This is a genomic window from Devosia sp. Leaf64 (genome assembly GCF_001421945.1).
Lineage (GTDB): Bacteria > Pseudomonadota > Alphaproteobacteria > Rhizobiales > Devosiaceae > Devosia.
In genome coordinates, this window is the sequence record NZ_LMLO01000006.1 from 1 (window position 1) to 55,331 (window position 55,331).

Genomic DNA, 55,331 nt, shown 5'->3' on the forward strand with positions numbered 1-55,331 from the left:
AAAAACACATCCCTCTCTACGATAATCATAACAAAAGCCCCGGTTCGAAAGAACCGGGGCTTTTGTTCGTGTTGTGCATGGGGAATGGGAAAGATCTAATCTTCACGTCGAAGCGTGCCGTCGCCGCGAAGACGAGCCAGTGCAATTCGAACCTTCTCTCGCTCCTGCCGGGAGCGCTGAAAAATTACGTCCCGATGAAATTCGAAATTCTCGCCTAGCGGCCAGTACCGCAGATCTTTGGGTAGTGTGATCTGCTCACATTTGCCGAACAACTGTCTCGTACTTTCGGTGAGACCACTGGCCAGAAGCACTTTACCCTTGTTGTGGCTTGAGATTAGACCCTCGTCCCACCCCCAATTCGCGACAGATGACATCGGCAGCACATTCTGCAGATTATCTTTGCCGTAGAAGCCAAGGGGTCGCACATGACCGACTTGGATCGCATGCCGCTGACCGTCCAGCGAGTGCATGTCATTAAGGATGAAAGGACATGTCGCCCATACTGACTGATCATTTTAAAGCGGATTAGCTCGTTCCTTGCGATCCTTGATGACTTGATACGCCTAGGGAGCGTCCCAGAGTCAATGCGAGATTGTTGGTCCTCACCAAAGCCCTGCGCCTGATGTGTATAGGTAGGAGCGCATTCAAAAACACGTTTCAACTCAAAGTCGGGAACGACGCGAAAAGCGTGGGCATAGCGATAGAAGGGTTGGTTATGATGGTCCCATAAATTTGAGCCAGCGTGACGGGAATATCGAAACTGACAACTGGCCCTAGCTCAACGAAAATGAATTTGGGCTCTTCGTTATCTGGATGGACCCCAAGGATTTGCACGAGGCCGAAGTAACCAGGCTCTTCCTCTCGGCTTGACGCATAAAGCATCACCCACTGCTGATAATTCTTAAGGGCGCCCAGAAGATTACCGGCGGGGAGACGCACAGCACTTTGATCCTTGGTCCATTGTTCGCGACGAACGTTTAAAGCGTAGAGCAGCATGGCTTAGATGAAGCTACGTATTTTCGCATAGATGAAGCCTGCAGGACTCGATTGCATCTACTATTTTGCGCCCGACAGAGGACCGACACTATTTCACAGCGCAGGGCTTGCTCGGAGATGTGAGGTATTCCGGCAATATCCTATCGACCCGTAATGCTAGGCCCTTGACGTCATCTCCCCAGCCGCCATGTTGAAGCCCATTTTCATCGTCATTTGCGTTGGCTATGCAGTTCATCATTCGTCTTTGCGTCTTCGCACTTCTCCTCGTTTCGCCAGCCCTTGCGCAGGTGCCTGGGATTTCACCGGCGCCGGCAGAGACTGAAACTACCGATGCGGGGTCGACGCAGGCGGTCGATGATCTCGTCAGAATTCTAGAGAACGATACAGCGCGTGCAGCTTTGATCGAGCAATTGAAGCAGGCGGCTCCCGCGGAAGACGCGGCGCCGGCAGAGGAGGCTTTGCCCGACCTCAGCATTGCCCGGCAGCTTGCCGAGTATACGCGGAGCGTTGCACAGGGGGCTTCGGCGACGGTGCGGGCCGTCGGTGGGATTTTTCTGAATTTCCGGCATGCTATCAATGGCACACTCAGCGCAGACTATGATGTGATCCGGACGCTAGCAATCAATCTAGGCATAGTCCTGGTTGGGCTTTTCGGAAGTTTCTGGATCTTCAAATTGATTGCGCAGCCATTGCTTGCGCGGATCTCCCGCGGTGCTGGGAAACGCAATGTCTGGAAAAAACTCGGCATTGTCATTGTCGGCACGGCTATAGACACGCTAACTGTCGTTGCCGCTTGGGCGTTTGGTTACATCTTGGCGCTCAATTTCGGGACGACGCCGTCGGGCGAGATGGGCATCAATCAGAGCCTCTTGCTCAATGCCTTTCTTCTCGTCGAGCTGTGCAAGCTCGTGATCCGCGTTCTCCTCGCGCCGCGGCATATCGATCTGCGATTTCTCCCCGTCACCGATGACAACGCGGCCTATTGGTCGTTCTGGCTAGCGCGCGTCATTTCGCTCCTGGGATATACTTTTATGTTCGTCGCGCCGATGGCGCGGACGACGATATCGCCGGCTGCCTCGGCGGCGGTTCAGGTGCTGGTCATGGTCACGGCGGTGATCGTTGGCGTCATTATCGTCTTGCAAAACAAGGACGATGTGCGGCTTTGGCTAGCAGAGCTATCGGCCAAGCATGGACATTCCGGGCTTTGGCGGGTGCTCGCCGCCGTGGGGCAGCATTGGCATGTGTTGGCGATCACTTATCTCCTTGCGCTGCTTGTCGTGTGGTTTGCCAATCCTGACCAAGCCCTGCCGTTCATGTTGGGCGCGACCCTGCAATCGTTGATTGCCGTGGTCGTTGGTTCCCTGATCGTTGGGTTCATCAGCCGCTTCGTCAGCGTTGGCCTCAAACTTCCCGGCGATGTCAGCCAACGCCTTCCGCTGCTTGAGAGCCGGTTAAAGGCTTTTGTGCCGGCCGTAATGGCGGTCGTGCGCTGGGTAGTGATTGCCGGGGTGATCATCGCCATCGGCCAGGCTTGGGCGCTCTTCGACTTTGCGGGCTGGATTGGCAGCGACGAAGGGTTGGCGGTTGCCGGGTCCATCGTCTCTGCGGCGCTGATCATCCTCATTGCTATTATCCTGCATGTCGTCGTCGCCTCATGGGTTGAATACCGTCTGAGTGCCAATACAGGGCGCATGCCGACGCCACGCGAAAAGACGCTACTCAACTTGTTCAAGAACGCCTTCACCGTTGCCTTGGTGATTTTTGGACTCATGCTGGCTCTGGCGCAGATTGGGGTGAATATCGCGCCGCTCCTTGCTGGTGCGGGTGTTGTTGGTCTTGCTATCGGTTTTGGTGCGCAGAAGCTGGTGCAGGACATCATCACGGGCATCTTCATTCAGTTCGAGAATGTCATGAATGAAGGCGACGTGGTCGAGGCGGCTGGCAAGTCCGGCGTGGTCGAGAAGCTGACCATCCGCTCCGTCACCATTCGCGATATGAGCGGTACGGTACACCTGATCCCGTTTTCCTCGGTCGATCAGGTCTCGAACATGATGCGCGGTTTCTCGTTCTATGTGTCCGAGGTCGAGATTGCCTATGACAGCGATATCGAGGGCGCCAAGCAGGCGATGCGCGACGCGTTTGCCAAGGTCATGGAAATCCAGGAATATCGCGATGTCATTCTCGACGATCTCGATCTGCAGGGGTTAATCGCGATCACGCCGCAATCGGTGTCGCTGCGTTCGCGCATCAAGACGCTGGCGGGCAAGCAGTGGGGCGCCGGGCGTTTTTATAGCGAAACCCTAATGCGGCTTTTTACCGAGCGCGGGATCGAAACGCCGACGCCGAAGATGCGGTATTTGCAAGGAAAGAACGAGCGGCATGGGCATGGGGACATGCCGATGGGCGAGTTGCCGGCCTAAGACTGGCGTCATCGATCAGCAAAGCTTGCTTGAACTCATCGTGATCGCACCAAGGCTTTGCCTTAAGGCGATCTTAATCCGATGCGTTAATTATTTGATACGCGCGCCATATGCGGCACTGCCGGCGCGCTCGTGACTTTTTGTTCGCGCGTATCACGAGGCTCGACATGATCCGATTTGCAGCAAGTCTTGCTGGACGTAGTTTTACCCGACGGGCAGCTCTTTCGCTCGCCTTAGTGCTTGGGCTTGCTGGCCCGGCTTTGGCTAACAGCGACGACTTCGTGCGCGGGCTCTGGCCCGATGCGGCGGCCAATGGCGTTTCGCGTGCGGCGTTCGATGCGTCGTTTGCCGGTTATGCGCCTGATAACAAGATCATGGAGCTGACGCGAAAACAGCCCGAGTTCAGCCAGACCGTTCAGCAATATATCGACAAGCGCGTCACCGCTGCCCAGGCCAATAAGGGCCAGGGCATGGCGCAGGAGTGGCGCCAGACCCTGCAGCGCGCCAAGGAGCGCTTCGGGGTCCAGCCTGAGATCGTGCTCGCCATTTGGGGCATGGAGACGAATTTCGGTGGCTTCATGGGTGGGACCAATACGATCCATGCGCTCGCAACGCTGACCGAGAACAATTATCGCGCCGACTTCTTCCGCAAGGAGTTGATCACCGCGCTGCGCATCGTGTCGGATGGACATGTGACGCCGCCAAACATGGTCGGGTCCTGGGCTGGCGCGATGGGGCATACCCAGTTCATGCCGTCGAGCTTTCAGCGCTATGCGATCGACTTCAATGGCGATGGGCGCAAGGATATCTGGAACACTATCCCCGATGCCTTGGGGTCGACGGCTAACTATCTCAACGCCTTTGGCTGGCGGCCGGGCGAGACCTGGGGCTATGAGGTTAAACTGCCGCGTGGCTTCAATTTTGCAGCAGCGCGGCAGATGGAAAAAGCGCCATTGAGCCAGTGGCAACAGATGGGCGTGACGCGTGTGTCGGGCCGGGCTTTTCCCCGTGGCGGCGACATGGCGCGGCTCTATGCGCCAGCAGGCGCTTCCGGGCCGACATTCCTCGTGCTGCCCAATTTTGATGTGATCAAACGCTACAATAACTCGGATAGTTATGCGCTGGCCGTCGGGCATTTGGCGGACCGGATTCTTGGCGGCGGCAGCTTCGCAACGCCTTGGCCGAGCGGGGATTTTGCCCTGAGCAAGGCGCAGCGGAGCGAGCTGCAGGGACTACTTAATCGCGCTGGATATAATGTCGGCACGCCCGATGGCGTGGTTGGACCGAAGACGCGGGCGGCGGTTTTGTCGTTCCAGGCCAGCGCGGGGTTGCCGGCAGATGGCTATATCTCAGGCCTACTGCTCGATCGCCTGAAGCGTTAGGGTTCTACACTTTGATGTTAACATTCCGTTAACCCTAGGCGCGCAGACTGGATGGGCTTAAGTAGGGGGCAGGCCCGCGCCGCGATCGGTGCGCCTGCCCTCGCCCATTTCGGGCGTCACACAATAATCTCCATCGCGCATCATGGTGCGCTCACCCCACCAGCCCTGAGCCATTTTGCAATGACCAGAACACGTTTTCTTGCCGCCCTGGCGATTTTGATTTCGCTCTTGCCGATCCAGGCCCATGCTGTTTCGGTGATGGATCCGTTCAACCTGCCCGCGGCGATGGACGGGGGCACGGCAAAGGTTGGCGATGGCATTCCCTATGCCAATGGCCCGAGGCACAAGCTCGACGTCTATGCACCCGAGCAGATGAACGGTTCGGCGCCAGTGGTCTTCTTCATATATGGCGGCGGTTGGAGCCGGGGCGAACGCAGCGATTATCAGTTCGTTGGTCGGGCGCTGGCGGCGCGCGGGTTCGTTACGGTGATCGCCGATTATCGCCTCGTGCCGGAAGTGCGGTTTCCCGATTTCCTCTATGACAGTGCCGCTGCGCTGCGCTGGGTTCAGGACAATATCTCGGCCTTTGGTGGCGACCCGAACCGGCTGTTTTTGGCGGGGCATTCGGCCGGCGCCTATAATGCGGTGATGCTGGCGCTCGATCCGTCTTATCGCCGGCAGTTTGGGGTGACCATGCCGATCCTCGCGGTCGGTGCCCTCTCTGGGCCTTACGACTTCTATCCGTTCGAATATAGCGAAGTGAAGGAAGCCTTCGGCTATGCGCCGAGCCCGGAAGGGACGCAGCCGATCAATCTGATCACGGCCGATGCGCCGCCGATGTATCTCGCGTCAGGGACGACCGATCCGATCGTGCGGGTGCAGAACACCAATCACTTTGCCGAGCGGTTGCGGGCGCAGGGCGTTTGGGTGACGACGCAGTTCTATGAGGGCTTTGGGCACATGGAGCCGGTGATCGCCATGGGCGCTGCCTGGCGCTGGCGTGCGCCGGTGCTCGACGACATGGTCGGGTTCTTCCAGCGGTTTGGTGCGTTTCCGAGCGGCGTGCCCTATGTGGCAGTGGCGCCGGAAGCACCGGAGCAATTGCCGGAGGCGATTGCCCCGATGGACCAGATCGTGTCGCAGCTCAACTCGATGTTCCAGCCGATCGAGGAGTAGGGGCCTCAACGTCATATTCGCGAAAGCGGAAGTGGCTCGAAGAACTGGCGCCAGATTTTTGCATCTCAAGATGGGCCCCGGCCTTCGCCGGGGTGACAATCGAGGGAGGTGAGGCGTCAGTTGTTCTCTACCGTTTGGGCTCGATGACGACCGACTCGACGGAACGCGTGTTCGGGCCGTGGAAGACGGCTTCGATATTGTTGCCGTCGGGGTCGATGACGAAGGCAGCGTAGTAGCCGGGATGGTAGTGGCGTTCGCCTGGCCCGCCATTGTCGGTGCCGCCGGCGGCGATGGCCGCATCGTAAAAGGCTTTTACCATCGCTTCGTCGCGCGCCTGGAAGGCGAGGTGGACGTGGCTGGGCAAAATGTCGCCCGGTGTTTCGTCGATGAAGAGTTCGTCAGCCTGCATCCAGTCCTTGCCCGAGGCGGTCACGGGAACGCCGAGAACGTCGAGGATCGCCTGATAGAAGCGCCTGGTTTTCTCGAAATCATGCGCGCGCAGATGCACGTGATCGATGAGACGTCCGGTGTGATAGGCCATGGTGCTGCACCCCAAAAAGCAAAAGACGGACAGCAAAACGCCCGGGCGAGCCGGGCGTTTCAAAACTTGATCTTTTACTCGGCTTCGTCGGCCGAGGCCGAATTGAGCTGGCCGTACTTTTCGGGACCGATCTTGTCGAGGAGCTCGAGCTGGGTTTCGAGGAAGTCGATGTGACCTTCTTCGTCCGTCAGCAGCGCTTCGAAGAGGTTCTTCGAAACATAGTCGCCAAGGCTTTCGCAGAGTTCGCGGCTCGCCTTATAGGCAGCGCGGGCATCGTATTCGCCAGCAAGGTCGGCTTCGAGCACTTCCTTGATGGTCTGGCCGATGCGGAGCGGAGCGACGCGCTGCAGATTGGGATGGCCTTCGAGGAAGATGATGCGCTCGATCAGGCGATCGGCGTGGTGCATCTCTTCGATGGATTCGGCGCGTTCCTTGGCGGCGAGCTTCTTGTAGCCCCAATCATCCAGCAGGCGATAATGCACCCAATACTGATTGACGGCGCCGAGTTCGAGAAAGAGGGCTTCGTTAAGCCGCTCGATGACCTGTGCTTCGCCTTTCACGACGTACTCCACTGCTTTGCTTTTTGAGCTTTTCAAGCCCAGTCTGGAACGTCACGACGTCACCAGGCGGGTGGGCATTTTGAGCGTGATAGTTCTCTGTGACCTGAACGATAATGTCCACCACATTCGGCACGCAGCCCGCGCATTTTGCACGTCTGTTGAGTTCGCTATAGACTTTTGCAGGGACCACCAACTGCCAAGGGTCCGCCTTCAACAGGTCGAGAACGATGTCCTCGATCTCCGAAGATGTGATCATATTGCACTGGCAAACGAGCATAGCAGGGGCCGGAATAGTCGTCTCAACGCGCGGCAATAAACGCTTCCGATAGTTGAATGTCAACATCATAAAATGCCGCGTTCAGGGATTGTCACGAGTAGAAAACTAAGTGTATTAGGATAAAAACTAATACGGTTAGAAAAATGCCAAGAGCAGGATTGTCACGAGAGCGGCTGATCGAAGCTGCGATAGCGCTGACCGAGGCCGACGGATTTGTGGCGCTCACCCTCGCAGCCCTGGCCCGGGGTTTTGGCGTCAAACTCGCCAGCCTTTACGCTCATGTTCGCAATGTCGATGACCTCAAAGCCGAGGTGGCGCTCAATGCGTTGAGGCGGCTTGCAGACATGGTGGACGAGGCGATTGCAGGCCGTGCGGGCCGCGACGCGCTCTATGCCTATGCCGAGGCACAGCGGGATTTTGCGCTGGTGCATCCAGGCCTATTTGAGGCTGCGCGGCATCCTTTGAGTGAAGAGATCGCGATGCAGAGTGCCGGCGTCAGGATCGCGCGGGCAAGCCGCGCGGTGTTTCGATCTTATGCGCTCGATGACGCCGATCAGGTGCACGCAACGCGCTTGCTGGGCAGCTTTCTGCTTGGCTTCGTGCTGCTCGACCGATCGGGCAGCTTTGCCCACAGCGAGCCGGAGGCGGCGGAATCATGGGCGCGGGGCCTAGCAAGTTTGCACATGACCATTTCGGGCTGGGCGGAAAAGGATAGCGAGCAATGACAGAGCTGGCGTTTGAAGCCCCGTTGACCGCTGCGATCGTCAAGGGTGTCGTCGAACTCGAGCGGACAGCGGAAGGCCTTATCCTGCATCGGCTGCCGGCCAAGGCGCGGGCGCAGAATGACGACCCGCAACTGGCCATGGCCGAGGCACAACCTTCGGGTGTGCGGCTGGCGTTCAGGACTGCGGCACGTAAGGTCTCACTGACAGTCTTGACGACGCGGCGAGACTTTGTGGGCATGCCGGCGCGACCGCTCGGTGTTTACGAACTCTATGTCGATGGAGTTTTGGCGCAGCAGTTGAGTGCGGAAGGTGGGCGAACGCTGCGGATCGATATGCGTGCCGGCTCGACCGAAGTCGTGGATGGCCCGGCAGCCGTTCTGAGCTTTGATCTGCCGGCAGGCGACAAGCAGGTGGAAATCTGGCTGCCGCATAATGAGAGCATGGTGTTGCAGGCGCTGCACGCAGATGCTCCAATCAGTCCCGAACCTGTCGCAGGGCGGCCCGTCTGGCTGCATCATGGCAGTTCGATCAGTCAGGGGTCGAACGCGATTTTGCCAACCGGCATCTGGACGGTCTTCGCGGCGCGGCGGGCCGGGGTCGAATTGATCAATCTGGGCTTTGGCGGCGGCGCCTTGCTTGATCCGTTTACGGCTCGGGCGATGCGCGACACAGCGGCGGACCTGATCAGCGTCAAGCTCGGGATCAATGTGGTCAATGCGGACCTGATGCGGCTGCGAGCCTTTGGGCCGGCGGTGCATGGGTTCCTCGACACGATCCGCGACGGTCACGAGGCGACGCCACTGCTGGTGATCGGGCCGATCCACTGCCCCATTCATGAGGAGACGCCAGGCCCGCTGCAGTTCGATACTGCGGCGCTCGCCGAGGGGCGGGTCGGTTTTGTAGCAACGGGGCAAAGCGCTGAGGTTGCGGCGGGGAAGCTGAGCTTGCGGGTGATCCGGGAGCGGCTCAAAGCGATTGTGGAACAGCGGCAAAAGTCGGACGCGAATATCCATTATCTCGATGGCGAGGCGCTCTATGGGCCAGACGACCATGCGCTTATGCCGCTGCCAGACCGGGTGCATCCCGATGCTGCGACGCAGCAAATGATGGGCGAGCGGTTTGCGACTCTGGTTTTCGAAGGCGGGGTCTTCGCTCCTCTCGCCGCGCACTAGCCTTTGGTGGCGGATCGGCTCTAGTCTCATCGCAAAGCAAAAGGGATGAGGCGAGATGAACAAGATCGATCTTGAGGGGCAGGTGGCGGTGGTCACTGGCGGGGCGCAAGGCATCGGTCTTGCGGTGGCGCGGCGATTGATCGCGTCAGGCGCGGTGGTCAGCCTTTGGGATCGGGAAGCGGACCTTCTAGCCGAGACGAAAGAAGAGATCGGCGCGGCATCCACGCGCCTTGTCGATATCGTCGACTATGCGGCAGTTGAGGCAGCGACGGCTGCGACCGAGCTCGCCCACGGGCGCATCGATATTCTGGTGCACTCGGCGGGGATCGCGGGGAAGAATGCGCCGCTCGACGAATATGAGCTCGATGAATGGCGGCGGGTGATCGATGTCGATCTCAATGGCGCCTTTCACGTCAACCGCGCCATCCTGCCGGGAATGAAGGCGCGGAACTATGGGCGCATCGTCAATATCGCCTCGATCGCGGCCAAGGAGGGCAACCCCAATGCCGCAGCTTATGCCGCGGCCAAGGCCGGCGTTATCGGCATGACCAAGGCGGTGGGCAAGGAAGTCGCGAAATATGACATCGCGATCAATGCCATTACACCTGCGACGGCCAAGACCCGCATTCTCGACGAGCTAAAGCCCGATTTCATCGACTATATGCTAAGCCGGATTCCGCGCGGGCGGTTCCTCGAAGTCGAGGAAGTGGCCAATATGGTCTCCTGGCTCGTCAGCCGGGAAAACAGCTTTACGACCGCCTCGGTGTTCGACCTTTCGGGGGGACGGGCGACCTATTAGGCCGCGGCGGCGCCGATGAGCGCGCGGGCCGCGCAGGCGGCTCGACAAAGCGCCATTCGCCGGGCGCGAGGCCATCGAGTGTCCAATCGCCGATTCTCCAGCGCACGAGGCGCAGGGTTGGGTGTCCGACGGCGGCCGTCATGCGGCGCACCTGGCGATTGCGGCCCTCGGTAATGGTGAGCGAGAGCCATTGATCGGGGACGCTCTTGCGGAAGCGGACAGGCGGATTGCGCGGCCAGAGATCGGGCGGGTCGATACGCTCGACCTTTGACGGGCGCGTGGGCCCGTCGTTGAGCGTGACGCCGGCACGGAGATTTGCGAGGGCCTCGTCACTGGGCAGGCCCTCGACCTGGACGAGATAGGTCTTTGGCATCTTGAAGCGCGGCGAGGCGATATGGGCCTGGAGCGCGCCGTCATCGGTGAGCAACAAAAGCCCTTCACTATCCTTGTCGAGCCGGCCGGCCGCGTAGACGTCAGGGACCTTGATATAGCCGGATAAAGTTTCCTCGGGCGTGCCGCCGGTGAATTGGGTCAACACGTTAAAAGGCTTGTTGAAGAGAATGAGCCGAGGCATGGCGCCTGATACTGCGCCGCAGGCGCATTCGCAAGGCAGCTTACCAGCATCAAATCCAGCATTGCCCTTTTGTTGCCTACAAAGACTGGACTAAATTGGCTCAAGCTTTGAGCCATCTTTGGGAGAGAATGATGAAGCCTATCGGACCAGTGGCGCGACGGACGACGCTCTTGGCTTTTCTGGCCGCGGGCATCTTCGTTCCGGCGGCGCCGACAATGGCGAGCGCGACATTCGACGCCTGTGCTGCCGAAGCGGCAAGCCAATATGAAGTCGGATATGAAAGCACCGGCCGGGAAACCTGGGACATCAATACCGCGACGGCCATCGAAGCCTGTAAAAAAGCGCTCGAGGCAGAACCGGATTCTTCTCAGCTCAAGGGATGGCTGGCGCGCGCCTATTTCGCCGATGGCAATTACGAAGACGCAGTGCCGCTGTTTGAAGAAGCCGCAGAGGGCGACAGCGTCGTCGCGCAGGCGATCTTTGGCGACATGCTGATCACCGGCGATGGCGTCGATGTCGATATGGAGCGCGGCGCGGAGTTTCTGAAACGCGGCGCCGAAGCCGGATTTGCCCTGGCGCAGAACAGCCTCGGCCTATCCTATGATTTCGCCGAGGGCGTGGAGCAGGACTATAACGAGGCGGCGCGCTGGTATCGCGCAGCGGCCGAGCAGGGCATGCCCAAGGCGCAGTCCAATCTCGGGCTGATGTATCAGGATGGGCTCGGCGTTCCGCAGGATTATGTGGCGGCAGCCGCCTGGTTCCAGCTGGCGGTAGACGCAGGCGACGTGTCGGCACATGTCAATCTCGGTAAGCTGATCCAGGATGGGCTAGGGCAAAAGAGCGACCCGAAGCGTGCGGCCGAACTCTATAAGGTCGCGGCCGACGAGGGCGACATGTATGGCCAGAACAACCTCGCCTTTCTCTATGAGAACGGCGAAGGCGTGAAGCAGGACCTCAAGAAAGCCGCCGAACTCTATGAGCTGGCCGCCGAGCAGGGCATGGCGCTCGCCAAGCACAATCTGGCACTGCTTTATGAAGACGGGCGCGGCGTCACGCAGGACTATAACCGCGCGATAAAGCTCTATCGCGAAGCCGCGGAAGGCGGAGAAATGCGCGCGGCGGTCAATCTCGGCCTTCTCTACATGGACGGCACCGGTACCGATGTCGATTATGCCGAGGCGCTGAAATGGACGAAGATGGCCGCCGACCAGGGCCAGCCGATCGGGCTCAACAATATGGGCCATATCTATGAGAACGGCCTCGGCGTACCGGTCGATGAGGCCAAGGCCAAAGACTATTACGAGCAGTCGGCCGCACAGGGCTATGATTTGGCCATTGATAATCTGGCCCGGCTGAACGAAGCGACAAGCGGCTCGGGCAGCACGAGCGGAAAGACCAAGACGAAATAGGTTTTTGCGATTTGTGACATTGAGCCGTCCGGTGATTTCCGGGCGGCTTTTTGTTTGTGCCTAAAAGCCGCCGTCGCCGGACACTCTGGCCTCGCCCTCTTTGAGCTTTTCGCGGTGGCGGGCAGCAATGACTGCCGCAGTGGCCGCGGTGCGGTGAGCCGTCGAGAAGAATTCGCGGTGGGCAATGATGAGAATGGTCACGAGGCACGCGACGACCGCCAGCCATTCGGAGACGAACCAGGCGACGGTCGAAACGGCAAAATAATAGGCGCGGATGCCGGAATTGAAGTTTTTTGCCCCGAGCCCGTTCATGCGGGTGATGGCGTCGATTTCTTCTTCGCTCGTCACCCGATCATGATCGAGCGCGCCGAGCATGATACAGAAGTGGTTGAACTGACGCAGCGACAGCGTGAAGGCAAAGAATGCCAGCACGAACATGGTCAGCATGACCATGAGGTGGATCTGCACGTCTGCGACGGTGAAACTGTGTTGCACCAGAAGCGTGCCGAGCGTGTCCATCACCGCGGGCACCTGGCCGAAGACGGCAAAGACCGCGAGCACCAGCAGCACAGAGGTCGAGGCGAGAAAACTCACCGACCCCATGATATTGCCCGACAGGATAGCGTCAAACGGCGTTTCGCGCCGGGTCGCATTGCTCACCCAGCGGCGCCGTTGCATGTTCATGATGCTCGAGAGCGACGGGCGCCGCTTTTCGACGAGCGGCACCAGGAGATTATAGGCGTAATAGGCAAGGAGCGGAAAAAGCGAGGTGAAAAGCGTCGATGTCACGTCGGGCCCCCAAACGTTTCGGCCGATTATAGCGGACGCGGGTGGCGGCGATAGATGGCGTCGATGCCGGCGAGCACGTCCGGCGACAGCGTCAGGTCCTTGGCGCCGAGATTGACGGCCAATTGCTCGGTGCTGGTGGCGCCGATGATGGTCGAGGTGGTGAAGGGACGCGAGCGGCAGAAGGCAATGGCCATGTGCGCGGGATCGAGGCCATGGGCCTTGGCGAGAGCGAGATATTCGCGGGTCGCAGCTTCCGAAAATTCGTTCTGCCGCCAAAAGCCCTTCTGGTAATCCTTACGGCTGCCCTTGGGATTGGCGCCCTCGAGATATTTGCCGGTCAGCATGCCGGCAGCGAGAGGAGAGTAAGCGAGGAGGCCGACATCTTCATGGTGGCTGAGTTCGGCCAGGTCATGATCGAAAAGCCGGCGGAGGAAATTGTATTCGTTCTGGACGGATGCGAGGCGGGGGAGCCCCTTGGCTTCGGCGATACGCAGCCACTGCGAAATGCCCCAGGTGGTTTCGTTGGAAACGCCGATTGCGCGGATCTTGCCGACTTTGACCAGGTCGCCAAGGACGTCGAGCATGTCTTCGAGATTGGCGAGAACGTCGGCCGTTTCCTGCTTTTCCGGGGCGTAGCGCCAGTAGTTCTCGAAATGGTAGTGGCCGCGGCTCGCCCAATGGATCTGGTAGAGATCGATATAGTCGGTCTTCAAACGCTTGAGGCTGCCATCAAGCGCCTCGCGGAGGCTCGGGCCATCAGCCCGACGGCCGCTGCGGAGGAAGCCGTTGCCACCGCCACCGATCTTGCTCGCCAGGACCCACTTGTCGCGATCATTGTTCGCCGCGAACCAATTGCCGATGATCTCCTCGGTGCGGCCCGAGGTTTCAGGGCTGCCGGGGACGGCATAGAGTTCGGCCGTGTCCATGAAATTGATGCCGGCATCGCGCGCCATGGCGATCTGGGCATGGCCCTCGTCTTGCGTGTTCTGGCTGCCCCAGGTCATGGTGCCCAGGCAGATATCGGTGACGGCAATGCCGGTGCGGCCGAGTGTTTTCATATCCATGGCGCGTAATCCCGGTTCGAGTGACGAAGCGGCGCGACCCTAGACGGTGCGGTGCGCTTCGGAAACGGCAGGGGGCGCCCAAGGCGTTCGGGCGCAGAAGTTTTCCACATGCGCGCGGCAGGGAATGGCAATTACCCGAGAGTTTTCCGCGACATGTCAAAAAAACGTCACTCATGCCGCTTTGGGGGTTGAGGTCTTCGACGGTCCCCCCTATATAGCCCTCACACAGCGCCGCGGCGCAGTGAATGACGCGGGATGGAGCAGCCCGGTAGCTCGTCAGGCTCATAACCTGAAGGTCGCAGGTTCAAATCCTGCTCCCGCAACCAAAAAAGCCCACAGGACATCAGTCTTGTGGGCTTTTCCTTTTCCGCTCTGTAACAATCCTGACGTGCGGCTGTGTTTGAAGTCATGCGCGTAGCTCAGCGCAGGCTTTAACTACATCTGCCTAGCTGAATTGCGGGTCGAGCCTTAGTGTGCTCTTAGGATCATCAGCATTCCACTTTCGAGGTTGAGCGTGAGCGTCGTTATTCCTGTCATTCTGGCTGGCGGCCAGGGTACGCGTTTGTGGCCGAAGTCGCGTTCGGCGCGGCCCAAGCAGTTTATCGACCTTGTGGGTGAGACGAGTCTTTTTCAGCAAAGCCTGGAGCGGGTGAAGGATGCCGGGCGCTATGGCGCGCCGATCGTCATCACCAATGCCGAATATCGCTTTCTTGTCGCCGAACAGGCGCAGGAGCTCGGCATTGCCTTGGGTGCGATCCTGCTTGAGCCGATGGCGCGCAATACGGCGGCAGCGATTGCGGCGGCGGCGCTGGTGACGGTGAGCCAAGATGAAAATGCCATCATTCATGTGTTGGCGTCTGACCATCTGATCCCAGCGAGCGCAGAATATTTCGGCGCGGTGGACAATGCGGCGCTGGCAGCGCGCGATGGGCATCTCGTGACGTTCGGGATCACGCCGGATCGGCCGGAAACGGGCTATGGCTATATCGCGATCGGCGATAGCCTGAGCCATGGCGCGCACAAGGTTCAGGCTTTCGTCGAAAAGCCGAACCTGGAAAAGGCTGAAGCCATGTTGGCGCAGGGCGGGTTTGCCTGGAATTCGGGCATGTTCATGCTGCCGGCCAAGGTGTTCCTCGCCGAGTGCGAGAAGCTGGCGCCGGATGTATTTGCCGCGGCCAAGGGCGCGGTTTCGGCGGCCAAGCGCGATCTCGACTTCATCCGGCTCGATGAGACGGCTTTTGCCGCTTCGCCCAATATCTCGGTCGACTATGCGATCTTCGAGCGTACCAGCAAGGCAGCGGTGTTGCCGGTCTCGTTCGAATGGTCCGATCTCGGTGCCTGGGATGCGGTGTGGAAGGGCAAGGAGCGGGATGCGAACGGCAATGCCGTAACGGGTCCGGCGCGGTTGTCCAATACCACCAATACGCTTGTGGTCAGCGAGACGGCGCATGTCGTCGTCGATGGACTTGATGATGTCGCGGTTATCGCGACAGAAGACGCTGTGTTCGTTGGCCGCCTGAGCCAGGCGCAGAATGTCGGGGCGATTGCCAAGTCACTGAAAGCTGATGCTGCGACGCGTGCGCTGACCGAAACGCACAAAACATCCTACCGGCCTTGGGGCGGGTATTCCTCGATCCTGATGGGTGAGCGCTTCCAGGTGAAGAAGCTCTTCGTCAAGCCCGGCAAGAAGCTGAGCCTCCAAAAACACCATCATCGGTCCGAGCACTGGATCGTGGTGCGCGGCACGGCAGAAGTGACGGTCGATGGCACCGTGACCATGCTCTCGGAAAACCAGTCGATCTATCTGCCGCTTGGTTGCACCCATCGTCTCGCCAATCCGGGCAAGATCGAGTTGGAGCTGATCGAAGTGCAGACCGGGTCTTATCTTGGCGAAGACGATATCATCCGTATTGAGGATGAGTTCGGGCGGAATTGAGGTTTACCCCCTCCTAGCCTCCCCCTGGTAGGGGGAGGGACTGGGCCCGTGGCTCTCTGTCAGCAGGCGACGACGTTGACAGCCAGCCCGCTTTGGCTCGTTTCCTTATATTTTTCGCTCATGTCGAGGCCGGTCTGGCGCATGGTTTCGATGCAGGCGTCGAGGGGAACCGCGTGGATGCCGTCGCCTTTGAGGGCGAGCGAGGCGGCGGTGACGGCTTTGACGGCGCCGAAGGCGTTGCGCTCGATGCAGGGGATTTGCACCAGGCCGCCGACGGGGTCGCAGGTCATGCCGAGGTGATGTTCTAGCGCGATCTCGGCGGCGTTTTCGATCTGCTCGGGGCTGCCGCCCCAAATGGCGCAGAGGCCGGCGGCAGCCATGGCCGAGGCTGAGCCGACTTCGCCCTGGCAGCCGACTTCGGCGCCTGAGATCGAGGCATTGTGCTTGAGGATGCCGCCGATGGCTGCGGCGGTCAGTAGAAAATCGCGGATGGCAGCCTGGCCCATGCCGGATTGGAATTGCACCGCATAACGCAGCACCGCGGGAATGACGCCGGCGGCGCCATTGGTCGGGGCGGTGACCACGCGGCCGCCAGCGGCGTTTTCCTCATTGACCGCCATAGCAAAAAGACTGAGCCAATCATTGCCGCTCAAGGGATCGATTTCATTCCGCTGCCAGCGGGCGGCGAGTTGGCTATGGAGGGCCTTGGCGCGGCGCCGGACTTTTAAACCACCGGGCAGGATGCCGTCCTGTGCCAAGCCACGATCGATGCAATTGGTCATGGCAGACCAGATATCGTCGAGGCCCTTGTCGAGCTGCTGGCGGGAAAGTCGCGCTTCCTCATTGGCGCGCTTCATGGCGGCAATGGAGAGGCCGGAGCGCCGGGCCATGTCGAGCATTTCGGCTGCATTGGCGAAGGGCCAAGGTGTGTCCTGTGGCGGCACGGTGTCAGATTTGAGGGCCGACAATTCGTCCTGGCTGACGACGAAGCCTCCGCCGATGGAAAAATAGGCGCGGCGGAGGAGCAGTTGGCCATCGGTGTCGAAGGCGGAAAACTGCATGCCATTGGGATGGCCGGGGAGGGGTGTTTTGGTATCGAGGACCAGATCGACGGCCGGCCGGAAGCGATAGCCGGGATGGCCGGGCGGGTTGACGCGGCCAGTTTGCCTGATCTCATCGATAATGGCATCCATGCGGTCTGGGTCGATGTCGCGTGGGTTTTCACCGGCAAGGCCCAGGATGACGGCGCGATCGCTGCCATGGCCGATGCCGGTAAAGGCAAGCGAGCCGTGAAGGCTGGCGGTAATGGCAGCCGGCGTGGCGCTGCGGGCACGGGGCCAGTTGCCGTCTTTGAGTTCGGACAAAAACCGTCCGGCGGCGGACATCGGGCCCATGGTGTGGGAACTCGAGGGGCCGATGCCGATCTTGAAGACGTCAAAGACTGAAAGGAACATGGCGCACCTTAGCCAAAGGCGGCGCCACCTGCAAAGCCAGAGGATTGTTTCGGAATCGGCAACGGAGCGTGGCGGGAGGCAGAGATTGCCTTGACTGTGCGCCTGCCGATATCGATGGGACGACAAAGAAGGAGACGCATTATGGCTTCATACCACTTCCGCAGCGCCGAAGGCAGCACGGCTGAGGCTCCGCTGATCCTGCTTTTTCACGGCACGGGCGGGGACGAAAACCAGTTCTTCGAGCTCGCCGCGCAACTCGTGCCAGATGCTGCGCGTGTCGCGCCGCGGGGAGATGTCAGCGAGCAGGGGGCGCTGCGTTATTTCCGTCGCACCGGCGAGGGCGTCTATGACATGGCCGACCTGGCGCAGCGGACCGAAGCCATGGCGAATTTCGTGCGCGAGCAGATCGCGGCACGAAAATCCTCGAAGGTTTTGGGGCTCGGCTATTCCAATGGCGCCAATATTCTGGCCTCGGTGCAATTTGCGGCGCCGGACCTGTTCGATGCGACGGTATTAATGCATCCGCTTATTCCCTTTGCGCCGCAAAAGGCAGATTTCTCGGGGCGGCGCGTGTTGCTGACGGCGGGGCGGCGCGACCCGATTGCGCCAGCGCAAATGACGGAAAAACTGGCCGACTATTTTCTTGGCAATGGCGCCGGAACGGAGCTCGTTTGGCACGAAGGCGGGCACGAAATCCGGCAGGAAGAGCTGCTGGCGGCGCGGACATTTCTCTCGGCTTGAGTGTGGCGGCGGGGGTTGACGGGCGGACGGAACTGGGGCCAATCGGGGCCAGTCAATTCCGGAGGATGGGAATGTCTCGTCACCTCGCTCTGCTTGCCCTCGCCCTTTCCGTCACGCCAGCCTTGCCCAATGTTGCGGTGCAGGCGGCGAGCTTTGATTGCGCCAAGGCGTCGACGCCGTTCGAGAAGGCCATCTGTGCAAGCGATGGGCTTTCGGCGGCGGACGAGCGGCTGGCGAAGAGCTATGCGACGGCGATTGGTGGTCTTTCCGACAAGGCCTTGGCCGGGGTCCGCGAGGACCAGCGCGCCTGGCTCGATTTTGCGCAGCAATCCTGTTCGCCGGATGCAAAGCCGCTCACGACCGGCACCTATGGCGAGAACGCGCAGCAGTGCCTGATCAACCTGTTCAACGGCCGCAGCGGCGTTTTGGAATCAAGCCGCATGATCAATGGCATGCGGTTTTACCCGCGGGCGCACTATGCGGCCATGCCCGATCCCAATGCCGAGGATGAGCAAGACGCGCCTTGGGCGGTGGCACAGCACGAGTTGAGCTATGTGCAGCTCGACTCCGAAGAGCCATTTGCGGCAACGTTCAACACGTTCGTCGAGGCGGAAGCCAATAAGCTCTCGGACATTGCGGGCGGAGATGGCTCTGAGCAGGACGTCGAATCCGATGCCACGAGCGACACCAGCAATTCGATCGAGGTGAAAGAGGTCGGCGGCAACCAGATCTCGCTCGACGTTACCACCTATTGGTATGGCCACGGCGCGGCCCACGGCAATTATGGGCTGACCTATCTTCACTATCTGCGCGAAGAAGACCGGGCGCTCGAGGCCAAAGATATTTTCACGGGCAAGCGCTGGCAGGCCGAATTGCTCGATCTCACCGTCGAAGCGCTCAAGGACGAGCACGGCGAAAACCTGATGCTCGACGATACGTCCTATATCGCCGATGCGGTCGCCGATCCCTCGCGCTGGGATCTCTCCGATCCCTATGCTTTGATCCTGCAATTCGAACCCTACGAAGTTTCGGCCTATGCATATGGCGCGCCGACGGCGCGGGTGAGCTGGGAGAAATTGCAGCCCTATCTCTCCGAGACTGCGGATCAGGTGCGCTACTGATGAGCGATATTCTCCATCACATGATCGCCTCCGGGCCGCAGCCGGTGGCGCCCTTTAGCCATGCGGTTGAAGCCAATGGCTTTGTCTTCGTTACCGGGCAGATGCCCACCGATCCCGCGGCGCCAAATGCGCCGCTGCCCGAGGGGGTCGAGGCGCAGACACGGCGGGTGGTCGAGAATCTAAAAATCGTGCTCGGTGGCATCGGGCTTAGCCTTGCGGATGTGATCATGGCGCGGATTTATCTCACCGAATTCGAGCGTGACTATGCCGCGCTCAATGCACTGTGGCCGACATTCTTCGAGCCGGGAAAGCTGCCGGCGCGAACAACTGTGGGCGTGACGGCGCTGGCTGTTGGCGCTTTGGTCGAGATCGATCTCGTCGCGCGGCGGCCCTAATTTTGAGGGGATGGCGAGCCTTCGTCGCCTTTCGCCAGACTTGCATCAGACCAAAAGATTGCACGCAGGAAGCGGCTGGCGGGAGGCCGCCAGAAAATGCTAAGGGCTGGCCGAACGGCTGAGGAGCGCGCTATGTTTGTTGTGGGTGGGGAAAGTCTGGTTGATCTGGTGCCGGTATCGGCAGAGCCGGGCGCCGAAATTCTGGCCTTGCCCGGCGGCTCGCCCTTCAATTGCGCCATTGCCCTTGCCAAGCTCGGCAACGAGACCGGTTTTTTGTGCCCCATCAGCACCGATCAGTATGGCGACATGCTGCTCGCGCCTCTTGCCGAGGCTGGCGTGACGCTACTGATGACCGACCGCGTCGAAGAGCCGACAACGAAGGCCGTGATCACCTTCAACGCCAAGATGCAGGCGAGCTACGTCTTCGAGCGCGGGGCGGATCGCGCTTTCACCCAGGACGGGCTGATGGCGGCCCTGCCGCACGCGATAGAACTTTACCAGATCGGCGGCTTTGCGCCGATGCTGGAAGAAGACTGGGCCAAGTGGCTCCCAGTCGTCAAAGCGGCGATCGGGCGTGGCGCCACCATTTCCTTCGACATCAATGTGCGCAAGGTCGACGACGAAGACGGCTACCGCCGCCGCCTCGAAGATTTTCTCGATCTCGCCCACATCATCAAATTGTCCGAGGAAGATCACGACTGGCTCGAGCCCGGTGTGACGATCGAAGAGCACGCCAAAATGCTGCTCGACCGGCCCAACTGCGAATTGGTCGTGGTGACCCTCGGCGAGCACGGTTCGCGCGCGTTTTCCAATGTCGCCGAGGGCAAAGCCGGCATTTATGCGCCGCCGGTTTTCGGTGACACCGTGGGTGCGGGCGATAGCTTGATGGCAGGCATCCTGACCTGGCTTCACGAAACCGGCGCGCTCAAGCTCGGCCAATTGGGACAGCTCGATCAGGCGGCGCTTGAAACGACACTGCGCTTCGGCGCCGTGGTCGCCGGGCTCAATTGCGCACAAAAAGGCTGCAAGCCGCCAACCCGCGCCGAAGTCGATGCCGTCCTCTCGCGCAGTTGACCACTGATACCATTGCGGTTTTTCGCTCACTCTGGTGTGATCGCTTTAGCGTCAACCGGGGTTTGTCATGAAAAAGCGTTGGGTGGTCCTCGGGGCCGTCGTGGTGGTGGGAGCGGCAACTGTTGCCTATTTCCTCAAGCCGGTGACGGGGCCAGCGCGTGATCTGAGCCTGGCTGGCGATGTCACGCGCGGCCAATATGCCATGCGTCTCGGCGGCTGCGTTGCTTGCCACACCAATGCCGCTGCAGGCGGCGCGGAACTGGCCGGTGGCGCGGGGCTCGTGACGCAATTCGGAACATTCGTGCCGCCCAATATTACCTCCGACCCCAATGTCGGTATCGGAAACTGGACGGTCGAGCAGTTCTCTGCCGCAATGAGCGACGGCATGGGGCCACAGGGACACCTCTACCCCGCTTTTCCTTATGAAAATTACACGCTGATGAGCGACCAGGAGATCGTTGATCTCTATGCGGCGCTGATGGCGACCGAGCCGGTGACGACGCCGGCGGCCCAGAGCCAAATCCCGTTCCCTTTCAATGTGCGCTTGCTGATGGCCGGCTGGAAGAACCTCTTCTTCTCGCCGCATCGCTTCGAGCCGGAGGCTGGACGCGACGATGTCTATAATCGCGGCAAATATCTCGCGACCGGCCCGGCGCATTGCGTCGCTTGCCACACGCCACGCAATGCCTTGGGTGCGCTCGAATGGAACCAGGCCTTTGCCGGCTCGCCAGGCGGCACCGGCGGCAAGGCACCGGCGCTGACGCGCGCGGCATTGGTCGAAGCGGGCTACGACGTAGAGACACTGGCCCAGACACTGCAGGACGGTTTCACCCCGGGCTTCGACGTTCTCGGCGGCCCGATGGGCGAAGTGATCGCCGATGGAACATCGTTCTGGACCCCGGAAGACCGGACGGCGGTGGCGACGTATTTGTTGGCGGAGTGATCGAGGCTAAGGAGCGCTTAGGTGCTTGGCAATGAATTGCTGGCGGTGCCAAGCCACTGCGTCTTGGTCGAGGGCCGCCAGACTTTTTAGAAGCAGCTTGCCCTTTGGATTGACCGTAGCCGCGAAGTCGGGCGTGGCGGCGAACAAATCGACGACGATCTGCAGGTGTGGACCGATCGTCCAGTCGAAGGTCTTGAAGAGTTCAGATGCTTCGCTATCGAGGAAAAGCAGATTGTTGACGTGCAGTGTTCCGCCGTCCTGCATGGGACGAATGAAGGTGGCGACGCCGTTATCGGTTGCGATGCCGGAGAAGCTACAAACGCCCCTTTGATCCCGTTTGACCTGCGCGAGCACGCGGCCCAAGGTCTCGGATATGAAACTTGCGCCGAGGGGTCTTGTGCGTTTTTGATGCCTGTGACCTTTGAGATGATTTCTTCGTACACATCATCGGGGATCTGATCGATTCTGGGCGCTGCCGGCGCTTGGTCTCTGAACGGTATGGGCTCCGCGAACGGGCTTATGTTCTTGAGATGAACATAGCTCTCCCCACCCTCATTGCTGAAAAAGTCGATTTCGCCCAGAGCAACGTAACCCGCTATGTAGGAAGGCCCCAGCTCCGCGAGGATCGCAAGCTCGCCAAGTCTGTGAGAGAAATTTACCTCGTCGTCGAGCGTGCAAGGAAATGCGTGAGAACTGCCACGTTCAAGAATCTCACCAACTTGCGTGTGGACAACCAGTTTGGACAAGGGGCAGTGCTCCGCGGATCTGACCGCGAAGCATCATATAGTCTCGGTTATAGTACGTACATAATCGTACCTATAGGCGATCTCATCGCTTAAGCCGTGTACGCCTTCACGTTCTGCTTCTGCTCGCCGAGGCCCTCGATGCCGAGGTGCATGACGTTGCCAGGTTTGAGCCAGACGGGGTCGGGTTTGATGCCCATGCCGACGCCGGGCGGGGTGCCCGTGGTGATGACGTCGCCGGGCTGGAGGCTCATGAACTGGCTGACATAGGAAACGACCTTGGCAACGCCAAAGATCATCGTCTTGGTCGAGCCGTTCTGGTAGCGGTGGCCGTCGACTTCGAGCCACATGGAGAGGTTCTGCGGATCGGCCACTTCGTCCTTGGTGACGAGCCAGGGACCGATGGGCCCAAAAGTGTCTGCGCCCTTGCCCTTGTCCCAGGTGCCGCCGCGTTCGGTCTGGAAGTGGCGCTCGGACACGTCGTTGCAAACGCAATAGCCGGCGACGTGATCAAGCGCATCGGCTTCGTCGACGTACCGCGCTTCCTTGCCGATGACCACGGCCAGTTCGACTTCCCAATCGGGCTTGATGGCGTTTTTGGGGATGATGACATCGTCATTGGGGCCGATGATGGCGCTGGTGGCCTTCATGAAGATGATCGGCTCTTCCGGAATTTTTGCGCCGGTCTCGGCGGCATGGTCGGCGTAGTTGAGGCCGATGCAGATGAATTTGCCGACATTGGCGACGCAGGGGCCGATGCGCTCGGACGCGTCGAGCTTGGGCAGGAGGTCGATATCCGTGCCGGCAATCTTGGCGAGGCCTTCGGGAAGGAGTGTTGAGCCGCCGATATCGCCGACCACGCCGGTGAGGTCGCGGATCGAGCCATCCTGGGCGAGAATGGCAGGCTTTTCGGAACCCTTGGGGCCGACGCGGAGCAGTTTCATAGGCAAAAATCCTCTTCGGTGTCGCCTGTTGATGGAGGCGGGTGGTCTTGGTGTCGAGCGCGACTTTCGTTCGCTGCGGTGATCAGGCCTTGGGGCGGATGATGCCCTTTTTCAGGATGATATTGGCATATAGCCGGTGTTCGCCGGTCTGGACGACGGCGACGGCTTTCTTGGCGCGATCATAGAAGGCGAAGCGTTCGATGGTCGAAAAGCTCTTGGCCGGTTCGTGGCGGCGGATGATCTCTTCAAAGGTGTCGTAGATAGGCTCGCGCTGTTCGGGATGATCGACGACGGCCATGCCGATGGCGGTCTCCTCGACGAATTCATCGAGCGGCATCAGCGTCAGGATGGCCTCGAGCATGTCGGTCGCCGAGATGCCGTCGGCGCGGTGAACGTTGGGCCCAAGAAATTCGGCGGGGAAATTTGCATCGGCGATGACAATCTCGTCGCCATGGCCCATGGCGCGGAGGGTGGCGAGGAGTTCTGGGCCCAGAATGGGCGGGATAAGCTTGAGCATAGTGTCTCCAAAAGGATCAGCCGAAGGGGAAGTCGCCGTGGTCGAGCGCGCCTTCGGCGCCGTCGGCAAACATTTGCGGGTGCTCGCGGGCGAAAGCGAAGAGCTCGACCATGACGGCATCGATATGCGCGCGGATCGCGGCGATGGCCTGCGGCGTGTCGCCGGCGACGATGCCAGCGAGAATGGCCTGATGCTCGGCGATGGTGAGGGCGAGACGGCGCGGCGTGATGATCAGGCGGCGGGCGCGGTCGAGATTGGCGCGGGCCTTGTCGATGATGGCCTTGACCTTGGTCATCCGCATCGAGCGGAAGATGATGTCGTGAAAATCGATGTCGATCTGGTGGAAAGTTTCGCTGTCGTCGCGGGCGGCGGCGGCGCGCTGATCGGCCATGTTGGTCTGAAGTGCGGCGACCAATTCGGCATCGTGCCGGCCGATAAGAACACGGAGCGCTTCGCTTTCGAGGCCTTTGCGGATCAGCATATATTCGCGGACGTCGGCGATGCGGACGAGGGAAACGGTCGAGCCGCGCTGCGGCGCGATGTCGACGAGGCCCTCTTCGGCAAGCCGCGCAAAGGCCTCGCTGACGGGGAAGCGCGAAACGTCGAAATGGGCGCAGATACCTGCCTTATCGAGCACTGTGCCGGGCGGCAGCGCCAGCGTGACAATGCCTTGACGCAGCGCCTGCGTCACCTCGGCAGTCACATTGCCGCGCGCAAGCGTCGCTGGCCGTGTCAAAAAAGAATAAGAACTTGTATGGTTGTTCATGCTAACATGTTAGTTAGTGCGCAGCCGTCCCGCAATGGCCCAATCTGACTGCGACGGGCCAAAGCGTAAAGCACCTGTTGAGACCTCTTTCTGCCGGAACGCCCCCATGTCCGAAACCATGACCCGCCCGCAAGGCAAGACCCTGACGCTGAATGGCGCCGACAACATCGCCGTGGCGCTGGCCAATCTCGATCCCGGCACGGAGACGGCGCAGGGCGTTTCGATCGTCAAGCGCGTGCCGCGCGGGCATAAGTTTGCGACGCGGCCGATCGCGGCGGGCGAGGCCATCGTCAAGTTCGGGCAGATCATCGGCTTTGCGAAAGATGGCATTCCCGCCGGCGATTGGGTGCATGAGCACAATTGCGGCATGGGCGGGCCAGACGGCACGCTTGAACACGACTATGCCTTTGCCGAGGGCGCGATGCCGGTCGAATTTTTGACGGGGTCAACGCAGGCGACGTTCCAAGGCTATCGCCGTGCCAATGGCAAGGTCGGGACGCGCAACTATATCGGCATTCTGACATCGGTGAACTGCTCGGCGACGGTTGCCAAGTTCATGGCGCAAGCGATCAACAATTCCGGCATTTTGGACGACTATCCCGAGATCGACGGCATCATTCCCTTCGTCCACGGCACGGGCTGCGCCATGGACAATCAGGGCGAGGGCTATCAGATCCTGCGGCGCACGCAGTGGGGCTACACGGCAAACCCCAATCTCGGCGCGGCGCTACTGGTCGGTCTTGGCTGCGAAGTCTTCCAGATCGAGCGGATGAAGCAATCCTATGGGATGACCGAGACAGACACGTTCCAGTCCATGACGATCCAGGAGATCGGCGGGACCAAGAAGATGATCGACTGGGGCGTCGAGCGGATCAAGGAAATGCTGCCGATTGCCGCACGGGCAAAGCGCGAGACGGTGCCGGCTTCGGAACTGACACTTGCCCTGCAATGCGGTGGCTCAGACGGGTATTCGGGGATCACGGCAAATCCGGCGCTTGGCGTTGCGGCCGATCTTCTCGTGCGTAATGGCGGGACGGCGATCCTTTCGGAAACTCCCGAGATCTATGGCGCCGAGCACCTGCTCACCCGCCGCGCGGTCAATCGCGAAGTGGGTGAAAAGCTGCTTTCGCGCATCAAGTGGTGGGAGGACTACACCCAGCGCAATGGCGGCGAGATGAACAATAATCCGTCCCCCGGCAACAAGGCTGGCGGGCTGACGACGATCCTCGAGAAATCGCTGGGCGCTGCGGCCAAGGGCGGCACCTCGCCACTGACGGCGGTTTATGAATATGCCGAGCCGGTGACCGAAAAGGGTTTTGTGTTCATGGACACGCCGGGCTTCGATCCGGTGTCGGCGACGGGGCAGGTGGCGGGCGGTGCGAATATCCTGGCCTTCACCACCGGCCGCGGCTCGGCCTATGGCTGCAAGCCGGTGCCGTCGATCAAGCTCGCGACCAATTCCGAACTCTATGGCCGCATGACCGACGATATGGACGTCAATTGCGGCGATATCGTCGAAGGCGTTTCCATCGAAGCCAAGGGGCAGGAGATTTTCGATCTCATGCTGCGGGTGGCCTCGGGCGAAGAGACCAAGTCGGAAAAGCTCGGCTATGGCGACAACGAATTCGTGCCGTGGCAGGTTGGCGCGGTGATGTAAGGCGAGCCTAGCGCTCGCCCTCGTTCGCTGTGTCGGCGCTCGGGTCGATCCCGACGCCAAAGGCATCGACCCGGCCGATTGGAGCAGCCATGAGCTGCTCAAGCGTAAAGCCGTTATCGTTGGCGGCTTGCGGCGCAGCAATGAGAAGGTCGGCGGCGCGTTGCGGGGCGCGGCTGATCGGCACGACGGCCCCGGCAACCTCCAGGAGACGCGTCTGGCCCTGGCCCTGGTAGGGCGGGCGCAGCATAGCGGCAGCGTCCGTGCCGAGAAGTGGGTCGGCGACGGCCACGGTCAGGCCGCCACCGCGATAGAAGGTGCGGATGGACTGGCTGATATAAAAGGCGAGCTTGTCGGCGCCCGCAGTCGAGAAATGAATGCCATCGTCCTTGCGCATTCGGGTGTTCTGGCCGTTCACGTCCGGACCCTGGGACGAATATTTGCCGTCTTCGCCGAGAAAACGATCATAGATATCGAGATATTCGGCGCCGCCCGAAAAGGCCGCCATTTTGAAGAGGGCGCTGATCTGGCTCATGGCGGCGGAATATTCGGTTTTTGACATGGGCGGGAGACCAACCCAGATCACCGGCTTCCGCGCAGCGCGCAGCTGGCCGAGGAACGTATTGACGCGAGCCTGATAGGCGGCGGTCCATTGCGGGGTCAGGGACGGATAGCTTTGGCCGTCGACCTTGATCTCCTGGCGATCATTGACGCCGATGATGACGACAGCGAGATCGAAGCTATCCACGGCAATCTGTTCGCCGACCGTCTTGTTCCAATCAAAATAGTCATCGCGCACGAAGCCGGAGGAGCCGACGCCCTGGTTGATGACGACGAGATTTGGGTCTTCGGCGTAAAAGCGCTCGAGCGCCTTGGCGAGATCGACGGCGAGGGAATCGCCGAAGACGGCAAGGCGTGTGGCGTTTTCGGCTTTTTCGACTTGCGGTTTTGGCGGGGGCAGGGCGGCAACTGGCGCGGCCTTCCGCGGCGCTTGCTGCTGGACCGGGGGCGGCGCCTGCTGGGGCTCATCGCCAAAAAGTACGTCGAACAGCGTGCGGCGCTTTTGCTGCTGGGCGACCTCGAAACGCTGCTCGGCCTGCGCGAAAGAGGGCGCGGTCTCGACGGCCGCGAACAACACGATCAGCAGGAAAAGGACAATGCGCTTCATAAGTGGTCCCGCAACATCGTTTGGGTCTAGCAGAGGCAAGAGGCCAAGGCCATGCCGCTCGCCATGGCGTTACTGCGCCGCAGCGAGGGCATCGGCGGCGGCGCGGGTGATGAAACCATCGGCAATCTCGCCGCGGGCCGCCTGGAACCGGGCATAAGCCGCTTGGGTGATCGGGCCGAGGCGGCCATCGACGGCACCGTCATAAAGGCCGAGACGCTTGAGCGACTGCTGAATGGACTTGCGCTGAGCAATGTTGGGGAAAGCGGTATCGCGCGGCCAGGGTGCTGCAAAAGTGCCGCCGCCCTTGAGCCGATCGGTCAGATGGGCGACCGCCATGGCGTAGCTGTCCGAGAAATTATAGCCTTTTAAGACCAGATAATTGGCCGTCATCAGGAATTTCGGGCCGCGATGCCCTGTCGGCACATAAAGAAAAACGGGCGTGTTAGCATCGGCAAACGGACGGCCGGAGACGCGGGTAACGCCGCGCTCGGCAAAGAAGCTGATGGGGCGGAGCTGGTCGCGCGTCGCAAGGAGATAATCGAAACCTTGCGGGACTTCGACCTCAAAGCCCCAATCCATGCCCGGCTGATAGCCGAGATCGCGGAGAAACTTGGCGGAGGTGGCCAGGGCGTCGGCGAGCGATGTGTGAAGATCGACGCGGCCGTCACCATCGCCATCGGCGCCATGGGCAATGACATTGGTCGGATTGACCTGGAGGTGTCCGATGGCGCCGGCCCATGACCCTATGGGCGAGATGCCGCCATTGCGCTGGGCGAGGAGAAGAGCGGCAAAGAAATCGGCCTTGTCCTCAGCGTAGCGCGTGCGCTGCTGATAGGTAACCGTAGCGAGCGAGCGGACGATGGGGCGGATCAGGCTGTCATTTGAGAGCACGGCGCCATAGTCGGTCTCGATGCCCCAAATGGCGCCGAGGAGATAGGGATCGACGCCATATTGCTGGCCAATGGTCGAGAAGAGATTGGCGTTGCGTTCGAGCGCGGCGCGACCGCGGCCGATGCGGCCATCGGTGACCCGGGTTTCGATATAGTCCCAGACCGGGGCCGTGAACTCTGGCTGGGTCTCGACGAGATTGGGCACACGCGGATCGGGCGTCAGTCCCTGCGTGAGCGCATCATAGGTCGAAGGTTCGACCCCGCTCGCAATGGCTTCGGGCTTGAGCGCAGCAAGAAACCGGCTGAACGCGGCGTCCTGCGCGAGGACAGGTGTCGCCAGAAGGCTGAGGGCAAGGACGGCCGCGCGCAGCATTTTGTGCATCAGCGATTGCGGGTCATGAGATGGCGTTCCCAATTATAGGCGGTGTCGACGATCTCGTTGAGATCGTCATGCTTGGGCACCCAACCGAGCAGCGAACGGACCTTTTCGCCGGTGGCGGTGATGGACGCCGGATCACCAGCGCGGCGCGGACCTTCTTCGGCACGGAAATTGATGCCCGAGACTTTTCGGACCGTTTCGACCACTTCGCGCACCGAATAGCCGCGCCCATAGGCGCAGTTAAGCGTCGTGCTTTCGCCGCCCTGGCGCAGGTGGCTGAGCAGCAGGGCATGCGCCGCAATCAGATCGGTGACGTGGATATAGTCGCGGACGCAGGTGCCGTCTGGCGTTTCATAGTCGGTGCCAAAGATATCCATCTTTTCGCGCTGGCCGAGCGCGGTCTGGCAGGCGACCTTGATGAGGTGGGTCGCAAGCGGCGTCGACTGACCGGAGCGCTTCTGCGGATCGGCGCCGGCGACGTTGAAGTAGCGGAGCACGCCAAAGGTCAGCGGATGAGCCGCTGCCACGTCGGCCAGCATCCACTCGGTCATGAGCTTGGAGCGGCCATAAGGCGACATGGGATTGAGCGGGGTATCCTCGACGACGGGCGCCAAGCCGGTCATGCCGTAAACGGCCGCGGTCGAAGAGAAGATGAAGTGCTTTACGCCGCCCTTGACCGCCGCCTCGATGAGGTTGCGCGAGGTCGCGGTGTTGTTGGCGTAGTATTTGAGCGGATTGGTCACCGATTCCGGCACGACGATGGAGCCGGCGAAGTGAATGATTTCGGTAATGCCGTATTTTTCGATGAGGCCAACGACGAAATCGATGTCACCGGCATCGCCCTGCTCGAAGCGGGCGCGGCCATCGATAGCCCAATCGAAGCCGGTGACGAGGTTGTCGAGGACGATAACGTCTTCGCCGGCATCGGCCAGATTGAGAACCATATGGCTGCCAATATAGCCTGCGCCGCCGGTAACCAATATCGCCATTTGTCCCAATCCTACCCAGAAAAAACTGTTGTCGCGAGGCGCTATGTATCAGATGTTGCCCGACAAGCGACAGCATTGCGCAATAGTGTCAAAGGGAAGTTTCCGTGTCCAAACGCGTCCGTACCGCCGTCTTTCCCGTCGCAGGCCTCGGAACCCGCTTCCTGCCTGCCACCAAGGCCATGCCGAAGGAAATGCTGACGGTCGTCGACCGGCCCCTTATTCAATATGCCGTCGATGAAGCCCGCGAAGCCGGGATCGAGCATTTCGTTTTCGTGACCGGCCGCAACAAGGGCGTCATCGAGGATCACTTCGACCGCCAGTTCGAACTTGAAGCGACGCTGGAATCGCGCGGCAAGACCGCAGCGCTCGACGAGTTGCGCAAGGACCTGCCATCGGCCGGCCGCACCAGCTTTACCCGCCAGCAGGAGCCACTTGGGCTTGGCCACGCCGTCTGGTGCGCGCGCGATATCGTGGGCGACCAGCCTTTTGCCCTGCTGTTGCCGGACATGATTTTCCAGGCCAAGCCCGGTGTCCTCAAGCAGATGATGGACGCCTATGAAGAAAGCGCCGGCAATATCATCGGCGTCGAGGAATGCGCCTGGGAAGATGTGTCGTCCTATGGTGTCGTCGTGCGCGGCGAAGGCTCGGACAAGGGCTTTGCCATCAATGGCATGGTCGAAAAGCCCAAGCGCGAAGACGCGCCGTCCAATCTCTTCATCTCAGGCCGCTATATCCTGCAGCCGGAAATCTTCTCGCTGCTCGCCGAGCAGACCCGTGGTGCGGGTGGTGAAATCCAGCTGACCGATGCCATGCAGACCCTGATGAGCCAGCAGCCGTTCACCGGCGTCAAATATGAAGGCAAGGTCTTCGATTGCGGCTCGAAGCTGGGCTTCCTGACGGCCAATGTGGTCTTTGCGCTCGATCGTGGCGATATCCGCCCCGGCTTCATCGAAGAACTGCGCAAGCTCGATCTCGAAAACCACCTCTAAGGCAAGACTGCCTTAGCGCGAAATGGTGACGCCCAGGCTGACCTGATGGCTTTGGGTGTTGCCGCTCGTGATATTGTCGCTATTGGCATAGCCATAATCGGCGTTGAGGCTCGTGTGCTTGTTGAACACGTAGTCCGCGCCGCCGCCGAGGGCGAAGCGACGATCGGTTGTGCCGGTGCCGACAAGTTCGGAATTGCTCCAATCGGCCGAAGCGCGGACGCGCAGCCAACTGTTGATATCATATTGTGCGCGAGCAAAGGCCGCATATTGGATGCGGCCCGTGCCGGGGTTGTCGGCGCCTGCGGGTGACAGGGTCGTGTCGAGGCCCGCCGTGAGCTTGACGGTCGGGTCCGGCGTGTAGCTGACTTCAAAACCGTAAAGCTGGGCGCGGAAGGCGCCGAGGCTCGCTTCATCGAAGACACGTTCGCCAACGCCAACCGAGGCGCTAGCCGACCAAGCGGTGTTCCACTTGCCGGCAATGCCGGCACGCAGGCTGCGATTGGTCGCGTTGGGATAAACGCCAAGGCTGGCTGTCTGGACATCGAAAATGTCGCGCTGCACTTCGCCCTGGCCGAAGACTTCCAGAACCGGCGTGAACTGGTAGCCAAGCCGCAACGCGCCATTGCCGGACCAATAATTCTGCTCGGAATTGTCGGTGACGCCGGTATCGGTGCGCGTGGTGGGGCCATAATTCACCCGGTCGATCCCGCCGCTAATGCCGACATTGAAGTGACCAAAACGGCGATCGACACCAAGGTCGATGCTGCCGGTGACGATTTGCGGTGGGGTGATCACGAAGGGAGAGAGGCCAACTGCGCCGGGCAGGTCCTGCGAAAGGCCGATATTGGCGCCGGCTTTTACCGAAGTATTGGAATCGATTGGAGCGGTGGCCGAGAGCGAGAGGCCGCCAGCCGTGACCGTGATGACATCCTGGCCATTGGCCTTGGCGATTTCGGCAGAACCGGAAAAGACAAGATCGGCAATGCCGCCATTATGCGTCGCGGTGAATTGCGGCGTCAGGCGGGTGACAAACGTTTCCTGGCCGTTGGAGGTCGTATAGGTGCCACGCAGGCCCACGGACCAATCGAGCGGCACTGTTTCCGGCGCATCGTTGGCAACGGCAAATTCGGGCGGAACGGGTTGGACCGGATAGACGCCTGGGCGGAGGCGATCCTCCGTCACGTCTTCCGGCTCATCAGTCACGCGGCGCGTCGTGGTGGTGTTGGTTTGGCCGGTCTGATTGGTCTGGCCGGTCGTGGTGGATTGGCTTGTGTCGGTTGTCTCGTCGGTAACGACAAGCGCGGGGGCTGCAAAGACAGGGCTTGCCAGCATACCGGCAAGCACGCCCAAGGCGATGGTCCTGTTGTGCTGCCTCTGGGACACGCCGCGCTCCAAAACAGGGCGCCTCCAGAACGGAGGGCTCCGCGCGCGATCCTTTCAGCTTATGGTTAACGAACCCTTGCCGAGGCCTAAATGGCCTCGACGCGAAGCACTGCGCCATCGCTGCCGATGATGCGGATGCGGCTACCGGCAGGCAGGTCCGGCCCGGCCACGCGCCAGACTGTGTCGTCGAGTGTCAGCCGTCCAAAGCCACCGGCTATCGGCTGTTCAAGCACGGCCTCGCGGCCGATGAAGCGATCGGCCCGGCGGTTGAGATAGGGGCTATCGGTGTCCGTCGAGCGGCTCCGGCTAAACCGGGTCCAGAGGAGGATGGCGACAAGCGCCAAGACAGCGAACATAAGCCATTGCCAGGGCCAGGCGATCGGCTCGATGAAAACGACTATGCCGGTGACAATGCCGGCGACGCCGAGCCAGACGAGAAAACCGCCCGGCACGACGAGTTCGAGACCAAGAAGCACGAGGCCGGCGATGATCCAGGCCCATGGCGCGTTAGCAGCGAGGAATTGGATGAGGGCCATGCCGGGTTCGCCTTAGCTTGGGTTTGGCTCGCGCGGGGTTTGGCCAGCAACCGGGGGCCGCGCGGCGGGACGCGTCGGCTGGGCCTGGCGCGCCTCACCGCCACCAAAGGTTTCGCGAGCGATTTCGGCAATGCCTCCGATGGCGCCGATAACGCTCGATGCCTCGACCGGCAGCATCAACACCTTTTGGTTGGGCGAGGTGGCCAGCTTGCCCAGCGCTTCGATATAGTTGTTGGCGACGAAGTAGTTGATGGCCTGCACATTGCCCGAGGCGATGGCGTCCGACACCATCTGCGTTGCCTTGGCTTCCGCTTCCGCCGAACGCTCGCGCGCTTCGGCATCGCGGAAAGCGGCTTCGCGACGGCCTTCGGCTTCAAGCACCTGGGCCTGCTTTTCGCCCTCGGCCTTGAGAATGGCGGCCTGGCGGCTACCTTCTGCTTCAAGAATGGTGGCGCGCTTTTCACGCTCGGCCTTCATCTGGCGGCCCATGGAATCAACGAGATCCTTGGGTGGATCGATATCCTTGATCTCGATGCGCGTGATCTTGACGCCCCAGGGCGAAACCGCGGTATCGACCACGCGCAGCAGGCGCTCGTTGATCTCGTCGCGGTGGCTCAAAAGCTCGTCGAGGTCCATCGAGCCCATGACCGTACGAATGTTAGTCATGGTCAGGTTGAGAATGGCGTTTTCGAGATTGGCCACTTCATAGGCCGCAGCCGCCGCATCGAGGATTTGGTAAAAGGTCACGCCATTGGCCGTGATCGAGGCATTGTCGCGGGTGATGACTTCCTGGTGGGGAACGTCGAGCACCTGCTCCATGACATTGATCTTCTTGCCGATCGTGTCGATGAACGGGACGATGATATTGAGGCCTGGCTTCAGGGTCCGCGTATATTTGCCGAACCGCTCGATGGTGTAGTTGTAGCCCTGCGGCACTGTCTTGGCGCCGGCGAACAGCACCAGGATGATGAGGATACCAAGGAAGATCAGCGTGATGCTGAGCCCATCCAGAGCGAAACCGTCAAATCCCATGATGCGTGCTCCCACAATGTTATGTGGTTCTTATCTAAGGATATAGTGACAGTTAGGCAATCAGCGAGCGGCTCGACGGCAATTGGCTTTTTTGACGGGGCAATAGTGTTCTGTCTTGCGGGGCAGACGATCTCAGCCTAACCCTTCAGCCGAACTGTTCTTTGCTGTGAGAAGAGAAGCCCATGCCGCAGGACGCAACCGCCATCCGCTCTATCCTGTCCCTGGCGCCCGTCGTGCCTGTCATCATTCTCGATGACGTGTCACAGGCGCGCCCCCTCGCAGAAGCGCTGGTGGCCGGTGGTTTGCCGGTGCTCGAAGTGACGCTGCGCACGCCCAATGCGCTCAAGGTCATGGAAGAAATGGCCAAGGTTTCCGGCGCCATCGTCGGCTCGGGCACGGTGCGGAATGCGGCGCATATGAAGGCATCGGTCGATGCCGGCTGCCGCTTCATGGTCTCCCCCGGTGCGTCGCCGCGCCTTCTCGATGCCGCTGACGATGTCGCCATCCCGCTTCTCCCTGGCATCGGCACCCCGACGGAGGCCATGGCCGCGGCCGAGCGCGGTTATTCCTTCCTCAAATTCTTCCCGGCCGAAGCCCTTGGCGGCGCGCCGGTGCTGAAAGCCTTCGCCTCGCCACTCCCAGACATCACCTTCTGCCCAACGGGTGGCATCGATGTCGTGAAGGCTAAGACCTATCTCAGCCTGCCCAACGTCATTTGCGTCGGCGGTAGCTGGATCATGCCGGCCGATGCCCTCGCGAGCGGCGACTTCGCCCGCATCGAAGCGCTCGCCAAGGAAGCAAGCGCGCTTAAGGCTTAATGCGATCAAGGAGGTGAGTGTGGACAAGACAGCGTCCGGTCTCGGTCACCTCCGCATCGTGCTTTCCGACAAGGCCTATATCGGGCCCGGGCGGGCGGATCTGCTCGAGGGCATTGCGGCGACCGGGTCGATCTCGGCGGCGGGCAAAGCGATGGGGATGAGCTATAAGCGGGCCTGGAGCTTGGTGCAGGCGCTTAATGAGGGATTTGGTCGGCCGCTGGTCGATACTGTCCGGGGCGGTGCGGGGCAGGGTGGGGCGCAACTGACGGCTTTGGGCCAGGAGGTGCTGGCGCGCTACCGGGCGATGCAGGTCGCGACGGAAGCAGCGATTGCCGCCGATGTCGCGGCCCTCCGCGCAGCAATATCCGATATTTCCGAGTAAACATATCGCTTGCGCCTTTGATATGTTTCCGCCATCGATATGGCCGATCGAACATATCGGAGGCGTCCTTGTCCCGTCTGCTGCTTTCCCTTGCCGTTATCGCCACCACTGCAACGCCGGCCTTTGCCGAAACCGTCAATGTCGCGGTGGCTGCCAATTTCACCGCCGTCGCTGAAGAGCTGAAAACACTCTTCGAAGCCAAGGGCGAGCATCAGGTGGAACTGAGCTTCGGTGCGACCGGCCAGCTTTACACCCAGATCACCCAGGCCGCGCCATTCGGCGTGTTTTTGGCGGCCGACGATACGCGCCCGCAAAAGGCGATCGATGAAGGCTTTGGCGTCGAAGGCACCAATTTCATCTATGCCGAAGGCCAGCTCGCGCTTTATGGACCGGGGCGGGATCTAAGCGACGGCGAAGCGGCGCTCAAGGCTGACTTCAACAAGCTCGCCATCGCCGATCCGGAAGCCGCGCCTTATGGCAAGGCAGCCATCGAAACGCTGACCGCCCTTGGCCTTCTCGAAACGCTGACACCTAAACTCGTGCAGGGCGAGAACATTTCCCAGACTTTGCAGTTCATCGAAAGCGGCAATGCCGAACTCGGATTCGTGGCCGCTAGCCAGGTGATCGGCAAGGGTGAGCAATGGATCGTGCCGGCCGAATTGCATGAACCGATCGCGCAGGGCGCGGTGCTGCTTAAGGAAGGCGAAAACAATCCCGCTGCGGTGGCTTTCCTCGATTTCCTCAAATCAGATGAAGCAGTGTCGGTTATCGAAGCGGCGGGCTATACCGTTCCCTGATGGATTGGACGACGCTTTTTTCCCCGATTGCCCTGACGCTCAGCCTCGCGCTGAGCGTCACTCTTGTGTTGATTATCATCTCGACACCGGTCGCCTGGTGGCTGGCGCATGGGCGTTGGGCGGGAAAAGAAGTGGTGGGCGCGTTGGTGACGCTGCCCCTCGTTCTCCCGCCGACCGTGCTCGGCTTTTATCTGCTCCTTGCTTTAGGGCCGAACGGACCAGGCGGGTGGATCGCCGGATTTTGGGGCGCGCGAACGCTCGCCTTTTCCTTTGGCGGGCTGATGATCGGGGCGGGTGTAGCGTCACTCCCCTTTATGGTGCAGCCCCTGCGCAACGCCTTTGCGGCCATCGAGGCCGAAGTGCTCGAAGCCGCCGACACGCTTGGTGCCTCGGCGCGGCAAAGGTTTTTCCGCGTCGTGCTGCCGCTCGCGGCGCCCGGCTATCTCGTTGGCGGCATCATGGCGTTTGCCCATACGATGGGTGAATTTGGCGTTGTGCTGATGATCGGTGGGAACATTCCAGGCGAGACCAAGGTGCTCTCGATCGCCATCTATGATTTCGTCGAGCGCCTCCAATGGGAGCGAGCCCATGTGCTGGCGGGGGGCATGGTGGTCTTCGCCTTCCTCGTCATTTTCTCGATGCTCATGATCAATCGGCGGGCGACGGCGCCGCGCGATAGCGCGCTCATCTAGTTGCGTTGACCGCTAACATGTTAGTTGCTAGAGCAGGCGCGACAGCCTCTCGGAGCCCTTTCATGCCCGCCATCGACAAGATCCTCACCGTTGACGAAATGATGCGGGTGGCGCGTCGCCGGGTGCCAAAAATGTTCTTCGAATATGCCGATAGCGGTTCTTATACCGAGAGCACCTACCGCGATAACGAGAGCGATTTTCAAAAGATCAAGCTCAACCAGAAAGTCGCGGTGAACCTAGAGGGGCGCAACCTCAAGACCACGATGCTGGGCAAGGAAATCACCATGCCCGTCGCCATTGCCCCGGCGGCAACGGGCGGCATGCAGACGGCGGACGGCGAGATCAAGGCAGCAAAAGCCGCGCAAAAGTTTGGCATTCCTTTTGCGCTGTCGACCATGAGTGTCTGCTCGATTGAGGACGTGGCCGAGAACACGACGGCGCCATTCTGGTTTCAGCTCTATGTGATGCGCGACCGCGATTTCATAAATCGTCTGATTGACCGCGCCAAGGCCGCGAAATGTTCGGCGCTCGTCCTCACCATGGATCTCCAGATCCTCGGGCAGCGCCACAAGGACATCAAGAACGGTCTGTCGACGCCTCCAAAATTCACGCCCTATTCCATTTGGCAGATGATGCAGCACCCGCTCTGGTGCGCGCGCATGCTGGGAACCAAGCGCCACACGTTCCGCAATATCGTGGGTCATGTGAGCGGCGATCACGACCTCGCCTCGCTCTCCGCCTGGACGGCGAGCCAGTTCGATCCCACGCTCAATTGGGGCGATGTGCGCTGGATCAAGGAGCGCTTTGGCGGTCCGGTGATCGTCAAGGGCGTGCTTGATCCCGATGATGCGCAGGCCGCGGTGGACAACGGCGCCGATGCGATCGTCGTGTCCAACCATGGCGGGCGGCAACTCGATGGCGCCCCATCGTCCATTCGCGTGCTGCCCGAGATCGTCGATCGGGTCGGCAACAAGACGGAAGTCTATCTCGATAGCGGCATTCGCTCAGGACAGGATGTGATCAAGGCGCTGGCCTATGGCGCAAAGGCCACCTTTATCGGCCGACCTATGCTCTATGGACTAGGCGCGGGCGGCGAAGAGGGCGTGACGCGCGTGCTCGAGATCATCCGCAAGGAGCTCGATACGACCATGGCGCTCTGCGGCGAGCGCGACATTCTCAATGTGGGGCTGCACAATATCTATTCCAACGACATTCCGCCGCGTAACGCACCGAAGCCGCGGGTCTAGCGCTCAGCTGTCTTCGCGCTGGTCTTCGATGCCGTGGGTGAGAATACGCCGGCGGCGGTCGGGCCCTGCATATTCGGGCGCCTCGATGAATTCGCGCGGATTGATGTCGAGGCCGGCGATGCGCTTCTGCAAGTCCGCCGCCGAGAACGGCTTCTTGAGAAACTCGCTGACCCCCGCATCGCGGGCGGCGGCGATGCGATCGACGTCAGGGGCCGCCGACATCATGATCACCGAGGTTGTGCGGTTAGGGCAGTCGAAATCCGTGCGCAATTGGCGCACGAGCTCGATGGCATCAGGCGGCCCCATGGCGTCGTCGATGACGATAAGGCTATGCGAACGCGCGTTGAGGACGGCCAGAAGATCTTTCGGTGTCGTGACCTCGGTGACCATGCGGTGACCGATACCCCGCATCGTGGCCGCGATCAGGGCAGCCATATTCTCGACCGGATCGGCAATAACGACGCCGTGCTTCAGGATCTTGTTCACGAAAAGTCCTCTGGAACCTGAGAAAAATCCTAGCGGGGAAGGTTGACCTCCCGGTTAATGGATAGCGGGGCTCTGATGCGGAAAACGCGGAAAACTCTTTGCTGCGCGCGTTGACAGGCCGGGTCTATTTCCCTATGAAGGGCGCAGTTTTAGGGCGCCTTGGCGCCCCTTTTGTTTGACCAGGGAATACAACGATGAAGATCACCAACTCGCTGAAGGCGTTGATGACGCGCCACCGCGCGAACAAGCTCGTCCGCCGCCGCGGGCGCGTCTACATCATCAACAAGGTGGACAAGCGCTTCAAGGCCCGCCAGGGCTAAGCCTTTCCGCTTCTGTATCTCGAAAGGGCCCGTAGCTGACGCTGCGGGCCCTTTCGTTTGTAGGCTAGCATTTGGTGTAAATTAACCCAAACTCCATGGCTCACAGGCACATGCTTGTGACGGTCGGATGGGAAAGCTAGGACAGCGTGCCGGCCCGAAGCCGGTTCAGATCAGCAAGATCCAGCAGCGCCAGGACGGCGCGCCGATCCTGTTCCAGAGCGTCATGTTTCCCAGCGTCACCATAAGCCTGACCATCCGGCGGCCTTTTGCAGCCGTCTATACCTTCCTCTCGACACCTGCCAACCTCAACGAATGGATCAATGGGGTCATCGAAAGGCCTCTCGAGCGCCTCTCCGACTATCACTGGCAAGCCCAGTTCGATGGCGAAGAGGTCGAGCTTCATTTCACCCCGCCCAATGTCTATGGCGTGCTTGACCTGAGGGTGAGCGATGATCGCGGCACGCGGCGGCAATATTGGGTGCGGGTCCTGCCCAATGATGATGGTGCAGAGCTCAGTTGCACGATCCTTCAGGTGCGCGGCGAAACCGATGCGCAGTTCGCTTCTGAGTGCGAATGGTTGCGGACCGACCTCAACGTGCTCCGCAATTACATCGAGACTCACTGACCGAGCAGTGACGCCACCCAAGGGGTGGCGTTTTGATTTGGGCGGCAGAGGCTATGCGGATAAGATAAGGGCGGCGACCGAAAGGGGCCCACATGCGGCGTTCTCATACGATTTCGATCCAGATCGAGCAGCCGTTTGCTCTCGTCTATGCCTATCTGGCCGAGCCGAGAAACTATGCGCAGTGGGCGGCGGTGGACCCTCACCTTTTCCATCAGCTTGAGACTGGGGATTGGCATGCCGAGGTGCGGTTTGGCGGCATCAGGCATATCCGGTTTACGCCGCGCAATGATTTCGGTGTGCTCGATCACGCCGTTTTCATCCCCGGACAACCGCTGCTCTGGACGCCCATGCGCGTCATGCCCAATGAGAACGGTACCGAACTGCTGTTCACCTTCTTCCAGCGGCCCGGCATGAACGAGGAGCAATTCAGTTCGGCGATTGAATGGATCACCACCGATTTCCTGACGCTCAAGGCCCTTCTCGAAACACCGCGTTAGACAAACAAAAAGGCCCGCTTGCGCGGGCCTTGTCATAGGTGCAGTTGCGCGTGTGGCTCAGCTCGAGCCAGCGCCGTCCTGGCGGACAAAGGCGATGCGCAGCATATTGGTCGCGCCGGGGGTTCCAAGCGGCACGCCAGCGGTGATGGCGATGCGGTCGCCGGGGCGGGCAAAGCCTTCTTGGTAGGCGATGACGCAGGCGCGGTCGACCATGTCTTCAAGGCTGACGGCATCTTCGGTCTGCACGCAATGAATGCCCCAGACGACCGACAGGCGGCGAATGGTGCGCAGATTGGGCGAGAGCGCGATGATGGGCTTGGAAGGACGTTCGCGGGCAGCGCGAATGCCGGTCGAGCCCGACGCGGTATAGGTGACGATGGCCGCGAGATCGAGCGTTTCGGCAACCTGGCGTGTGGCAGCCGAGATAGCGTCGGCAGCGGTGGCTTCAGGCTCGGTCTGGGCGGCACGGATGATGTTGCGGTAGTTCGCGTCGCCTTCGACGGCCACGGCAACCTTATTCATCGTCGCGACGGCTTCGATCGGATACTGGCCCGATGCGGATTCTGCCGAGAGCATGACGGCATCGGCGCCTTCAAACACCGCGATCGACACGTCCGACACTTCGGCGCGGGTCGGAACCGGCGAGGTGATCATGGATTCGAGCATCTGCGTCGCAACGATCACCGGCTTGCCATAGCGGCGGCACATGCGGATCATGCGCTTTTGAAGGCCTGGCACCGTTTCTAGCGGCAGTTCGACACCGAGATCGCCGCGGGCGACCATGATGGCGTCGGAGAGCTTGACGATTTCTTCGAGGCGATCGATGGCCTGTGGCTTTTCGATCTTGGCCATGACGCCGGCGCGACCCTGAACGATCTTGCGCACGTCGATGATGTCTTCAGGACGCTGAACGAAGGAGAGCGCGATCCAGTCCGCTTCGGCCTTGAGGCCTTCGAGCAGATCGGCGTGATCCTTTTCCGTCAGTGCGCCCGTGGGCAACAGCGTATCGGGCAGGGAGACGCCCTTCTTGTCGGAGAGCTTGCCGCCATAGACGACTTCGGTCTCGATGACGCCGCCTCCGACTTTAGTCGCCTTGAGCTGCAGCTTGCCATCGTCCAAAAGGAGACGGTCGCCGACGGAAACGCTCTCGATGATTTCCGGATGCGGCAGATAGACGCGCTCGGAATTGCCGTTGTCGTTCTTTTCGCTGTCGAGGGTAAACTTCTGGCCCTGGACGAGATTGATCGAGCCTTCGGCGAACTTCCAGACGCGCAGCTTTGGGCCCTGGAGATCGACGAGAACGCCGAGGGGATGATTGAGCCGCGCTTCGACGCTGCGGATCCGGGCTACGGTCTGATGCAGCAATTCGTGGCTGGCATGGCTCATATTGATGCGGAAGACGTCCGCACCGGCCTTGGCCAGCTCCTCGATCATCTTTTCCTCGTTGCTTGCAGGACCGAGGGTGGCGAGGATCTTTGCGCGTCTGATCCGTCTCATGGTGATTCCGTGTTCTGTGTCTCTGGCGGTAGGGGCGGCGGAGGTGGCGGTTCGGTCTGATCGGGGTTTTCGGGGTCGACCAGGAAAGCCGGCTCTTCTAGATCTTCACCTTCACCAGGACCGACGACATTTGGCGCGCCAGCGTTCTCAGTGAGCTGCATCGTCCAGTCGGTCCGGTTCTGCGTATCGATTTCAAAGAACCCGGTGCGCTCATAGCCCCGTGCGAGGCAATCCTCAACCCCGAATATTGTGAAGGTTTCGTCGCGCGTGCACATGAAGACCTGGCCATCCCAGGCGCCGCCCCCGATGTCATCGACTGCATAGAGGTAATAAAACCGCCGCTGCAGGTCGCCCTGATAGAGCGTGCGGCAATCCCCAGGCGGAGTTTGCCACCAGCCTTCGCTCATCCAGCCACGCTCGGCTCGATAGCCAAGCGACACCGAAACGACATTGGCTGTCTGGTTGCAGATGCGCAGATCGGCATAGGCCGGAGCAGGTGCGGCAATGAAGAAACCCGCCGAAACCAGCGGCAAGAGCAGAAGGCCGAGGTGGAAACGGTGCACGGGCAGGCCACTTAACATGGGAAAACCGCTTTTCTTTGAGCCGATGGGGCAGGGGAGGTCAATGGCTAATCCAGCGCGCGCTTTCAGAATCGCGTTATGCGCATTCCTCTCTGATCGTCGGCGTGGCTCTTCGTGCGAGTTTTAGGCATGGGATTTGACGGAATTGCGGGCACGCCATGCCTGACCCTGTGACGAATCGTCGGTCAAGGGCTTGAACCTTTGCAGCCCTTGGGGTTCAAGGTGGCCAGAACGAAATGAGGTTTAGCCATGGCCGTTGAAGACAGCGTCGCCCAGGACCAGCTCCGCGCCTTTATCGAGCGCATCGAGCGGATGGAAGAAGAAAAGGCCGCGATCGCTGCCGACATCAAGGAAATCTATGCCGAAGCCAAGGGCAATGGTTTCGATACCAAAATCCTGCGCAAGATCGTGACGATCCGCAAGCAGGATGCCAATGAGCGCATGGAGCAGGAAGCCCTGCTCGAGCTTTATATGTCGGCTCTCGGCATGGTCGAAGCGCCACCCGAGCGCTAAGTGATTTTCGCTTAGCCCGGATCGGCCGGGCTAAGCTGCAAAATGCTCAGTTTGACGCTACGCCAATAGGTGTTCGAGATGCGATTGCCCGGACTGATGGCGTCAGGGTAATCGAATTTGACGTCAAGATACCCGCTATCGCCGACGGTATCGGCCGGGATGGCGATAGTGAAGCGCTCGGTCTTTGCGGGCTTCACCAGCAATTCTCCCAAGTCCACACCATTGGCCGAAACCAGCACGCGCTGTTGCGCCGGGCCGGGCAGGGTCACGCCGGTCAATTCCACCATCAGCGTCAAGTTCTGCGCGGGGCCAACGGCAAAGCGAAGGCGCGAGGTCTGGCCGATGGAATGCACGCCATCGCCTGCCGGGCCATCCCAGCCGCAGGGCCGCAATTCGCGCGTGTCATCGCCGCCGGAGCGGAAATCAAGTTCGGTGCCGAGCGTGTAGTTCGCCGCGACCGGCTGAGGCAGGCAGGTGGTCGTCTTGTCGATATAGTAGGCGCGATAATCGTCGGAGACGTTGGGGTGGAGCGCCTGCCAGAGGATGGCAAGCTCAAAGAGCGCGATCAGTGCGGCCAGCGCATAAGCGCCGAGGGTAGCGGGAGAGCGTTCAGACAAGCGCAACATTGCCTCCCATCCAGGCCAGCGTGACGAACCAGGCGCTGACGATGATGGCGACAAAGCTCAGTACGAACACCACGCGCTGGCGCGCCAGCAGCGTCGCGACCGTGATGGTGAGCGGCGCCATGGCGGTCATGAAGCGCAACATGGACGCAAGCCCCGCCGCGAGGGGAATGATGATGCAGAAAAGGCAGAACACCACTGCGGGCCATTGGCGGCGCCAGGCAAGAATGCCGGTGACGACCAGACCAGCAATGGCCGCGAGCGCGAGGATCTGTGAATTGCTGAACAGCGCGCCATTGTCGGGCCACTTGTTGAGCCCTTCCCAGAGATAAACCGCGGGATTGGCGACCATCCGGCCCCAGGCGCGCTGGGTGTGACTAAAGGCAAGCCCATCGCCGACCCAATAATTGAGGAAGGCGACATAGGTGAAAAAGCCGAGGGGCGCGATGAAGATGGCAAGGACCAGACGCGGCTGGGCTAGAAGCCCGGGGACCACGCCCTTCCATGTGCCTTTTGACTTTCGATAATCCATCAGAGCCTGAATGCCGATCGAGAGCGACGCAAAGACGCCGACGATGCGGGTCGCCGACAAAAGCGCAGCGGCGCCGGCAGCGCCAAGATAATCGGAGCGGCCGAGAAAGCGAAAGACCAGCGTCGTCAAAAGCACATACATGACCTCGGTGAAAAAGGTCGTGAAATAGAAGGAGACGGGCCCTGACAGCATGAAGGCCGCATAAAGCGTGTAGGCGCGGATATTGCGTCCGAGGAGCGGCCAGGCTGCTACAACCGCAGCATAGGCGGTCAGGATGGACAACAGGCTCGCGAGAACGATGGTCGGCAGAGGAATGACTTTGGCGACGAGCCCGACCAACATCGGATAAAATGGGAAAAACGCCCAGTTGCCGGCATTGATGCGCGAGGGAATAGGGAACGTGTCATAGCCGGTCTCGGCCATGCGAACATACCAGCCGCAATCCCAGCGGCAGAGAGCGCCGAAATAATTGGTCCAATCAGCATCCGGCTGCGCGTAACGAAAGGCTAAAAACCGGATGAGGGTGCCGCTGAGAACAAAAAGCAGCGGCAAAAGCAGCAGGAGAGCCGTGGGCCTATCCTGCTTGAGATCGAGACTAGGCGGAAACATGGCTTCTCCTGCCATGGAAGCATGCCTGAAATTGCATAAAGAGCCGGTTATCACATCTGCGGCCCATGCAACCCTGCCATGAAATATCTCTTTGCAACTTTTCGTGCGAGGCGTGCTTTTAAGCTGGATGCCCGAAGCCAGAGTGCTCCAGTAAATGTCGAACGGTTCGCTTGAAGACGTCCGCGTCGAAACCGCGCAAACTTTCCGCCCCCCACAGCTCGCCGTAATCGTTCCCTCGTACAATGAGCGGGACAACGTCGAGTTGCTGTACGAAAAGGTCGCAGTTGCACTCGGCGACACGCCTTGGGAAATGATCGTCGTCGATGACGATAGCCCGGATGGCACAGCTGACGTTGTCAATGAACTGAGCCGGGTCTACGCCAATATCCGCTGCCTCCGCCGTTTTGGCCGCCGTGGTCTGGCCTCGGCCTGCGTCGAAGGCATGGCAGTCACCGCTGCGCCCTATGTCGCGGTGATCGATGCCGATCTCCAGCACGACGAATCTATTTTGCCGCAGATGCTGGCCGAAGCTCTTTCCGGTGCCGACCTCGTCGTCGGTTCGCGCTTTGCCGAAGGCGGCTCTGCCGGCGATGGCCTCAGCGCCACGCGCCTTTCGGGCAGCAATTTTGCCAACAAGCTTGCCGGCATGATCGCCGGCCAGGCCGTGAGCGATCCGATGAGCGGCTTCTTCCTCATCCGTCGCGAAGCGGCCCTTGCGGCAGCACCTAAACTGGCCAGCGACGGCTTCAAGATCCTGATCGATCTCATTGTGACCTCTGCCCGCATGGGCAAGCCGCTTGAGATCGCCGAAGTCCCCTACACGTTCCGCCCGCGCCATGCCGGCGAAAGCAAGATGAACCCGCTGGTGGTCATCCAGTATCTCGGCCTCTGGTTTTCAAAGATGACCGGCGGTGCCTTGCCACCAAGCTTCCTGCTGTTTGGCTTGGTCGGCGGTACGGGTGTTGTCGTTCACCTTCTGACGCTTGGCTTCTTCACCTCCGTGCTGGCCCAGGGGTTTGTGGTGTCCCAGATCGCGGCGACCCTGATCGCCATGGCCTGGAACTTCGTTCTCAACAACAACCTGACCTATGCCGATCGCAAGCTAAAGGGCCCCAAGCTTATTACGGGCTTCCTGAGCTTCTGCGCCATCTGTGCGCTTGGCGGCATTGCCAATATCTCGGTCGCCAATGCGATCTATCAGTGGGATCACCAGACCTTTATCGCTGGCCTCTCCGGCGCGATCATGAGCTCGGTATTCAACTATGCCGTGACGCGCGCCTTCACCTGGAAGTAAGTCACGCAGCAGTCCTAAATGCAAAAATCCCCGCGCGAGCGGGGGTTTTTTATTGTCTGGATCTATTTCGGATTAGGCTTGAGCGAGAGCGGCCTTCATGGCGGCTTCATCATAGCCAAGCGCGGTGAGGGCAGTGGCGACTATGCCAATGCGATCGAGGCCCGCGGCCGCATACATGTCGTTCTGGCTCGAATGTTCATCGAACCGATCCGGGATCATCAGCGGCCGGAAACGCAGTTTGCCATCAAGGAGGCCATTGGTCGCGAGGAAAGTCGCGACATGGCTGCCGAAGCCACCGAGGCCACCCTCTTCGGTCGTGACCAGCACATCATGGGTCTGGGCCAGCTTGGCAATCAGCTCTTCGTCGAGCGGTTTCATGAATCGCGCATCGGCAATGGTGGGGTTGAGACCCAAAGCAGCAAGCTTGTCGGCTGCCGCGAGAACTTCGCCCAGACGCGTACCGTATGAAAGGAGCGCGATGGCGCTGCCCTGACGCAGGATACGGCCCTTGCCGATGGGCAGGATTTCGCCGCGCGCCGGCATATCGACGCCCATGCCATCGCCGCGTGGATAGCGGAAGGTGATCGGACCGGCGTCATAAGCGGCGGCGGTCGCTACCATATGGCGGAGCTCTGCTTCGTCGGCCGCAGCCATCTGAACAATGCCAGGCACGGCGCCGAGATAGGCATTGTCGTAATTGCCGGCGTGGGTCGGACCATCAGCACCGACAAAGCCAGCACGATCAATGGCGAAACGCACCGGCAGACCCTGGATTGCAACGTCGTGGATCACCTGGTCATAGGCGCGCTGCAGGAAGGTCGAATAGATGGCGCAAAACGGCCGCATGCCTTCGCTGGCAAGACCTGCTGCAAACGTCACCGCGTGCTGCTCGGCGATGCCGACATCATAGATGCGGTCAGGAAAAAGCTCGGCGAATTTATCGAGGCCTGTGCCCGTCGGCATGGCCGCTGTGACGGCGACGATGCGCGGATCGTTCTGTGCTTCCTGGATCAGGGTTTCGGCAAAGACATTTGTGTAAGACGGCGCATTAGACGGGGCCTTCGTCTGGGCACCGGTGATGACGTTGAATTTGCCGACGCCATGATACTTGTCAGCCGAGCTCTCGGCCGGGCCATAGCCCTTGCCCTTTTTGGTGACGACATGGATCAGGACCGGTCCCGCTTCCATATCGCGCACGTTTTCGAGGACCGGCAGCAGATGATCGAGGTTGTGACCGTCGATCGGGCCGACATAATAAAATCCCAGTTCTTCAAAAAGCGTGCCGCCGGTGAAGAACGAGCGCGCAAATTCCTCGGTCTTGCGCGCCGGTTCGTGTAGCGGCTTGGGGAGCTTGCTGACGATCGACTTGGCCGCGTCGCGCGTGCCGCGATAGGCAGGGCTGGAGACGAGCTGAGCGAGATAGGCCCGGAGCGCGCCCGTGGGTGGCGCGATCGACATGTCATTGTCGTTGAGGATGACGACGAGCCGGGCGTCCATGTCACCGGCATTGTTCATGGCTTCATAAGCCATGCCCGCGGACATCGCGCCATCGCCAATGACGGCGACGACATTGCGCTTGATGCCAAGATGTTCGCTCGCGACCGCCATGCCGAGGCCGGCGGAAATCGAGGTCGAGGAATGGCCGGCGCCGAAGGGATCGTATTCGCTTTCGGCGCGGCGGGTGAAGCCGGACAGCCCGTCTTTCTGGCGCAGCGTGCGCATGCGGTCGCGGCGGCCGGTCAGGATCTTGTGCGGATAGGCCTGGTGGCCGACGTCCCAGATGATACGATCATGCGGCGTATCGAAGACGGCGTGAAGCGCCACAGTCAATTCGACGACGCCGAGACCCGCCCCCAAATGTCCACCGGTTACCGAGACCGCATCGATCATCTCGACGCGCAATTCGTCAGCAAGCTGGCGCAACTCCTCGCGGGGAAGCGCGCGCAGATCGGCCGGCGTATTGACGGTGTCAAGCAAAGGGGTTTGCGGCTTCTCGGCCAAGCGGGGCTCCATGGGATGCGGCGGCAACAGGAAGTCTTTAGGCTTGCGGTCGTGCCAATGCAAGAACCGGCAATTAGACTTGCCGATTACAGAGAACGCTTGGAAACCTATAAAGTGGCGCCTTTGCGACCCCAGCCGCCAGATTAGTTGGCGACGGGGGCGAAACGGGCATGGCCCAAGGCAGTGGTGTCGTCGCCAGCACCCATCTTGATGGTGTAGCGGCCCATTTCCGGTGTGGGATCGAAATCCGCTTCGTCGCGATCAAAGATCACGGCGAAATGGTTCGATGAGAGGCTCGCGGGGGCTGCAAAAACATCGGCCACGTGCTCGAAATCGGGAGCGACAAGGTCCGGGGCACGCATCTCGGCAGCAACAGGCTTGCCGACGTGCATAGCCAGTGCAGCGACGAGATCGGACTGGCGCGCGGTCTCGGCGGCGCTGAACGTGCCGGAGAAAAGGCTTGCCATCTGGGTTTCGGAGGCAGGAAGCGTCGTCAACTCAGTCGGCATCGGTGTTCCGACAGACGAGAGGATCGGCAGTCGTGCGGCCGGATGCGGCGGAATCCCGCCAGTTGTCGAGGGGCTGAGCGAAGCGATGACAGGCGCTGCAAGGCCATTGGGAATGGACCGCGCCGTGCTTGGCGCATAGGCGGTCAGAACCGTCGCGTCGTTGTTTTGCGGCGGCGGCATGGGCATCGGCACATCCGTCAGCGCGGCAAGAGCGGTGACCGCATCGCCGGCCGGGAGTGCTGCGGCAGTTGCAACGCGGAGGGTTTCCGACTTCATCGCGGGCACCGGCGCAACAGCTTCGGCGACCAGTTCTGCGGCGTCGAGCGGAGCACTGCCGACGGTCGAGAAGGGGATGGCCGGTGGAGCCGCAGGAACAGGCGCCACGGCCTCTTGCGCTACCGCTGCAACGGTCATGCTGGCTGGGCGCTGGGCGGGAATGGGAGCGAGGTTCGGCGTGGCGGCTTGCGGCGCGACCGAAGCGACCTGCATGGGTGCTGGCTCTGCCGCTGCGACCAGCGCGGGAGCAGGGGTATTGGCCTGCTTGTTGCCGCCGAAAAGTACGTCCATCAAGGACTTGCCGCTGCTGCCGCCGGAATCGGCGACCATCGTGCCGGAAGACGAGCCGTTGCAAGGATAGGCGTGGCACTGTTTCCAGCCGGCCATGGCGACCTGATAACCCTCTTGCGACAAGGGTTTACCATCGCTCGGCAGGTGCATGGTGCGGCCGTCCGGGAACAGTTCCTTGAGCTGCGCGCGGGTCATGCGCGGCCAGGCGCGGACGGAGGCGACGTCGAGGTGCACGAAGGGGCTGCCGGAGGTGGGATAGAATCCGACGCCGCCGACCTGTTTGCGCATCGCAGTGGCGCGCAATTTGGCGAGCGGCACACCGGGGATAAAGAAGTCCATGGCCTTGCCGCGCATGTGCTGGGAATTGTCCGCAACACCCGAGGAATTCTGGGCCAGCATGGCATTGGTGGCCGGCGAACGGTAGGCCGAAACCACGTTGATAGGTTGGGTCGCGCCGACTTCCTGGTAGACCTCCCAGACGAGGTCGAAAAGGCGGGGATCCATCTTGGTCGGCTCGTTCCGGCGCCAGTCGCGCAGGAAATAATTGAGCTCGTCGAGACCGGACTGCACGAATTGACCGTTGCGCTTGAAGACGATGCGCGCGGTTTCCTTGGTGTGCGTATAATAGATGTAAAGCGCGCGCTCGCTTGCAGCCACAGCAGGTTGAACGGCAAAAATGCCGCCCAAACAAAGGGTTACAGCCAATGCTGCGCATGTACGAAGCACGCGGCTACGCTTGAAAAAGGAAAGACCCGTCACGCCAAACTCTGCCCGGTTCAATGCCAGTATCGTTTGATGGTAGCGCTAAAATCAAACGATTTGATTAACGCTAACCAGGTGTGAACTTGGCTCCCAGGAGCCCCCCTCACACCCAGAGTAATAAGGGCAAAAACGGGCGCAACCAAGGCGAAAATGCTAACAGTCCGTTAGCACCGAGCGCGCCCGAAGCCCGAATTGGGCATGGATCGGTTATGGAGAGAGGTCGTTCGGAATGCTCTCGGCCTCAGCGACAATGGGCGTCTCGGCCGCTGGGGCAAGGCCCATGGCAGCGATCAGCGCTTCGTTGTGTCCATAAACATCGCCATAGGACCGGATGGTCCCGTCAGCTGAAACGCGCAGTGTAAAATAGGCGAGGTGGACGGGGATTTTCTTTTCCGGATTCACCCAGCGCTCATTGGGGCCGAACATGGCTTCGAGCGAGGTGCGCGAAATGTTTGGCTCATTGGCCATCAGCGCATCCGCAAATTCGAACGGGTTCTCGACGCGGATGCAGCCATGGCTGAAAGCGCGGAACGAGCGGGCGAAGAGCGACTTGGACGGCGTATCATGCAGATAGACGTCGTGCTTGTTGGGGAAAAGGAATTTGATCTGCCCCAGCGAATTGCCGGCGCCGGGACGCTGGCGGATCTTGAAGGGGAAATTGGTGGTGGAGACCTGCGACCAGTTTACCTGCCAGGGGCTGACGGGCGAGCCATTGTAGAGCAGATCCATATTGTGGCTGTCGGTATAGCCCGGGTTGCGCAACACGGCCGGCGCGATTTCGCCGCGCACGATGGACGAGGGCACATTCCAATAGGGGTTCACCACCAGATGCCGGATATTATCCGAGAAGATTGGGGTCTGGTTCTTGGTGGCGCCAACGACGACGCGGGTCGTATATTCTTCCTTGCCGCCGCGCATGATCGACAGGCGGAATTCAGGAATATTGACGAAGACGTTGAAGTCGCCGAGATCGGCCGGCATCCAGCGCCAGCGCTCCATATTGGCGATGATATCTTCGCGGCGCGTGGCATTGCCGCCATTGAAGGCAGCGATGGTTGCAGGGCCGATGATGCCATCGACTTCAAGCCCAGCGCTTTGCTGGAAATTTTCGACGGCGGCAACGAGGTTGTCGTCGTAAACATCGGTGCCGGTGGACGGGATTTCAAAGCGCACACGAATGGCTTCGACGCGGCCATCAGTGCCGCCAGGACGCAGCACCGGGCCATCGGCGATCGGGGCCGGGCGGTCGGCTGGCTTGTCATCGAACGTGGCAAGCGCGGCCTTCAGCGCGAGGAATTCAGGATGCTTGGGTTCAAGCTCGGCGAGGATCGGGGCGGGATCGTCGCTCTTGGCCAGCCGTTCGAGCAGCGCTGCCTGATCGATGGGCTTTGCCTCGATATCGAGATTTTCGCTGACCGATTGCGGCTTGATGCGGCCATTGTAGAGATGATTGGCATAGCGCATGACCGCGCCGGAAAAGGCGGTTTCAAGACCAGCCAAGGCGGTGGGGTCGGTGCTCGATGCGCGGGTCAGGTCGATATCGGCGGTGAGATAATCGCTGGGCCTGAGGCCTTCGCTGCCGGCATTCTTGAAGAGCGAAATGATCTTTTCGGCGGCCGGCGAGAAGGTGACCTTGCCGCTGCCGGCATCGTTGAGCCAGATCGGATCGAAATGGCGCTGGCCATAGAGATAGTAGAGCTTTTGCGCGTCTTCGTAGCCGAGCGTGCCGGGCTTGGCAGCGCCATAGGCAGCGGAAAGGCCGGCCTTGATGGTGCGGGCGAGGTCGTTTTGCGGAGGCGCGATGACAACCGGCTGGACGGCAAGACTTGCCACCTGCTGGGCCATGGCTGGCTGGCCGAGGGACGCCGCTGCAACGAGGGCAACGAGACTGACCAAAAGCTTCCGCATAGTTACTCCTATTCCACTGGAAAGGCCGTAAATCCCGGGAGATTCGCGGCCTAGTCCTAAAATTCATTACTCATGAAATCTTAACGGGAGCAATCACTCGCAAAAGAGTGAAGCCCGCCTGTGGCGGAAGGGTCACGGTTGGAAAACGGAAAAGAGGATGCGCCGATGAGGCTCAGGAACGCGAGACGGCCTTATAACCTCGGTTATCGAGGGGATAATTTTGGTCTCCCACAGCTAAAATGCTGAGGCTATTGTTTTCCTGGTGATGCATCATTCGATGCTGCTTGGGAGACGCCGATGTATCCTGACCTCAAAGCCCGGCTTTCGGGACTTGCCTGCATTTTGGCTGGTGTCGTCATTTCCTGGCCGACGATCTTTGATCGACTGAGGCTCGCGCAGGAAGGCGTTCCAGAGATCAGTACCTGGTCCCTCGCGTCATTTCTGGTTGGACCGCTGATCGTTTTCGGCCTGACGCTGCTGATCCTTGGCGAGCGAACCGAAGTGCTGATGCGGGATGCCGAGAAAAAGCGCATGAAGCCGCTTGGAAACCTCATTGCCCTCGCCTGCGCCGTTGCCGGTTTTGGCGGCATGTTGGGCACGACATTCCTGCTGCAATCCTACGGGTATCAGTAGGCGCAGAGCGTCAGTTCAAAAAACTCAGCCTATCTGCGGTTCAGTGCGGCGTCGGCCTAAGGCGCCGCGCATGAGATCTGCGATTGCCCATGGCGCCCAGGCGAGGCCGAGCGAGAGCAGCGGCGTATAGATCAGGCCCCAATAGGTATTGAAGGGTTTTCCGACGACAGCGAAGACAATGATGACCGCCAGCACGGTCAAACTGGCCCTCGCACCCGTCTCGCCTGGCCACGCCAAAAGACCGAGCAGGGCCACCGGCAAAAGAACGGCATGGGCCGGCGTGGGCAGGAGGGCGAAAAAGCCATTGAAGGCTGAGGTCGCCAAGACGAAGCTCAAGCCGCCGAACTGGATCCAATCCTCGGCATAGCCTCTATCGGACGCGGTCACGTGCAACTGCACTTGCCCATAATGCCAAAGGAAATAGGCGCCATAGACAAGGAGCACGGCTGCGCAGGCCGACAGTTCGCGCCAGCGTTTGGCCCGCCATGCCAGCCAAATGCAAACCAGAATATAGATGCCGGCGAATTCGCGCGCAAAAAGCGCTACCGCGCCAGCGGCCAAACCCGCGCGGCGAAAGCCAGAACCATAAAGAGCGACCGATAGAAGGACCAAAACGCCGGCGACGAGTTCGCTCAGCAGCACCGTTCCGGGCGTAAAGGCGCCGGCCAAACTGAGCAGCATCACCACCCCGCCAAGCGATGCCAACCGCCAACCGCCTTGCTGATTAAGCACCCAGACCATGACATTGCCCGCAAGGACAGCGATGGCGATAAGTATCCACTGACCGACATCAAGGGATGGCATCACGCTCAGGATAAGGGCCAGGCCCGGCAAGCGCCAATTAAAAACAGACTGGGTGCCATAGCCGCTCGTGACCAATTGATGGTGCGCGGCGGCATAGTAGGATGCGCCGCCCTGCATCTCGGCGACGATGCGGCGAAAGAGAGCGAGGTCGCCGTCGCCGGCGGAAGAGATATTCTCTGGGGAAACTGGCACTTTCGCGGCAACCGCGAGGAGGAGCAGCATGAAGCATCCTGCCAAGGCCAGGATACCGATTGCTTGCCACCGACCTAGGCCGCTCCAACGGGTCATTGTTTGCTTCCGAAATGCTCGCTGCTCACCCTTACGAAAAGTCCGTAATTTTCGGTTAGTCGATCGAGGGCTCCGGCGAGGCCGCGCAGTGGCGCGCGCCCGAATTGACCGGCGCTGCGCAGAAAATAGGCAGCATGCTGCTTGACAGAGCAGCGAGAAGAGTTTGCAAAGCGAGTACTTGGAAAATTCACCAGAGTCGGGATTGCGCTTTTTTTCGCGCGATGAACCGGCCGGTTTGACGCGAGGTGCCGCCATGTCTGATACGGTCGAAGGTCGCTGGGGCGAGATATTTACGCCGCGCTATGCGACGGTGACGCTGATCCTCTGTCTTGGCGTGGCACTCCTCGCGTTCAACGCGTTCCTTGCCTCCATTTCGCTGCCGACGGCCGTGCAGGAATTGGGTGGCGTGGCGCTGATTTCCTGGGCGCTGACGCTCTTCCTGGTCTTTGCTATTGTCGGCGGTTCGGGCGCGGCGCTGCTCAAGCGGCGGCTCGGCGCGCGCAATGCCCTTCTTTTGTCGGCCGGCGTGTTCCTGATCGGTACGCTGATTGCTGGAACGGCGACATCGATGCCGCAGGTCCTCGTCGGCCGGGCGATCCAGGGGTTGGGCGAGGGCGTGGTATCTGCCATCTGCTTTGCGCTGATCCCTGAACTTTTCCCCTCGCGTCTCGTGCCCAAAGTTTTTGGCCTCCAGGCGACGGTCTGGGCTGTCGCGGCCTTTGGTGGCCCGGCGGCAGCCGGCCTTCTCACTGAACTCGTCTCCTGGCGCGCGGCCTTTCTCGTCAATGTGCCGCTGGTGCTGATCTTTGCGAGCATGGTGATGATCAAAGTGCCGGCGCGCGTCAGCGAGGGCGCCGAGGCGATCGGCTTTCCCGGGATAAGGCTCGGATTGATCGGCAGCGGCATCTTGCTCGTCGCACTGGCGGCGGTCGTCGCGCCCTTGCCCGCCACCGGTCTGCTGATTGGCGCAGCCGTGCTGCTCGTTGGCTCCGTCTGGCTCGACGGGCGTTCGGCGACGCGGCTGATGCCGCCCGATGCCTTCCGGTTCTCCTCCGTGGTGGGGAGCGGGCTTTGGGCCGTGTTGCTGATCAATATCGCGGGGGCCGGCTCGGCCGTCTATCTCGTGCTTGTCGTGCAGGAGATGTGGAGTTTTGGGCCTACGGCGGCTGGGGCGCTTGCCGCCGTCTTGGCCGTCGCCTGGAGCGCGAGCTCGATCACGGTCGCCAATGTCAAAAGCAAGGAAACGCGCAAGACCCTTATTCGCATCGGCCCGGCCATGATCGGCCTGGGGCTGCTGCTGGTTCTGGCTGGGCTCGAGCTAGACCAGGTGGCGCTGGTGGTTTTGGGCCAGATGGTGACGGGGTCAGGCTTTGGGCTGCACAATGGCTATTTGAGCCTGACGATAATGGAAGCGGCGAGCGATGCCGAGCGCGATCGGACCTCGGCACTACTGCCGACGACGCAATCGGCGGGCAATGCGATCGGTGCGGCTTTGGCCGGTGTTGCGGCCAATGCGGCGGGGCTTGCGACCGCGGTCTCGGCCAGCGACGTCAAGGTCGCCATCATCCCGGTCTATGTGCTCGGCGCGGTTGTCGCGGCAATGGCGCTGGTCGCGGCGTGGCGCATGGTCGGCCTCGTGCGGCCGCAGGATCGTGACTCGAGCTTTGCCGCGGGCTAGGCGATCGAGTGGAAAAATTTCCATGCGCTCGGGAAGGGATTGGGGGCATTGCGCGTATATGATCCATCATGATCGCCAAGCTGCCCAAGGTAACTGACCATATTCCCGATCTCCGGCGCTATGCGCTGGCGCTGACGCGCCGGGGCGAGGACGCCGAGGACCTGGTGCAGGAGACGCTGACCCGCGCCTATGATCGCCGGGCTGATTTCAAGCCCGGCGCGGCGATGCGGCCGTGGCTGATGTCGATCCTCCACAATCTGCATGTCGATGGCGTTCGCTCGCGCCTGGTGCGCATCCGGCATGCGGCGAGCGCTCCGGCCAATCGGGATTTTGCGCCAGCGAGCCAGGAAGATGCGGTGCGACTATCCGAAGTGCGGCGCGCCTTTCTCGATCTGCCCGAGGAGCAGCGCGAAGCGCTCCATCTCGTCGGGATCGAGGGCCTGACCTATCCCGAAGCCTCGCAAATCCTCGGCGTGCCTGAGGGCACCGTGCTGTCCCGCGTGTCGCGGGCGCGGCAAAGCCTGCGTGACCGCGAGCACCAGCCCTCGCGACGATTGCGCGTGGTGGGAGGTTCGGATGGCGCGTGAACCGATCAGCGAAACGGAACTGGCCTATTATATCGACAATCAGCTCGCGCCTGCGCGGCAGATCGAGGTGGAAGCCTATCTCGCGCAGGAACCGGTTTTGGCTGCCCGCATCATGGATGAGCTCAAGATCAACCACGCGCTGCGCATGGCAGCGACCGAGGCTGACAGCGTGGCCGATCCCGCGACCACCAACCTTGCGCTAAGACTGCAGCGGGCGGTGGCGCGGCGCATGGTCTTTCATAAATTCAGGCCGGCCTTGGCCGCTTGTTTTCTCCTGGCCGCGGGCGCGGTGGGCGGGGCGACAATGACCGCTGCGGTCTTCAAGCCCGATAGGCCGGGCTATCTCGAAGCCGCGCTCGAGGCGCATGCCGTGAGCCAGGTGCGCGCCGTGATGGTGTCGCAGCTCGAGGCGCCCGAATATGACCGGGACGAGCTGCTTTCGGCTACAGCCATCATCATGCCGACACTGCCCGATGATTGGGTGGTGACCGATGTGCAGGTCTATCCCTCTCGCTTCGGCCCCAGCGTTGAAATGGCGATCGA

57 protein-coding genes and 1 tRNA gene (1 of these 58 running past the window's edge) are annotated in these 55,331 nt (G+C 60.8%); 31 read left to right on the forward strand and 27 right to left on the reverse strand.

Going from position 1 to position 55,331, the window contains the following annotated elements; genetic code table 11:
* A partial coding sequence (locus ASE94_RS21325; protein WP_210166230.1) for a hypothetical protein occupies positions 1-218 on the forward strand: 218 nt, incomplete at its 5' end.
* Positions 219-657: 439 nt separating this feature from the next.
* On the opposite strand, the gene ASE94_RS03730 is transcribed toward ASE94_RS21325, so the two are convergent.
* Entirely contained in the window at positions 658-996 is a 339-nt protein-coding gene (locus ASE94_RS03730) for a hypothetical protein (RefSeq protein ID WP_062629264.1), read from the reverse strand.
* Between the two features lie 224 nt (positions 997-1,220).
* Here ASE94_RS03730 and ASE94_RS03735 point away from each other — a divergent pair, with 224 nt between their 5' ends.
* The 3 genes from ASE94_RS03735 (at position 1,221) to ASE94_RS03745 (ending at position 5,974) form a co-directional block, all read left to right on the forward strand.
* Entirely contained in the window at positions 1,221-3,416 is a 2,196-nt protein-coding gene (locus ASE94_RS03735) for a mechanosensitive ion channel domain-containing protein (protein ID WP_062629265.1), read from the forward strand.
* A 167-nt stretch (positions 3,417-3,583) separates the two neighbouring features.
* A complete protein-coding gene (locus ASE94_RS03740; protein WP_062629266.1) occupies positions 3,584-4,798 on the forward strand; it encodes a lytic murein transglycosylase in 1,215 nt (404 codons plus the stop codon).
* A 180-nt stretch (positions 4,799-4,978) separates the two neighbouring features.
* Positions 4,979-5,974, forward strand: coding sequence for an alpha/beta hydrolase (locus tag ASE94_RS03745; RefSeq protein ID WP_244483948.1), 996 nt, complete (start codon positions 4,979-4,981; stop codon positions 5,972-5,974).
* A 127-nt stretch (positions 5,975-6,101) separates the two neighbouring features.
* Here ASE94_RS03745 and ASE94_RS03750 read toward each other — a convergent pair whose 3' ends face one another.
* From ASE94_RS03750 to ASE94_RS03760, 3 genes are all read right to left on the reverse strand, one after another.
* Positions 6,102-6,515 carry a VOC family protein gene (locus ASE94_RS03750; RefSeq protein ID WP_062629267.1) on the reverse strand — a complete coding sequence of 138 codons (414 nt, stop codon included), beginning with the start codon at positions 6,513-6,515 and terminating at the stop codon, positions 6,102-6,104.
* Between the two features lie 74 nt (positions 6,516-6,589).
* Positions 6,590-7,075, reverse strand: coding sequence for a bacterioferritin (bfr, locus tag ASE94_RS03755; protein WP_061907456.1), 486 nt, complete (start codon positions 7,073-7,075; stop codon positions 6,590-6,592).
* The gene (locus ASE94_RS03760; protein ID WP_061907501.1) at positions 7,041-7,352 is read right to left on the reverse strand and encodes a (2Fe-2S)-binding protein; all 312 of its coding nucleotides are present in this window, start codon (positions 7,350-7,352) and stop codon (positions 7,041-7,043) included. The genes bfr and ASE94_RS03760 overlap by 35 nt, the downstream gene beginning before the upstream one ends.
* Positions 7,353-7,510: 158 nt before the next feature.
* Between ASE94_RS03760 and ASE94_RS03765 the strand changes: the two genes are divergently transcribed.
* The 3 genes from ASE94_RS03765 to ASE94_RS03775 are packed head-to-tail and all read left to right on the forward strand — an operon-like array spanning position 7,511 to position 10,048.
* A complete protein-coding gene (locus ASE94_RS03765; RefSeq protein WP_211200315.1) occupies positions 7,511-8,077 on the forward strand; it encodes a TetR-like C-terminal domain-containing protein in 567 nt (188 codons plus the stop codon).
* Positions 8,074-9,249 (forward strand): SGNH/GDSL hydrolase family protein, encoded by a 1,176-nt coding sequence (locus tag ASE94_RS03770; protein WP_062629269.1) that lies wholly within the window; start codon positions 8,074-8,076, stop codon positions 9,247-9,249. Before ASE94_RS03765 ends, ASE94_RS03770 begins: the two co-directional genes overlap by 4 nt.
* Before the next feature lie 55 nt (positions 9,250-9,304).
* Positions 9,305-10,048, forward strand: a complete 744-nt coding sequence (locus ASE94_RS03775; RefSeq protein ID WP_062629270.1) for an SDR family NAD(P)-dependent oxidoreductase — start codon at positions 9,305-9,307, stop codon at positions 10,046-10,048.
* Here ASE94_RS03775 and ASE94_RS03780 read toward each other — a convergent pair.
* Entirely contained in the window at positions 9,999-10,622 is a 624-nt protein-coding gene (locus ASE94_RS03780) for a pseudouridine synthase (RefSeq protein WP_082460868.1), read from the reverse strand. The two genes, ASE94_RS03775 and ASE94_RS03780, sit on opposite strands and share 50 nt — an antisense overlap.
* 128 nt (positions 10,623-10,750) lie before the next feature.
* On the opposite strand from ASE94_RS03780, the gene ASE94_RS03785 reads away from it, so the two are divergent.
* Positions 10,751-12,031 (forward strand): tetratricopeptide repeat protein, encoded by a 1,281-nt coding sequence (locus tag ASE94_RS03785; RefSeq protein WP_062629271.1) that lies wholly within the window; start codon positions 10,751-10,753, stop codon positions 12,029-12,031.
* A gap of 60 nt (positions 12,032-12,091) precedes the next feature.
* Here ASE94_RS03785 and ASE94_RS03790 read toward each other — a convergent pair whose 3' ends face one another.
* A complete protein-coding gene (locus ASE94_RS03790; protein WP_082460870.1) occupies positions 12,092-12,820 on the reverse strand; it encodes a DUF599 domain-containing protein in 729 nt (242 codons plus the stop codon).
* A 26-nt stretch (positions 12,821-12,846) separates the two neighbouring features.
* Entirely contained in the window at positions 12,847-13,884 is a 1,038-nt protein-coding gene (locus ASE94_RS03795; protein ID WP_062629272.1) for an aldo/keto reductase, read from the reverse strand.
* A 249-nt stretch (positions 13,885-14,133) separates the two neighbouring features.
* On the opposite strand from ASE94_RS03795, the gene ASE94_RS03800 reads away from it, so the two are divergent.
* Positions 14,134-14,210, forward strand: a tRNA-Met gene (locus tag ASE94_RS03800).
* Between the two features lie 182 nt (positions 14,211-14,392).
* Complete coding sequence (locus ASE94_RS03805; RefSeq protein ID WP_200913588.1) at positions 14,393-15,820, forward strand: mannose-1-phosphate guanylyltransferase/mannose-6-phosphate isomerase; 1,428 nt, start codon at positions 14,393-14,395, stop codon at positions 15,818-15,820.
* 59 nt (positions 15,821-15,879) lie between these two features.
* Here the strand turns inward: ASE94_RS03805 and ASE94_RS03810 are convergent, their stop codons facing one another.
* Positions 15,880-17,274, reverse strand: a complete 1,395-nt coding sequence (locus tag ASE94_RS03810; protein ID WP_062629274.1) for an L-serine ammonia-lyase — start codon at positions 17,272-17,274, stop codon at positions 15,880-15,882.
* Positions 17,275-17,415: 141 nt separating this feature from the next.
* Here ASE94_RS03810 and ASE94_RS03815 point away from each other — a divergent pair, with 141 nt between their 5' ends.
* The 5 genes from ASE94_RS03815 (at position 17,416) to ASE94_RS03835 (ending at position 21,548) form a co-directional block, all read left to right on the forward strand.
* Positions 17,416-18,015: an alpha/beta hydrolase gene (locus ASE94_RS03815; RefSeq protein ID WP_062629275.1), complete on the forward strand. Its 600-nt coding sequence runs from the start codon at positions 17,416-17,418 to the stop codon at positions 18,013-18,015.
* 71 nt (positions 18,016-18,086) lie between these two features.
* Positions 18,087-19,136, forward strand: coding sequence for a DUF3298 domain-containing protein (locus ASE94_RS03820; protein ID WP_062629276.1), 1,050 nt, complete (start codon positions 18,087-18,089; stop codon positions 19,134-19,136).
* Between the two features lie 8 nt (positions 19,137-19,144).
* Positions 19,145-19,531 carry a RidA family protein gene (locus ASE94_RS03825; RefSeq protein ID WP_200913591.1) on the forward strand — a complete coding sequence of 129 codons (387 nt, stop codon included), beginning with the start codon at positions 19,145-19,147 and terminating at the stop codon, positions 19,529-19,531.
* 132 nt (positions 19,532-19,663) lie between these two features.
* Positions 19,664-20,605: a PfkB family carbohydrate kinase gene (locus tag ASE94_RS03830; RefSeq protein WP_062629277.1), complete on the forward strand. Its 942-nt coding sequence runs from the start codon at positions 19,664-19,666 to the stop codon at positions 20,603-20,605.
* 67 nt (positions 20,606-20,672) lie between these two features.
* Positions 20,673-21,548, forward strand: a complete 876-nt coding sequence (locus tag ASE94_RS03835; protein WP_062629278.1) for a cytochrome c — start codon at positions 20,673-20,675, stop codon at positions 21,546-21,548.
* A gap of 6 nt (positions 21,549-21,554) precedes the next feature.
* On the opposite strand, the gene ASE94_RS03840 is transcribed toward ASE94_RS03835, so the two are convergent.
* From ASE94_RS03840 to ASE94_RS03860, 4 genes are all read right to left on the reverse strand, one after another.
* Positions 21,555-21,911, reverse strand: coding sequence for a hypothetical protein (locus ASE94_RS03840; RefSeq protein ID WP_062629279.1), 357 nt, complete (start codon positions 21,909-21,911; stop codon positions 21,555-21,557).
* A gap of 472 nt (positions 21,912-22,383) precedes the next feature.
* On the reverse strand, positions 22,384-23,235 hold the full coding sequence (locus tag ASE94_RS03850) for a fumarylacetoacetate hydrolase family protein (RefSeq protein ID WP_062629281.1): 852 nt from the start codon (positions 23,233-23,235) through the stop codon (positions 22,384-22,386).
* A gap of 82 nt (positions 23,236-23,317) precedes the next feature.
* A complete protein-coding gene (locus ASE94_RS03855; protein WP_062629282.1) occupies positions 23,318-23,752 on the reverse strand; it encodes an RbsD/FucU domain-containing protein in 435 nt (144 codons plus the stop codon).
* Between the two features lie 16 nt (positions 23,753-23,768).
* Positions 23,769-24,488, reverse strand: a complete 720-nt coding sequence (locus tag ASE94_RS03860; protein WP_162236039.1) for a GntR family transcriptional regulator — start codon at positions 24,486-24,488, stop codon at positions 23,769-23,771.
* Between the two features lie 148 nt (positions 24,489-24,636).
* Here ASE94_RS03860 and ASE94_RS03865 point away from each other — a divergent pair, with 148 nt between their 5' ends.
* Positions 24,637-26,175 carry an altronate dehydratase family protein gene (locus ASE94_RS03865; protein ID WP_062629427.1) on the forward strand — a complete coding sequence of 513 codons (1,539 nt, stop codon included), beginning with the start codon at positions 24,637-24,639 and terminating at the stop codon, positions 26,173-26,175.
* 7 nt (positions 26,176-26,182) lie between these two features.
* Here ASE94_RS03865 and ASE94_RS03870 read toward each other — a convergent pair whose 3' ends face one another.
* The 3 genes from ASE94_RS03870 to galE all read right to left on the reverse strand — a co-directional run bounded on the left by ASE94_RS03870 (position 26,183) and on the right by galE (position 29,598).
* Positions 26,183-27,340 carry an SGNH family hydrolase gene (locus tag ASE94_RS03870; RefSeq protein ID WP_062629284.1) on the reverse strand — a complete coding sequence of 386 codons (1,158 nt, stop codon included), beginning with the start codon at positions 27,338-27,340 and terminating at the stop codon, positions 26,183-26,185.
* Positions 27,341-27,409: 69 nt separating this feature from the next.
* Positions 27,410-28,603: a lytic murein transglycosylase gene (locus tag ASE94_RS03875; protein ID WP_162236040.1), complete on the reverse strand. Its 1,194-nt coding sequence runs from the start codon at positions 28,601-28,603 to the stop codon at positions 27,410-27,412.
* An 8-nt stretch (positions 28,604-28,611) separates the two neighbouring features.
* Entirely contained in the window at positions 28,612-29,598 is a 987-nt protein-coding gene (galE, locus tag ASE94_RS03880) for a UDP-glucose 4-epimerase GalE (protein WP_062629286.1), read from the reverse strand.
* A gap of 104 nt (positions 29,599-29,702) precedes the next feature.
* Here galE and galU point away from each other — a divergent pair, with 104 nt between their 5' ends.
* On the forward strand, positions 29,703-30,587 hold the full coding sequence (gene galU, locus ASE94_RS03885) for a UTP--glucose-1-phosphate uridylyltransferase GalU (protein ID WP_061907585.1): 885 nt from the start codon (positions 29,703-29,705) through the stop codon (positions 30,585-30,587).
* Positions 30,588-30,599: 12 nt separating this feature from the next.
* Here the strand turns inward: galU and ASE94_RS03890 are convergent, their stop codons facing one another.
* From ASE94_RS03890 to ASE94_RS03900, 3 genes are all read right to left on the reverse strand, one after another.
* Positions 30,600-31,970: an outer membrane beta-barrel protein gene (locus ASE94_RS03890; protein WP_156351832.1), complete on the reverse strand. Its 1,371-nt coding sequence runs from the start codon at positions 31,968-31,970 to the stop codon at positions 30,600-30,602.
* Positions 31,971-32,056: 86 nt separating this feature from the next.
* On the reverse strand, positions 32,057-32,506 hold the full coding sequence (locus ASE94_RS03895; RefSeq protein ID WP_062629288.1) for an NfeD family protein: 450 nt from the start codon (positions 32,504-32,506) through the stop codon (positions 32,057-32,059).
* 12 nt (positions 32,507-32,518) lie between these two features.
* On the reverse strand, positions 32,519-33,538 hold the full coding sequence (locus tag ASE94_RS03900; RefSeq protein WP_062629289.1) for an SPFH domain-containing protein: 1,020 nt from the start codon (positions 33,536-33,538) through the stop codon (positions 32,519-32,521).
* A 182-nt stretch (positions 33,539-33,720) separates the two neighbouring features.
* Here ASE94_RS03900 and eda point away from each other — a divergent pair, with 182 nt between their 5' ends.
* The 5 genes from eda (at position 33,721) to ASE94_RS03925 (ending at position 37,474) form a co-directional block, all read left to right on the forward strand.
* The gene (gene eda / locus ASE94_RS03905) at positions 33,721-34,356 is read left to right on the forward strand and encodes a bifunctional 4-hydroxy-2-oxoglutarate aldolase/2-dehydro-3-deoxy-phosphogluconate aldolase (RefSeq protein ID WP_061907589.1); all 636 of its coding nucleotides are present in this window, start codon (positions 33,721-33,723) and stop codon (positions 34,354-34,356) included.
* Positions 34,357-34,375: 19 nt separating this feature from the next.
* The gene (locus ASE94_RS03910; RefSeq protein ID WP_244483966.1) at positions 34,376-34,738 is read left to right on the forward strand and encodes a LysR family transcriptional regulator; all 363 of its coding nucleotides are present in this window, start codon (positions 34,376-34,378) and stop codon (positions 34,736-34,738) included.
* A 68-nt stretch (positions 34,739-34,806) separates the two neighbouring features.
* On the forward strand, positions 34,807-35,535 hold the full coding sequence (gene modA, locus ASE94_RS03915; protein WP_062629291.1) for a molybdate ABC transporter substrate-binding protein: 729 nt from the start codon (positions 34,807-34,809) through the stop codon (positions 35,533-35,535).
* The gene (gene modB / locus ASE94_RS03920; RefSeq protein WP_062629292.1) at positions 35,535-36,227 is read left to right on the forward strand and encodes a molybdate ABC transporter permease subunit; all 693 of its coding nucleotides are present in this window, start codon (positions 35,535-35,537) and stop codon (positions 36,225-36,227) included. The genes modA and modB overlap by 1 nt, the downstream gene beginning before the upstream one ends.
* Positions 36,228-36,298: 71 nt before the next feature.
* Positions 36,299-37,474, forward strand: coding sequence for an alpha-hydroxy acid oxidase (locus ASE94_RS03925; RefSeq protein ID WP_156351863.1), 1,176 nt, complete (start codon positions 36,299-36,301; stop codon positions 37,472-37,474).
* Positions 37,475-37,477: 3 nt separating this feature from the next.
* Here the strand turns inward: ASE94_RS03925 and ASE94_RS03930 are convergent, their stop codons facing one another.
* The gene (locus ASE94_RS03930; RefSeq protein WP_062629294.1) at positions 37,478-37,960 is read right to left on the reverse strand and encodes a response regulator; all 483 of its coding nucleotides are present in this window, start codon (positions 37,958-37,960) and stop codon (positions 37,478-37,480) included.
* Between the two features lie 194 nt (positions 37,961-38,154).
* On the opposite strand from ASE94_RS03930, the gene ykgO reads away from it, so the two are divergent.
* From ykgO to ASE94_RS03945, 3 genes are all read left to right on the forward strand, one after another.
* Complete coding sequence (ykgO, locus tag ASE94_RS03935) at positions 38,155-38,280, forward strand: type B 50S ribosomal protein L36 (RefSeq protein ID WP_035086881.1); 126 nt, start codon at positions 38,155-38,157, stop codon at positions 38,278-38,280.
* 127 nt (positions 38,281-38,407) lie between these two features.
* Positions 38,408-38,905, forward strand: a complete 498-nt coding sequence (locus ASE94_RS21430; protein WP_062629295.1) for a hypothetical protein — start codon at positions 38,408-38,410, stop codon at positions 38,903-38,905.
* 92 nt (positions 38,906-38,997) lie between these two features.
* On the forward strand, positions 38,998-39,402 hold the full coding sequence (locus tag ASE94_RS03945; RefSeq protein ID WP_062629296.1) for a hypothetical protein: 405 nt from the start codon (positions 38,998-39,000) through the stop codon (positions 39,400-39,402).
* Positions 39,403-39,459: 57 nt separating this feature from the next.
* Here ASE94_RS03945 and pyk read toward each other — a convergent pair whose 3' ends face one another.
* Both pyk and ASE94_RS03955 read right to left on the reverse strand, forming a co-directional pair.
* Positions 39,460-40,899: a pyruvate kinase gene (gene pyk, locus ASE94_RS03950; RefSeq protein WP_061907596.1), complete on the reverse strand. Its 1,440-nt coding sequence runs from the start codon at positions 40,897-40,899 to the stop codon at positions 39,460-39,462.
* Positions 40,896-41,462 (reverse strand): DUF1036 domain-containing protein, encoded by a 567-nt coding sequence (locus tag ASE94_RS03955; RefSeq protein ID WP_244483967.1) that lies wholly within the window; start codon positions 41,460-41,462, stop codon positions 40,896-40,898. Before ASE94_RS03955 ends, pyk begins: the two co-directional genes overlap by 4 nt.
* A gap of 267 nt (positions 41,463-41,729) precedes the next feature.
* Between ASE94_RS03955 and ASE94_RS03960 the strand changes: the two genes are divergently transcribed.
* A complete protein-coding gene (locus ASE94_RS03960; RefSeq protein ID WP_061907597.1) occupies positions 41,730-41,993 on the forward strand; it encodes a DUF2312 domain-containing protein in 264 nt (87 codons plus the stop codon).
* Between the two features lie 11 nt (positions 41,994-42,004).
* Here the strand turns inward: ASE94_RS03960 and ASE94_RS03965 are convergent, their stop codons facing one another.
* Together ASE94_RS03965 and ASE94_RS03970 are read right to left on the reverse strand one after the other, a co-directional pair.
* A complete protein-coding gene (locus ASE94_RS03965; RefSeq protein WP_156351834.1) occupies positions 42,005-42,610 on the reverse strand; it encodes a hypothetical protein in 606 nt (201 codons plus the stop codon).
* Complete coding sequence (locus ASE94_RS03970; RefSeq protein WP_062629298.1) at positions 42,603-43,757, reverse strand: hypothetical protein; 1,155 nt, start codon at positions 43,755-43,757, stop codon at positions 42,603-42,605. The genes ASE94_RS03965 and ASE94_RS03970 overlap by 8 nt, the downstream gene beginning before the upstream one ends.
* 154 nt (positions 43,758-43,911) lie before the next feature.
* On the opposite strand from ASE94_RS03970, the gene ASE94_RS03975 reads away from it, so the two are divergent.
* Positions 43,912-45,051 (forward strand): glycosyltransferase family 2 protein, encoded by a 1,140-nt coding sequence (locus tag ASE94_RS03975; RefSeq protein WP_062629299.1) that lies wholly within the window; start codon positions 43,912-43,914, stop codon positions 45,049-45,051.
* Positions 45,052-45,123: 72 nt separating this feature from the next.
* On the opposite strand, the gene dxs is transcribed toward ASE94_RS03975, so the two are convergent.
* The 3 genes from dxs to ASE94_RS03990 all read right to left on the reverse strand — a co-directional run bounded on the left by dxs (position 45,124) and on the right by ASE94_RS03990 (position 50,798).
* Positions 45,124-47,052, reverse strand: a complete 1,929-nt coding sequence (dxs, locus tag ASE94_RS03980; protein ID WP_244483968.1) for a 1-deoxy-D-xylulose-5-phosphate synthase — start codon at positions 47,050-47,052, stop codon at positions 45,124-45,126.
* Positions 47,053-47,195: 143 nt separating this feature from the next.
* Positions 47,196-48,887, reverse strand: coding sequence for a DUF882 domain-containing protein (locus ASE94_RS03985; RefSeq protein WP_244483969.1), 1,692 nt, complete (start codon positions 48,885-48,887; stop codon positions 47,196-47,198).
* A gap of 210 nt (positions 48,888-49,097) precedes the next feature.
* Positions 49,098-50,798, reverse strand: coding sequence for a L,D-transpeptidase family protein (locus ASE94_RS03990; protein WP_062629302.1), 1,701 nt, complete (start codon positions 50,796-50,798; stop codon positions 49,098-49,100).
* A gap of 297 nt (positions 50,799-51,095) precedes the next feature.
* Between ASE94_RS03990 and ASE94_RS03995 the strand changes: the two genes are divergently transcribed.
* The gene (locus ASE94_RS03995; protein WP_062629303.1) at positions 51,096-51,431 is read left to right on the forward strand and encodes a hypothetical protein; all 336 of its coding nucleotides are present in this window, start codon (positions 51,096-51,098) and stop codon (positions 51,429-51,431) included.
* 24 nt (positions 51,432-51,455) lie between these two features.
* Here ASE94_RS03995 and ASE94_RS04000 read toward each other — a convergent pair whose 3' ends face one another.
* Positions 51,456-52,457 (reverse strand): hypothetical protein, encoded by a 1,002-nt coding sequence (locus ASE94_RS04000; protein ID WP_062629304.1) that lies wholly within the window; start codon positions 52,455-52,457, stop codon positions 51,456-51,458.
* A 319-nt stretch (positions 52,458-52,776) separates the two neighbouring features.
* Between ASE94_RS04000 and ASE94_RS04005 the strand changes: the two genes are divergently transcribed.
* The 3 genes from ASE94_RS04005 to ASE94_RS04015 form a co-directional block, all read left to right on the forward strand.
* Entirely contained in the window at positions 52,777-54,201 is a 1,425-nt protein-coding gene (locus ASE94_RS04005) for an MFS transporter (RefSeq protein WP_062629428.1), read from the forward strand.
* A gap of 68 nt (positions 54,202-54,269) precedes the next feature.
* Positions 54,270-54,788 (forward strand): sigma-70 family RNA polymerase sigma factor, encoded by a 519-nt coding sequence (locus ASE94_RS04010; RefSeq protein ID WP_062629305.1) that lies wholly within the window; start codon positions 54,270-54,272, stop codon positions 54,786-54,788.
* Positions 54,778-55,331, forward strand: partial view of a hypothetical protein gene (locus ASE94_RS04015; protein WP_062629306.1) — the 5' portion only. The gene runs 199 nt beyond the window's last position; 554 of the gene's 753 nt are visible here — the first part of the coding sequence; its start codon is at positions 54,778-54,780; its stop codon lies beyond the right edge, outside the window. Before ASE94_RS04010 ends, ASE94_RS04015 begins: the two co-directional genes overlap by 11 nt.

What these genes read in the sequence shown, in the direction of transcription:
- ASE94_RS03775 (WP_062629270.1), top strand. Translation starts at nt 9,305, where the DNA reads ATGAACAAGATCGATCTTGAGGGGCAGGTGGCGGTGGTCACTGGCGGG.
- ASE94_RS03745 (WP_244483948.1), top strand. Translation starts at nt 4,979, where the DNA reads ATGACCAGAACACGTTTTCTTGCCGCCCTGGCGATTTTGATTTCGCTC.
- ASE94_RS03900 (WP_062629289.1), bottom strand. Translation starts at nt 33,538, where the DNA reads ATGGGATTTGACGGTTTCGCTCTGGATGGGCTCAGCATCACGCTGATC.
- ASE94_RS03785 (WP_062629271.1), top strand. Translation starts at nt 10,751, where the DNA reads ATGATGAAGCCTATCGGACCAGTGGCGCGACGGACGACGCTCTTGGCT.
- ASE94_RS03795 (WP_062629272.1), bottom strand. Translation starts at nt 13,884, where the DNA reads ATGGATATGAAAACACTCGGCCGCACCGGCATTGCCGTCACCGATATC.
- ASE94_RS21430 (WP_062629295.1), top strand. Translation starts at nt 38,408, where the DNA reads ATGGGAAAGCTAGGACAGCGTGCCGGCCCGAAGCCGGTTCAGATCAGC.
- ASE94_RS03820 (WP_062629276.1), top strand. Translation starts at nt 18,087, where the DNA reads ATGTCTCGTCACCTCGCTCTGCTTGCCCTCGCCCTTTCCGTCACGCCA.
- ASE94_RS03835 (WP_062629278.1), top strand. Translation starts at nt 20,673, where the DNA reads ATGAAAAAGCGTTGGGTGGTCCTCGGGGCCGTCGTGGTGGTGGGAGCG.
- ASE94_RS03990 (WP_062629302.1), bottom strand. Translation starts at nt 50,798, where the DNA reads ATGCGGAAGCTTTTGGTCAGTCTCGTTGCCCTCGTTGCAGCGGCGTCC.
- ASE94_RS04000 (WP_062629304.1), bottom strand. Translation starts at nt 52,457, where the DNA reads ATGCTGCTCCTCCTCGCGGTTGCCGCGAAAGTGCCAGTTTCCCCAGAG.
- ASE94_RS03750 (WP_062629267.1), bottom strand. Translation starts at nt 6,515, where the DNA reads ATGGCCTATCACACCGGACGTCTCATCGATCACGTGCATCTGCGCGCG.
- ASE94_RS03875 (WP_162236040.1), bottom strand. Translation starts at nt 28,603, where the DNA reads ATGCTGCGCGCGGCCGTCCTTGCCCTCAGCCTTCTGGCGACACCTGTC.
- ASE94_RS03995 (WP_062629303.1), top strand. Translation starts at nt 51,096, where the DNA reads ATGTATCCTGACCTCAAAGCCCGGCTTTCGGGACTTGCCTGCATTTTG.
- ASE94_RS03830 (WP_062629277.1), top strand. Translation starts at nt 19,664, where the DNA reads ATGTTTGTTGTGGGTGGGGAAAGTCTGGTTGATCTGGTGCCGGTATCG.
- ASE94_RS03945 (WP_062629296.1), top strand. Translation starts at nt 38,998, where the DNA reads ATGCGGCGTTCTCATACGATTTCGATCCAGATCGAGCAGCCGTTTGCT.
- modB (WP_062629292.1), top strand. Translation starts at nt 35,535, where the DNA reads ATGGATTGGACGACGCTTTTTTCCCCGATTGCCCTGACGCTCAGCCTC.
- ASE94_RS03740 (WP_062629266.1), top strand. Translation starts at nt 3,584, where the DNA reads ATGATCCGATTTGCAGCAAGTCTTGCTGGACGTAGTTTTACCCGACGG.
- ASE94_RS03970 (WP_062629298.1), bottom strand. Translation starts at nt 43,757, where the DNA reads ATGTTTCCGCCTAGTCTCGATCTCAAGCAGGATAGGCCCACGGCTCTC.
- ykgO (WP_035086881.1), top strand. Translation starts at nt 38,155, where the DNA reads ATGAAGATCACCAACTCGCTGAAGGCGTTGATGACGCGCCACCGCGCG.
- ASE94_RS03850 (WP_062629281.1), bottom strand. Translation starts at nt 23,235, where the DNA reads ATGAAACTGCTCCGCGTCGGCCCCAAGGGTTCCGAAAAGCCTGCCATT.
- ASE94_RS03810 (WP_062629274.1), bottom strand. Translation starts at nt 17,274, where the DNA reads ATGTTCCTTTCAGTCTTTGACGTCTTCAAGATCGGCATCGGCCCCTCG.
- ASE94_RS04010 (WP_062629305.1), top strand. Translation starts at nt 54,270, where the DNA reads ATGATCGCCAAGCTGCCCAAGGTAACTGACCATATTCCCGATCTCCGG.
- ASE94_RS03780 (WP_082460868.1), bottom strand. Translation starts at nt 10,622, where the DNA reads ATGCCTCGGCTCATTCTCTTCAACAAGCCTTTTAACGTGTTGACCCAA.
- ASE94_RS03855 (WP_062629282.1), bottom strand. Translation starts at nt 23,752, where the DNA reads ATGCTCAAGCTTATCCCGCCCATTCTGGGCCCAGAACTCCTCGCCACC.
- ASE94_RS03870 (WP_062629284.1), bottom strand. Translation starts at nt 27,340, where the DNA reads ATGAAGCGCATTGTCCTTTTCCTGCTGATCGTGTTGTTCGCGGCCGTC.
- ASE94_RS03895 (WP_062629288.1), bottom strand. Translation starts at nt 32,506, where the DNA reads ATGGCCCTCATCCAATTCCTCGCTGCTAACGCGCCATGGGCCTGGATC.
- ASE94_RS04005 (WP_062629428.1), top strand. Translation starts at nt 52,777, where the DNA reads ATGTCTGATACGGTCGAAGGTCGCTGGGGCGAGATATTTACGCCGCGC.
- ASE94_RS03730 (WP_062629264.1), bottom strand. Translation starts at nt 996, where the DNA reads ATGCTGCTCTACGCTTTAAACGTTCGTCGCGAACAATGGACCAAGGAT.
- ASE94_RS03815 (WP_062629275.1), top strand. Translation starts at nt 17,416, where the DNA reads ATGGCTTCATACCACTTCCGCAGCGCCGAAGGCAGCACGGCTGAGGCT.
- ASE94_RS03770 (WP_062629269.1), top strand. Translation starts at nt 8,074, where the DNA reads ATGACAGAGCTGGCGTTTGAAGCCCCGTTGACCGCTGCGATCGTCAAG.
- ASE94_RS03975 (WP_062629299.1), top strand. Translation starts at nt 43,912, where the DNA reads ATGTCGAACGGTTCGCTTGAAGACGTCCGCGTCGAAACCGCGCAAACT.
- ASE94_RS03760 (WP_061907501.1), bottom strand. Translation starts at nt 7,352, where the DNA reads ATGCTCGTTTGCCAGTGCAATATGATCACATCTTCGGAGATCGAGGAC.
- eda (WP_061907589.1), top strand. Translation starts at nt 33,721, where the DNA reads ATGCCGCAGGACGCAACCGCCATCCGCTCTATCCTGTCCCTGGCGCCC.
- galE (WP_062629286.1), bottom strand. Translation starts at nt 29,598, where the DNA reads ATGGCGATATTGGTTACCGGCGGCGCAGGCTATATTGGCAGCCATATG.
- ASE94_RS03960 (WP_061907597.1), top strand. Translation starts at nt 41,730, where the DNA reads ATGGCCGTTGAAGACAGCGTCGCCCAGGACCAGCTCCGCGCCTTTATC.
- ASE94_RS03865 (WP_062629427.1), top strand. Translation starts at nt 24,637, where the DNA reads ATGACCCGCCCGCAAGGCAAGACCCTGACGCTGAATGGCGCCGACAAC.
- pyk (WP_061907596.1), bottom strand. Translation starts at nt 40,899, where the DNA reads ATGAGACGGATCAGACGCGCAAAGATCCTCGCCACCCTCGGTCCTGCA.
- ASE94_RS03735 (WP_062629265.1), top strand. Translation starts at nt 1,221, where the DNA reads ATGCAGTTCATCATTCGTCTTTGCGTCTTCGCACTTCTCCTCGTTTCG.